At 69.2% G+C, this 56,952-nt stretch carries 54 protein-coding genes (2 of these 54 running past the window's edge); 23 read left to right on the forward strand and 31 right to left on the reverse strand.

The annotated features are described in order from the left end of the window. The 5 genes from trmB to BJ998_RS19535 form a co-directional block, all read right to left on the reverse strand. On the reverse strand, positions 1 to 119 hold the 5' portion of the coding sequence (trmB, locus tag BJ998_RS19515; protein ID WP_221338915.1) for a tRNA (guanosine(46)-N7)-methyltransferase TrmB. It extends 529 nt beyond the left edge of the window; only the first 119 of its 648 coding nucleotides appear in the window; its start codon is at positions 117 to 119; its stop codon lies beyond the left edge, outside the window. An 89-nt stretch (positions 120 to 208) separates the two neighbouring features. Further along, positions 209 to 694 (reverse strand): hypothetical protein, encoded by a 486-nt coding sequence (locus tag BJ998_RS19520; protein ID WP_221338065.1) that lies wholly within the window; start codon positions 692 to 694, stop codon positions 209 to 211. A gap of 221 nt (positions 695 to 915) precedes the next feature. Continuing rightward, positions 916 to 1,815 (reverse strand): DUF8746 domain-containing protein, encoded by a 900-nt coding sequence (locus tag BJ998_RS19525; RefSeq protein ID WP_184863653.1) that lies wholly within the window; start codon positions 1,813 to 1,815, stop codon positions 916 to 918. Positions 1,816 to 2,013: 198 nt separating this feature from the next. After that, positions 2,014 to 2,742: an ABC transporter permease gene (locus tag BJ998_RS19530; RefSeq protein WP_184863655.1), complete on the reverse strand. Its 729-nt coding sequence runs from the start codon at positions 2,740 to 2,742 to the stop codon at positions 2,014 to 2,016. Next, positions 2,739 to 3,656: an ABC transporter ATP-binding protein gene (locus tag BJ998_RS19535; RefSeq protein ID WP_184863657.1), complete on the reverse strand. Its 918-nt coding sequence runs from the start codon at positions 3,654 to 3,656 to the stop codon at positions 2,739 to 2,741. The genes BJ998_RS19530 and BJ998_RS19535 overlap by 4 nt, the downstream gene beginning before the upstream one ends. 91 nt (positions 3,657 to 3,747) lie before the next feature. Here BJ998_RS19535 and BJ998_RS19540 point away from each other — a divergent pair, with 91 nt between their 5' ends. Beyond that, positions 3,748 to 4,176, forward strand: a complete 429-nt coding sequence (locus BJ998_RS19540; RefSeq protein WP_184863659.1) for a PPOX class F420-dependent oxidoreductase — start codon at positions 3,748 to 3,750, stop codon at positions 4,174 to 4,176. Positions 4,177 to 4,235: 59 nt separating this feature from the next. Here the strand turns inward: BJ998_RS19540 and BJ998_RS19545 are convergent, their stop codons facing one another. The 3 genes from BJ998_RS19545 to BJ998_RS19555 all read right to left on the reverse strand — a co-directional run bounded on the left by BJ998_RS19545 (position 4,236) and on the right by BJ998_RS19555 (position 6,645). Then, a complete protein-coding gene (locus BJ998_RS19545; protein WP_184863661.1) occupies positions 4,236 to 4,994 on the reverse strand; it encodes an SCO4651 family lipoprotein in 759 nt (252 codons plus the stop codon). Between the two features lie 82 nt (positions 4,995 to 5,076). Next, positions 5,077 to 5,850: an SCO4651 family lipoprotein gene (locus tag BJ998_RS19550; RefSeq protein ID WP_184863663.1), complete on the reverse strand. Its 774-nt coding sequence runs from the start codon at positions 5,848 to 5,850 to the stop codon at positions 5,077 to 5,079. A 12-nt stretch (positions 5,851 to 5,862) separates the two neighbouring features. Continuing rightward, positions 5,863 to 6,645, reverse strand: coding sequence for an HAD family hydrolase (locus BJ998_RS19555; protein ID WP_312890214.1), 783 nt, complete (start codon positions 6,643 to 6,645; stop codon positions 5,863 to 5,865). A 145-nt stretch (positions 6,646 to 6,790) separates the two neighbouring features. Between BJ998_RS19555 and BJ998_RS19560 the strand changes: the two genes are divergently transcribed. Further along, on the forward strand, positions 6,791 to 7,684 hold the full coding sequence (locus tag BJ998_RS19560) for an esterase/lipase family protein (protein ID WP_246488622.1): 894 nt from the start codon (positions 6,791 to 6,793) through the stop codon (positions 7,682 to 7,684). Between the two features lie 33 nt (positions 7,685 to 7,717). Here BJ998_RS19560 and BJ998_RS19565 read toward each other — a convergent pair whose 3' ends face one another. Together BJ998_RS19565 and BJ998_RS19570 are read right to left on the reverse strand one after the other, a co-directional pair. Beyond that, the gene (locus BJ998_RS19565; protein WP_184863665.1) at positions 7,718 to 8,377 is read right to left on the reverse strand and encodes a response regulator; all 660 of its coding nucleotides are present in this window, start codon (positions 8,375 to 8,377) and stop codon (positions 7,718 to 7,720) included. Positions 8,378 to 8,382: 5 nt separating this feature from the next. After that, complete coding sequence (locus BJ998_RS19570) at positions 8,383 to 9,600, reverse strand: sensor histidine kinase (RefSeq protein WP_425558883.1); 1,218 nt, start codon at positions 9,598 to 9,600, stop codon at positions 8,383 to 8,385. A gap of 110 nt (positions 9,601 to 9,710) precedes the next feature. Here BJ998_RS19570 and BJ998_RS19575 point away from each other — a divergent pair, with 110 nt between their 5' ends. The 6 genes from BJ998_RS19575 to BJ998_RS19600 all read left to right on the forward strand — a co-directional run bounded on the left by BJ998_RS19575 (position 9,711) and on the right by BJ998_RS19600 (position 16,746). Then, positions 9,711 to 11,207: a dynamin family protein gene (locus BJ998_RS19575; RefSeq protein WP_312890215.1), complete on the forward strand. Its 1,497-nt coding sequence runs from the start codon at positions 9,711 to 9,713 to the stop codon at positions 11,205 to 11,207. Beyond that, positions 11,197 to 11,517, forward strand: coding sequence for a nucleotide exchange factor GrpE (gene grpE, locus BJ998_RS19580; RefSeq protein ID WP_376775876.1), 321 nt, complete (start codon positions 11,197 to 11,199; stop codon positions 11,515 to 11,517). Before BJ998_RS19575 ends, grpE begins: the two co-directional genes overlap by 11 nt. Then, positions 11,514 to 13,328 (forward strand): dynamin family protein, encoded by a 1,815-nt coding sequence (locus BJ998_RS19585; protein WP_184863669.1) that lies wholly within the window; start codon positions 11,514 to 11,516, stop codon positions 13,326 to 13,328. Before grpE ends, BJ998_RS19585 begins: the two co-directional genes overlap by 4 nt. A gap of 71 nt (positions 13,329 to 13,399) precedes the next feature. Next, entirely contained in the window at positions 13,400 to 14,068 is a 669-nt protein-coding gene (locus BJ998_RS19590; protein ID WP_184863671.1) for a hypothetical protein, read from the forward strand. A 519-nt stretch (positions 14,069 to 14,587) separates the two neighbouring features. Then, a complete protein-coding gene (locus BJ998_RS19595; RefSeq protein WP_184863673.1) occupies positions 14,588 to 16,399 on the forward strand; it encodes a phosphoenolpyruvate carboxykinase (GTP) in 1,812 nt (603 codons plus the stop codon). Positions 16,400 to 16,572: 173 nt separating this feature from the next. Next, positions 16,573 to 16,746 carry a hypothetical protein gene (locus tag BJ998_RS19600; protein ID WP_184863675.1) on the forward strand — a complete coding sequence of 58 codons (174 nt, stop codon included), beginning with the start codon at positions 16,573 to 16,575 and terminating at the stop codon, positions 16,744 to 16,746. Here the strand turns inward: BJ998_RS19600 and BJ998_RS19605 are convergent. The 3 genes from BJ998_RS19605 to BJ998_RS19615 form a co-directional block, all read right to left on the reverse strand. Then, positions 16,707 to 18,311, reverse strand: a complete 1,605-nt coding sequence (locus BJ998_RS19605) for an alpha/beta hydrolase (RefSeq protein WP_184863677.1) — start codon at positions 18,309 to 18,311, stop codon at positions 16,707 to 16,709. The two genes, BJ998_RS19600 and BJ998_RS19605, sit on opposite strands and share 40 nt — an antisense overlap. A 155-nt stretch (positions 18,312 to 18,466) precedes the next feature. After that, positions 18,467 to 19,366, reverse strand: coding sequence for a septum formation family protein (locus tag BJ998_RS19610; RefSeq protein WP_184863679.1), 900 nt, complete (start codon positions 19,364 to 19,366; stop codon positions 18,467 to 18,469). Between the two features lie 132 nt (positions 19,367 to 19,498). Further along, entirely contained in the window at positions 19,499 to 20,734 is a 1,236-nt protein-coding gene (locus tag BJ998_RS19615) for a pyroglutamyl-peptidase I (protein ID WP_312890216.1), read from the reverse strand. 138 nt (positions 20,735 to 20,872) lie between these two features. Between BJ998_RS19615 and BJ998_RS19620 the strand changes: the two genes are divergently transcribed. From BJ998_RS19620 to mctP, 3 genes are all read left to right on the forward strand, one after another. Beyond that, on the forward strand, positions 20,873 to 22,576 hold the full coding sequence (locus BJ998_RS19620) for a M4 family metallopeptidase (RefSeq protein ID WP_184863681.1): 1,704 nt from the start codon (positions 20,873 to 20,875) through the stop codon (positions 22,574 to 22,576). Positions 22,577 to 22,694: 118 nt separating this feature from the next. Further along, positions 22,695 to 22,904 (forward strand): DUF3311 domain-containing protein, encoded by a 210-nt coding sequence (locus BJ998_RS19625; protein WP_184863683.1) that lies wholly within the window; start codon positions 22,695 to 22,697, stop codon positions 22,902 to 22,904. Continuing rightward, a complete protein-coding gene (gene mctP / locus BJ998_RS19630) occupies positions 22,901 to 24,556 on the forward strand; it encodes a monocarboxylate uptake permease MctP (RefSeq protein ID WP_184863686.1) in 1,656 nt (551 codons plus the stop codon). The genes BJ998_RS19625 and mctP overlap by 4 nt, the downstream gene beginning before the upstream one ends. 4 nt (positions 24,557 to 24,560) lie before the next feature. On the opposite strand, the gene BJ998_RS19635 is transcribed toward mctP, so the two are convergent. The 7 genes from BJ998_RS19635 to BJ998_RS19665 all read right to left on the reverse strand — a co-directional run bounded on the left by BJ998_RS19635 (position 24,561) and on the right by BJ998_RS19665 (position 31,097). Beyond that, positions 24,561 to 25,451 (reverse strand): ROK family protein, encoded by an 891-nt coding sequence (locus BJ998_RS19635; protein WP_184863688.1) that lies wholly within the window; start codon positions 25,449 to 25,451, stop codon positions 24,561 to 24,563. A gap of 12 nt (positions 25,452 to 25,463) precedes the next feature. Continuing rightward, the gene (locus tag BJ998_RS19640) at positions 25,464 to 26,279 is read right to left on the reverse strand and encodes a carbohydrate ABC transporter permease (RefSeq protein WP_184863690.1); all 816 of its coding nucleotides are present in this window, start codon (positions 26,277 to 26,279) and stop codon (positions 25,464 to 25,466) included. Beyond that, positions 26,280 to 27,149, reverse strand: a complete 870-nt coding sequence (locus tag BJ998_RS19645; protein ID WP_221338068.1) for a carbohydrate ABC transporter permease — start codon at positions 27,147 to 27,149, stop codon at positions 26,280 to 26,282. Beyond that, the gene (locus BJ998_RS19650) at positions 27,146 to 28,504 is read right to left on the reverse strand and encodes an extracellular solute-binding protein (protein ID WP_184863693.1); all 1,359 of its coding nucleotides are present in this window, start codon (positions 28,502 to 28,504) and stop codon (positions 27,146 to 27,148) included. The genes BJ998_RS19645 and BJ998_RS19650 overlap by 4 nt, the downstream gene beginning before the upstream one ends. A 123-nt stretch (positions 28,505 to 28,627) precedes the next feature. Beyond that, positions 28,628 to 29,377: an amino acid ABC transporter ATP-binding protein gene (locus BJ998_RS19655; protein WP_184863695.1), complete on the reverse strand. Its 750-nt coding sequence runs from the start codon at positions 29,375 to 29,377 to the stop codon at positions 28,628 to 28,630. Between the two features lie 49 nt (positions 29,378 to 29,426). After that, entirely contained in the window at positions 29,427 to 30,236 is an 810-nt protein-coding gene (locus BJ998_RS19660; RefSeq protein WP_184863697.1) for an amino acid ABC transporter permease, read from the reverse strand. A gap of 3 nt (positions 30,237 to 30,239) precedes the next feature. Then, entirely contained in the window at positions 30,240 to 31,097 is an 858-nt protein-coding gene (locus BJ998_RS19665; RefSeq protein WP_312890217.1) for an ABC transporter substrate-binding protein, read from the reverse strand. A 108-nt stretch (positions 31,098 to 31,205) separates the two neighbouring features. On the opposite strand from BJ998_RS19665, the gene BJ998_RS19670 reads away from it, so the two are divergent. Continuing rightward, entirely contained in the window at positions 31,206 to 32,312 is a 1,107-nt protein-coding gene (locus BJ998_RS19670) for an alpha/beta hydrolase family protein (RefSeq protein WP_184863699.1), read from the forward strand. Here the strand turns inward: BJ998_RS19670 and BJ998_RS19675 are convergent. The 6 genes from BJ998_RS19675 to BJ998_RS19700 all read right to left on the reverse strand — a co-directional run bounded on the left by BJ998_RS19675 (position 32,289) and on the right by BJ998_RS19700 (position 39,601). Beyond that, on the reverse strand, positions 32,289 to 33,041 hold the full coding sequence (locus BJ998_RS19675; RefSeq protein WP_184868791.1) for an amino acid ABC transporter ATP-binding protein: 753 nt from the start codon (positions 33,039 to 33,041) through the stop codon (positions 32,289 to 32,291). The genes BJ998_RS19670 and BJ998_RS19675 overlap by 24 nt on opposite strands. Positions 33,042 to 33,063: 22 nt before the next feature. Next, positions 33,064 to 33,906, reverse strand: a complete 843-nt coding sequence (locus BJ998_RS19680) for an amino acid ABC transporter permease (protein ID WP_312890218.1) — start codon at positions 33,904 to 33,906, stop codon at positions 33,064 to 33,066. 10 nt (positions 33,907 to 33,916) lie between these two features. Further along, positions 33,917 to 34,834, reverse strand: a complete 918-nt coding sequence (locus BJ998_RS19685; RefSeq protein WP_246488623.1) for an ABC transporter substrate-binding protein — start codon at positions 34,832 to 34,834, stop codon at positions 33,917 to 33,919. A 112-nt stretch (positions 34,835 to 34,946) separates the two neighbouring features. Further along, positions 34,947 to 37,622 carry an MGH1-like glycoside hydrolase domain-containing protein gene (locus BJ998_RS19690; RefSeq protein WP_312890219.1) on the reverse strand — a complete coding sequence of 892 codons (2,676 nt, stop codon included), beginning with the start codon at positions 37,620 to 37,622 and terminating at the stop codon, positions 34,947 to 34,949. A gap of 259 nt (positions 37,623 to 37,881) precedes the next feature. Continuing rightward, complete coding sequence (locus BJ998_RS19695) at positions 37,882 to 39,309, reverse strand: M20/M25/M40 family metallo-hydrolase (RefSeq protein ID WP_184868793.1); 1,428 nt, start codon at positions 39,307 to 39,309, stop codon at positions 37,882 to 37,884. A 1-nt stretch (position 39,310) separates the two neighbouring features. Next, complete coding sequence (locus BJ998_RS19700) at positions 39,311 to 39,601, reverse strand: hypothetical protein (RefSeq protein ID WP_184863703.1); 291 nt, start codon at positions 39,599 to 39,601, stop codon at positions 39,311 to 39,313. 404 nt (positions 39,602 to 40,005) lie between these two features. On the opposite strand from BJ998_RS19700, the gene pdhA reads away from it, so the two are divergent. From pdhA to BJ998_RS19720, 4 genes are all read left to right on the forward strand, one after another. Next, the gene (gene pdhA / locus BJ998_RS19705) at positions 40,006 to 41,202 is read left to right on the forward strand and encodes a pyruvate dehydrogenase (acetyl-transferring) E1 component subunit alpha (RefSeq protein WP_184863705.1); all 1,197 of its coding nucleotides are present in this window, start codon (positions 40,006 to 40,008) and stop codon (positions 41,200 to 41,202) included. Beyond that, on the forward strand, positions 41,202 to 42,224 hold the full coding sequence (locus BJ998_RS19710) for an alpha-ketoacid dehydrogenase subunit beta (protein WP_184863707.1): 1,023 nt from the start codon (positions 41,202 to 41,204) through the stop codon (positions 42,222 to 42,224). Before pdhA ends, BJ998_RS19710 begins: the two co-directional genes overlap by 1 nt. 16 nt (positions 42,225 to 42,240) lie before the next feature. Continuing rightward, on the forward strand, positions 42,241 to 43,563 hold the full coding sequence (locus BJ998_RS19715) for a dihydrolipoamide acetyltransferase family protein (protein WP_184863708.1): 1,323 nt from the start codon (positions 42,241 to 42,243) through the stop codon (positions 43,561 to 43,563). Between the two features lie 94 nt (positions 43,564 to 43,657). Further along, complete coding sequence (locus BJ998_RS19720) at positions 43,658 to 44,809, forward strand: beta-1,3-glucanase family protein (RefSeq protein ID WP_184863710.1); 1,152 nt, start codon at positions 43,658 to 43,660, stop codon at positions 44,807 to 44,809. Between the two features lie 50 nt (positions 44,810 to 44,859). On the opposite strand, the gene BJ998_RS19725 is transcribed toward BJ998_RS19720, so the two are convergent. After that, a complete protein-coding gene (locus BJ998_RS19725; protein WP_184863712.1) occupies positions 44,860 to 45,078 on the reverse strand; it encodes a S1 RNA-binding domain-containing protein in 219 nt (72 codons plus the stop codon). Between the two features lie 201 nt (positions 45,079 to 45,279). On the opposite strand from BJ998_RS19725, the gene BJ998_RS19730 reads away from it, so the two are divergent. The 3 genes from BJ998_RS19730 to BJ998_RS19740 are packed head-to-tail and all read left to right on the forward strand — an operon-like array spanning position 45,280 to position 47,373. Next, the gene (locus tag BJ998_RS19730; RefSeq protein ID WP_312890220.1) at positions 45,280 to 46,227 is read left to right on the forward strand and encodes a helix-turn-helix domain-containing protein; all 948 of its coding nucleotides are present in this window, start codon (positions 45,280 to 45,282) and stop codon (positions 46,225 to 46,227) included. Between the two features lie 17 nt (positions 46,228 to 46,244). Beyond that, positions 46,245 to 46,664 (forward strand): pyridoxamine 5'-phosphate oxidase family protein, encoded by a 420-nt coding sequence (locus tag BJ998_RS19735; RefSeq protein ID WP_184863716.1) that lies wholly within the window; start codon positions 46,245 to 46,247, stop codon positions 46,662 to 46,664. Positions 46,665 to 46,692: 28 nt separating this feature from the next. Continuing rightward, positions 46,693 to 47,373, forward strand: coding sequence for a hypothetical protein (locus BJ998_RS19740; RefSeq protein ID WP_184863718.1), 681 nt, complete (start codon positions 46,693 to 46,695; stop codon positions 47,371 to 47,373). Here BJ998_RS19740 and BJ998_RS19745 read toward each other — a convergent pair. The 4 genes from BJ998_RS19745 to BJ998_RS19760 form a co-directional block, all read right to left on the reverse strand. Then, positions 47,370 to 48,281, reverse strand: a complete 912-nt coding sequence (locus BJ998_RS19745; RefSeq protein WP_312890221.1) for a glutaminase — start codon at positions 48,279 to 48,281, stop codon at positions 47,370 to 47,372. The two genes, BJ998_RS19740 and BJ998_RS19745, sit on opposite strands and share 4 nt — an antisense overlap. Positions 48,282 to 48,328: 47 nt before the next feature. Next, positions 48,329 to 49,744: an amino acid permease gene (locus tag BJ998_RS19750; RefSeq protein WP_376775877.1), complete on the reverse strand. Its 1,416-nt coding sequence runs from the start codon at positions 49,742 to 49,744 to the stop codon at positions 48,329 to 48,331. Positions 49,745 to 50,235: 491 nt separating this feature from the next. After that, entirely contained in the window at positions 50,236 to 51,054 is an 819-nt protein-coding gene (locus BJ998_RS19755) for a hypothetical protein (protein WP_184863722.1), read from the reverse strand. 55 nt (positions 51,055 to 51,109) lie between these two features. Continuing rightward, the gene (locus tag BJ998_RS19760; RefSeq protein WP_184863723.1) at positions 51,110 to 52,174 is read right to left on the reverse strand and encodes a hypothetical protein; all 1,065 of its coding nucleotides are present in this window, start codon (positions 52,172 to 52,174) and stop codon (positions 51,110 to 51,112) included. A gap of 878 nt (positions 52,175 to 53,052) precedes the next feature. On the opposite strand from BJ998_RS19760, the gene BJ998_RS19765 reads away from it, so the two are divergent. The 4 genes from BJ998_RS19765 to BJ998_RS19780 all read left to right on the forward strand — a co-directional run. Continuing rightward, positions 53,053 to 53,799, forward strand: coding sequence for a HEPN domain-containing protein (locus tag BJ998_RS19765; protein ID WP_184863726.1), 747 nt, complete (start codon positions 53,053 to 53,055; stop codon positions 53,797 to 53,799). Positions 53,800 to 54,753: 954 nt separating this feature from the next. After that, a complete protein-coding gene (locus tag BJ998_RS19770) occupies positions 54,754 to 55,389 on the forward strand; it encodes a hypothetical protein (protein WP_184863728.1) in 636 nt (211 codons plus the stop codon). Further along, positions 55,386 to 55,904 (forward strand): hypothetical protein, encoded by a 519-nt coding sequence (locus BJ998_RS19775; protein WP_184863730.1) that lies wholly within the window; start codon positions 55,386 to 55,388, stop codon positions 55,902 to 55,904. Before BJ998_RS19770 ends, BJ998_RS19775 begins: the two co-directional genes overlap by 4 nt. A gap of 561 nt (positions 55,905 to 56,465) precedes the next feature. Beyond that, a protein-coding gene (locus tag BJ998_RS19780) for an HD domain-containing protein (protein WP_312890223.1) crosses the window boundary here: on the forward strand, positions 56,466 to 56,952 show its 5' portion. It continues 71 nt past the right edge of the window; 487 of the gene's 558 nt are visible here — the first part of the coding sequence; the start codon lies at positions 56,466 to 56,468; its stop codon lies beyond the right edge, outside the window.

Raw genomic sequence — 56,952 nt, forward strand, 5'->3', positions numbered from 1 at the left:
ACCGGCGCCTGCCGGCCGAACCACTCGTCCAGGGCGAGCGGACCGGGCGGCAGCTCCTTCACCTCACGGCCGAGTTCCGGCCACCGGGTGTCCCAAGCTCGCTGCTGGCCGACGGTCATCCGCTCGCCGCGCTGGACGTAACTGACGATGGAACGGTGGTGCGGTGGACGCTGTTCTGACGGGGTCACGGTTGCATGACTCTTCCAGATCAGGTCGCCTCGATGTCGTCCAGCCTGGTCCGGAGGTCCTCCGGGCCGCGGACGGCGAGCCGCTTGGGCGCGGCGCCACGGTGCGCCGGCAGCACGTCGAGCCAGCCGCGATGGCGGGCGGTGAACAACACGGTGGTGGGCACGGTCGGCGCCTCGCCGGCGGCGAACGCCTCGGACGGCACGTACTCCCAGTAGCCGTCCTCCCAGGGCACGTAGACCCAGCCCGGTCGGACGGCCAGCAGCTTGCCGACCTCGTCCTCCATTCTGAAGGCGGCCTTGCGGGTGGGTAGTCCGCCCGCGGCCAGCGCCCGTAGCCACCAGGGCGCAGGCAGGTCGGGCTCGAACTGGCTGAGCACCCGGTACAGGCCGACGACCTGGCGTTCGGGGGCTCGATGGATCCAGGCGCGGCGGATGTCGGCGGGTCCGGCTGCGTTCTGCGGCATGCCGGCCAGCTCGACCGCCTGTGACCACTCCAGCGTGGCCATCGGCTCCACTCGCACTTGCTTCTTCGCGTTCCGACGTGGGTGCGATTCGGTCACCGCCACCGCTCACCTCCATGGGCTGCCTGACGGGATATATCGATATGATCACTTCCCGCGCCATTTCGCACGTTCCTGTGCGGGAATTCACGTAGTTGTCATGCAGTTCTTACGCCATTCGTGCGGCCGAACCACCGAACGCGACTTGGTCTGGACCAAACGGCTGATCATCCGGCCTGGTACTCGACCGCGTCGCCAGTATGGTGGAGATACGCCTCTTCGAGGGAGCCCCGCCGGGGGCTGAGCTCGTGCAGCACGACGCCGTGGGCGGCGGCCAGCTCACCGATCTCGGCCGCGTCGAGGCCGACGACGACAAGTGCGCCAGGCTCGTGTCGTACCGTCGCGCCTTTGTGGACCAATGCCGTCTGCAATCGTTCCACCTGGGCGGTGCGAACTCGCACGGACGACTCGGTGGCCTCGCTGATGAATTGGGCAGTGGGACATTGCGCGATCAGCCGGCCGCGGCCGATCACGATCAACTCGTCGGCGGTCTGCGCCATTTCCGCGAGCAGATGGCTGGAGACGAGCACGGTCCGGCCGTTGTCGGCCATGGTGCGCATCAGCTTGCGCACCCAGGCGATGCCCTGCGGGTCGAGGCCGTTGACGAGCTCGTCGAACAGCAGCACCTGCGGGTCGCCGAGCAGCGCCGCGGCGATGCCCAGCCGCTGGGACATGCCGAGCGAGAAGTCGCCGGCGGGACTGCTCGCCGCCTTGGACAGGCCGACCAGGTCGAGCACCTCGTCGACACGGGTCCTGGGCAGATCGGCGGCCCGGGCCAGCCAGCGCAGATGGTTGCGCGCGGTCCGGTGCGGATGCGCCCACTTCGCGTCCAGCAGGCCGCCGATCACGCGTAACGGCCGCCGCAGCTCGCCGAACTGCTTGCCGTCGATGAGCACGAAGCCGGTGTCCGGCCGGTCCAGGCCGAGCACCATGCGCATGGTCGTGGACTTGCCGGCGCCGTTGGGGCCCAGAAAGCCGGTGACGACGCCGGGCCGGGCGGTGAACGACAGATCGTCGACGGCGACGGTCCGGCCGTAGCGTTTGGTCAGGCCCACCGCTTCGATCATGACCGCATGATCCCAGGAAATGGGGCGTGGGCGGGTAGCGGTGTCGGAAGGGAGATCGGTGCGTGTCCCGGGGTCGGCGAGGGTCCGGGCCGCCCCCCGATCGGCGGTCCGGACCCTCGCCCGAGCGGGCCCCGATTCCCACTCGTTCCCCAGCCCCTGTACCCGTGTGACGACACACGTGCGCCGTCATGACGCGGTTCAGGCGTCTCTTTTCTCGACCACCACCACGGCGGCCACCAGCAGCGCCGCGGCGACCGCGGCGAAGTACGCCAGCCCACCCCACGGGCCGTAGGGCAGGCCCCGGTCCACGGTGCTGGCGAACTGGCCCGCGGCGACGAACGGCATCCAGTCGTGCAGCCGCTCACCCACCCTCGGAATGATCTCCACCAGCTGCTCGACCAGCAGCGGGAACACCAGCAGGATCGCCACCGCCGCCGCGCTCTGCCGCAGCAGCGCGCCCACGGCGACGGCCAACACCGCGGCGATCGCGTACACCAGGCCCATGCCGGCGATCTGCCGCCACTCCGCCGCGGTGGCGATGTTGGTGGCCGGGCTGCCGGTGATCAGCCGGGCAACGCCCCACGACCCGAACGACGACACCTCGCCGACGACGCCGGCGACCAGCGCCAGCACGGTCGCCTTGGCCAGCAGCGCGCGGGTCCGGCTGGGCACGGCCTGGAAGGTGGCCTTGATCGTGCCGAAGCGGTACTCGGTGGTGACCGACAGCGTGGCCATCACCATCGTGACGACGAGGCCCAGGATGTACAGGGTCTGCGTGCTCTCCGGCGACACCCCGTCGCTGTGCCGGGCGTTCAGCCACGCCAGGCCCGCGGTGACACCGATGGTCAGCGCCAGCGCGGCGGCGATGCACCAGACCGGAGCCCGTGTGGAGAACAGCTTGATCCGCTCGACGGCCAGCAGCGTCATGCCACGCCCGCCTCGTCCGCCTGGTACTCGACCGCGTGGCCGGTCAACCGCATGAACGCCTCCTCAAGCGAACCCTGCTGCGGGCTCAGCTCGTGCAGCACGACGCCGTGCGTCGCGGCCATCTCCCCGATCTGGTCGCTGCTGCCGCCACTGATCACCAGCGCGTCGTCGTCCGTTATACGTGCTGACATGCCCCAGTGGGTCACGACTTCGGCCAGCCGGGCCGCCTGCGGGCTGCGCACCAGCACGGTGGTCTCGGTCGCGCCGCCGATGAAGGCGGCCGTGCTGCCCTGCGAGATCAACTGACCGCGGCCGATGACGATCAGGTCCTCGGCGGTCTGCGCCATCTCCGAGAGCAGGTGGCTCGACACCAGCACGGTGCGGCCCTGCCCGGCCAGGCCCTGCATGAACCGGCGGATCCACCGGATGCCCTCCGGATCGAGGCCGTTGACCGGCTCGTCGAACAGCAACACCTGCGGGTCGCCGAGCAGCGCGGCGGCGATGCCCAGCCGCTGCGACATGCCCAGCGAGAAGCCGCCGGCCCGCTTGTCCGCGACGGCGGTCAGCCCGACCTGCGCCAGCACCTCGTCCACGCGGGACTTCGGCAGCTTGCTGGCCCGCGCCAGCCAGCGCAGGTGGTTGCGCGCCGAACGGTTGGGGTGCACCCATTTCGCGTCCAGCAGCGCGCCGACCGTGCGCATCGGGTGCTTGAGTTCGTGGTACGGCCTGCCGTCGATCAGCACCCGGCCCTCGGTCGGCCGGTCGAGGCCCAGGATCATGCGCATGGTGGTCGACTTGCCGGCGCCGTTCGGCCCCAGGAAGCCCGTCACCCGGCCCGGCCGGACCGTGAACGACAGGTCCCGCACCGCCACGGTCCGCCCGTAGCGCTTGGTCAGGCCGATTGCCTCGATCATGATGCAAGCATGCCGGGACGGACTGTCATCGGGCATCGGCCCCCGGTTCGATGTCGGGTAGTCCCCTCGTCCTACCGCTACGGTCGGGTACATGGCTGAGACCGAGGACAACTGGTGGCGTGAATTCATCGCCGAGCTGCCGGCGAAGACCGCGAAGCTGGCCGTCGTCCGCAAGGACGGCTCGCCCCACGTGGCGCCGGTCTGGGTCGCCTTGGACGGCGACACCATCGTGTTCAACACCGGCAAGGACTCGTTGAAGGGCAAGTCGATCCTGCGGGACGGTCGAGTCGCCCTCAGCTTCGACGACGAGCGGCCGCCGTTCGCCTTCGTGCTGGTGCGGGGCCGCGCCGAGGTCATCGAGGACCCGGACCAGCTGCGGCACTGGGCGACGGTGATCGCCGGCCGGTACATGGGCGAGGACCGGGCCGAGGAGTACGGAGCCCGCAACGGCGTGCCGGGCGAGCTGCTGGTCCGCGTGGTCGACGCCAAGGTCACCGCCCAGAGGGGCGTCGCCGACTGAGAACTGCTCGGAAGGGGGCATTCCACGCGTTCAACGCCAGGAAAGCCCCTTCCGAACGGTCAGTGCTTCAGCGTCGCCGCGTCCGTGACCTGGTCCGCGGGCGGGGCGGCGACGTCGACCTTGGTGCCCCAGTTCGTGTAGTGCACGGTCGACGTGAGCAGGTCGCCGACCGTGGTCACGACCTGCACCGGCAGCTGTTCCTTGTTCAGCCAGATGTCGACGTCCGCCGTCTTGGGCAGCTTGGCGGCGAGGTCGGCGGGCAGCTTGGCCGCGACGCCGGCCTTGGTCTCGTCGACGACGAGCGCGTAGTGCGTGACGGGCTGGCCGTTGAGCGTGGCCTGCCAGGTCCTGGTGATCTTGCCGGCCTTGGCCAGTTGGTCCAGCACGGCCGTCGGGCTGTTCTGCTGGGCGATCTGGGCCAGGCCGCCGGACAGCGACTTGGACAGCGGGTCGTCGCCGCCGAGCTTGAGCCACGGCGTGCCGATGCCGGCCTTGGTCCTGGCCTCGGCGGGAAGCGACAGGTACACGGCCGGCCCGACCACACGGACCTCGGAGTCACCGCTGTCGGCACTGGATTTCAGGTCCAGCTGGGTGTTCGCGCCGTCGAGCAGCGCGGCGCCGGTCATCAGGATCTTGTTCTGCTGGACGTTGACCACGGCGTCGATGTCGACGGTCTTGGACTTGTCGGCGCCGGCCTTGGCCAGCGACGCCAGCTGCGCGGCGTCGGCGGCGGGTTCGGGCCCGCCGGCCTGCGCTCCGGGTCCGCCGCAGGCGGCGAGCGTCACGAGCACGGCAAAGCCCACAACAGTCTTGCGCACGATGATGAGTCCCCCTTGGTTTCGGCCGCGGGCAACGGCCTCACCGCGAGCCTAACCAAGGGGGACCAGCGATTTTTCGACCTCAGTGACCGGACAGGTCGGCCAGGTCGGCGACCTGGTCGGCCGGCGGGGCGGCGACGTCCACCTGGCCGCCCCAGTCGGTGTAGTGGACCTTCGCGGTGTACTTGTCCCCGGCGGCCGCGGTCATCTGCAGCGGCAGGTTGTCGTTGTCCAGCCACAGGTCGACGGTCATCGGGGCGACGGCGCCGGCCAACTGCGGCGGCAGCTCGGCCTGCGCCTTGGCGGTGTCGACGTCGACGGTGTAGTGCGTGGCGGGCTTGCCGTCCAGGGTGGTCTTCTCGGTCCTGGTGACCTTGCCGCCCTTGGCGATCTGGTTCAGGAACGTCGCCGGGTCGTCCTGGGTGGCGAGCTGGTCGAGACCGCCGCTGATGAGCTGGGAGATCGCGTCGTTCGAGCCGCCCACCTTCACCCACGGCTTGTCGGTGCCCAGCCGGGCCTTCGCGGCGGCCGGCGGCTTGAGGTAGATGGCCTTGTCCACCAGGCGTATCTCCATCGAGCCGGCGGCGGTGCCCATCTGCATGGCCATCCCCGCGGAGTCGCCGCCGAACTTGCCCTGTCCGGTCATGGTCACGTGCTGGCCGCCGGCGTCCACGGTGGCGTCGATCTTGACGGTGCTCGTCTTGGCGGTGCTGGACTTGGCCAGCGCGGCCAGTTGCACGGCGTCGGTGGTGACGACGGGCTGGCCGCCCGCGTTCGGGGACGGCGCACCGGTGGTCTGCGCGCTGCACGCGCCGAGCGCGACTAACAGGGCCACGCCCACTACGGACTTGCGCACTTGCTCATCTCCTCATCGGAAAAGTCGGTCGAGCACGGTCGCCACGCCGTCCTCCGAGACACTGCCGGTCACCTCGTCCGCGGCCGCCTTCACGTCGGCCGCGGCGTTGCCCATGGCCACCCCCAGGGCGGCCCAGCGGAGCATCGCGATGTCGTTGTGTCCGTCGCCGAAAGCTGCGGTGGCGTCCGGGGACACCCCCAGCTCCGTGCGGAGCTGTTCGAGCGCACTCGCCTTGGAGATGCCTTCGGCGACGACGGTCAGCCACGCGTCGGTGTGATGGTCGTACGTCCACGTGACTCCCGCAATGCCTGAGACGTCCATCAGCTCCGCGAGTTGCGTCTTGGTGACGCCGTTCCAGTACGCGACCATGCGCGTGGTCGGCGTCGCGCCCAGTTCGATGTCGTCCACGAGGCGCCGGGTGCCGGTCGACTCGCCGGGATAGCCGTCGCTGACCCGGTTGCCGACGCCGGGTTCCTCCAGGGAGAACGTCACGCCGGGCAGCAGCGCCCGCAGCCGGGCGATCACCGGCGCCGGCTCGAAGGTGGCCAGCGGGATCACCTCGCCGGTGGCCAGGTCGAGGCGCACGGCTCCGTTCGAGCACAGCGCGGTGCCGTCGGTGAACCCGAGCTGCGTGACGACGGTGCGGACGCCGAGCACGGTGCGTCCGGTGGACAGCACGATGTGCGCGCCGGCGGCCTGAGCTCTGGCTATCGCCGAGCGCACGGCCGGCGAGATCGTGCCGGTCGAGTCCATGATCGTGCCGTCGACGTCAAGGGCGATCAGGGCAGGGCGCACGACACGGAGCGTAACTAGCTCCCCGGGGTGAATCCGGTGTGACTGCCATCACCGAAACGGAAACGAGTCGTTTCGGATGATGCGCCGGCAATGAGGCCGGCCCCTGCAGAATCGGAGGGCGTCTGTGGGAACAGTCGCACGCGCCTTGACCGGCCTAGCCCTGGTCACGGCATCGATGATCGTCACCACCTCCGTCGCGTCGGCGAGCGAGTCCGCCGCCGGTCCGGCCCAGCCCAACATCGTGTCGGCGGCGGTCTACGCCTTGAGCCACCCGACCGCCTCGCCCCCCGGGGCGAACGACTTCTCCTGCAAACCGACCGCCGCGCACCCGCGCCCGGTCGTGCTGTCCAACGGCACCGGCGCGAACGCCTACGACGACTGGGCGGGGCTGTCCGGTGTGCTCAAGCGGGACGGCTACTGCGTGTTCGCGCCGAACCTCGGCGGCCCCGAGGGCGGTCTCTTCCAGGCCGTCGGGGACATTCCCACCACGGCCGGCCAGTTCGGCCAGTACGTCGACAAGGTGCTCGCCGCCACCGGCGCCGCGAAGGTGGACATCGTCGGGCACTCCCAGGGCGGCATGCTGCCGCGCTACTACCTGAAGTACCTCGGCGGCGCGAGCAAGGTCGGCACGCTCGTCGGCCTGGCGCCGTCCAACCACGGCACGAACCTCGACGGGCTGGTCGACGCCGTGCGGTCCCTGCCGGGCGGCGGCGACTTCGCCGACGGCGTGATCGGCGCCGTCTGCCCGGCCTGCGTGCAACAGGAGGTCGGCTCCACCCTGCTGGCCGGCCTCAACGACGGCGGCGACACCGTGCCCGGCGTCAACTACACCGTCGTCGCCACCCGCACCGACGAAGTCGTCACGCCCTACACCTCGGCCTACCTGTCCGGGCCGACGGTGACCAACCACCGCCTGCAGGACTACTGCATGATCGACGGCACCGAGCACATCAACATCACCTACGACCACATCGCGATCCAGCTCGTGCGCAACGCCCTTGACCCGGCGCACGCCTGGACGCCGAACTGCCTGACCTGATTCCGGGGATCCCTACCCTGGTCCGGCCCGGGCTCACACGTCGCCGGGTCGGACCAGCCCCGTCTCGTAGGCCAGCACCACCGCCTGCACGCGGTCCCGCAGCTCCAGCTTGGCCAGGATGCGGCCGACGTGCGTCTTCACCGTCGCCTCGGACAGGAACAGCTTCTGCGCCAGCTCCGTGTTGGACAGGCCCTTGGCGATCAGCACCAGCACCTCGCGCTCACGCTCGGTGAGCACATTCAGCACGGAGGCGTCGCGCAGCTCGCCGCCGCCGGCCGGGCCGAGGAACCGGTCCAGCAGCCGCTTGGTCACGCTCGGCGAGACCACCGCGTCGCCGCTGGCCACCGACCGCAGCGCCGACACCAGGTCGGCCGGCGGGGTGTCCTTGAGCAGGAAGCCGCTGGCCCCGTTGCGCAGCGCCGACAGGGCGTACTCGTCCATGTCGAAGGTGGTCATCACGAGCACCTTGGCCGTGCCGGCCTCGGTGATCTGCTTGGTCGCCTCCACGCCGTCCAGCCGCGGCATGCGCACGTCCATCAGCACCACGTCGGGCCGCAGCTCCTCGGCCAGCCGCACGGCGTCCACGCCGTCCGCGGCCTCACCGATCACCTCAAGGTCTTCCTGCGCGTTGAGCACCATGCGGAAGCCCATCCGCATCAGTTCCTGGTCGTCAACCAGCAGAACTCGGATCACGGGCATCAGACTAGGGGTCCCTGCGCGGCGCCGACCGGCAGCACGGCGTGGACGCGCCAGCCGCCGCCCGGCCGGGGACCGGCCTCCAGGCTGCCGCCGAGCACGCCGGCCCGCTCCCGCATGCCGATCAGCCCGTTGCCGCCGGACATGCCGGACAGTTCCCGGGGCGTGCCGAAGCCGTCGTCGTCGACGACCACCTCGATCTTGTCGTCGGCCCTGGTCACGAACACGTCCGCGGACGCGCTGCCGCCGGCGTGCTTGAGCGAGTTGGTCAGCGCCTCCTGCACGATCCGGTACACCGACAGGCCGACACCCGCGGGCAGGTCGTTGAGGTCGCCGCGCAGCGTCAGGGTCACCGGCAATCCGGCGGTGCGGACCTGCTCGGCCAGCTGCGGCAGCGCATTGGTGTCCGGCTGCGGCAGCCGTTCGGTCTCGCTCTGCGTCTCGTTGCGCATCAGGCCGAGCAGCCGGCGCAGCTCACCCAGCGCCTGCCGGCCGGTGTCGGAGATGGTGGTCAGCGCCATCTGCGCCATCTGCGGATCCGACTGCAGCGCGTAGCTGGCGCCGTCGGCCTGCACGACCATCACGCTGACCGCGTGCGCGACGACGTCGTGCAGTTCGCGGGCGATCCGGCTGCGTTCCTCGGCGACGGCGATGCGGGCCTGCTGGTCGCGTTCGACCTCCAGCAGCTTCAGCCGTTCCAGCAGCTCGGCGTTGAGTTGTCGCCGTGCGCCGACGAACTCGCCGACGGCCCAGCAGAAGCCGAAGATGCAGATGATCATGAAGAAGGTGAGGACGACCTCCGGCGGATCCTGGATCCGCCACACCTCCCACAGCACGGTGCCCAGCAGCAGCCAGGCCGCGTAGATCGCGCCCTGCCGGCGGCCGACGTAGGCGACCATCGTGTAGAGCGCGATGCCCAGCGCGAAGTCCGCCGGCCGCACCGGCACGCCCTCGATCTCGCCGTACGGGCCGTGCACCACGTTGTGGGTGACCAGCTGCACGAAGCCGGCGACCAGGATGATGTTGCTGGTCAGCTTGGGCCGGGCCCGGCGGAAGATCAGCGGGCCCCACAGGAACAGCCCGACGATCAGGTACACGCCGCGCGGCGTGTCGGCCAGGTTGGCGCCGGCGGCCGCGAGGTCGGGCAGGCCGAGCAGCCCGGCGATCAGGGTGTCCCCGACCACCGGGTGAGCACGCATCCACAGGCTCAGCCGTCGCACCGCACCAGCCTAGAAGCGCGGCCGGGCCGCCAGCGTCACTCTCCGGTACGACTACCCGGTGCTACCCCAGAATGAGTGATCCACTTCGCCGGCATGGCACCATCTGCCGGGTGACGTCCTCCCTGGCCGGACCGCTGTCCGCCGCGGTGGCGCGGCTGGTCCAGACGCTGCGGCCGCAGGTCGGCCCGGCCACCGCCGCCGGCTTCGACGAGGTGCTGCGCCGGCTGTCCGCGCCGCTGCAGGTGGCCGTCGCCGGGCGCATCAAGTCCGGCAAGTCCACGCTGGTCAACGCTCTGATCGGGCGCCGGGTGGCACCGGTCGGCGTCGGCGAGTGCACCCGCCTGGTGACCCGGTTCCAGTACGGCGCGGTGGACCGCATCGAGGTCGTCGGCGTCGACGGCTCGCGGCGGGTGCTGCCGTTCGACGCTGACGGCACGATCCCCGCCGACCTCGACGTGGACGTGGAGACCGTGTCGCACCTCGAGGCGTATCTCACGAACGAGGTGCTGCGGGAACTCACCGTGATCGACACGCCGGGTCTGGGTTCGCTGGACTCGGCGTCGGTCGCCCGCACCGAGAAGCTGTTGGACCAGGTGTCGCGGGACGCGGTCGCCGGCGCCGAGGCCGTGCTCTACGTCTTCACGCAGACGGTCCGCGCCGACGACCAGGAGACGCTGCGGGCCTTCACCGCGGCGACCGCCGGCCGCGACGCCGGCCCGGTCAACGCCATCGCCGTGCTGAACAAGGTGGACACCATCCCGCCGGAGTCGGTCGCCGGCTCGGACGGCGAGGTCTGGCGGGCGGCCGCGATCCTCGCCGGCAAGCAGGCGGCGGCGCTGCGGCCCCGGGTCGCGGGCGTGCTGCCGATGATCGGGCTGCTGGCCGAGTCCGCCGAGTCCGGGGCGTTCACCTCGGCCGACGCCGACGCCCTGCGCGCGCTGGCCGAGCTGGACGAGGCCAGCTGGCAGACGATGCTGATGTCGGCGGACCTGTTCACCACCTGGGAGTGCGCGGTGCCGTCGGCGACGCGGTCCCGCCTGCTGGCCAAGCTCGACCTGTACGGCATCGACCGCGCGGTGCGGGCGATCCACGCCGAGCCGGGCATCACCGCCGGCGCGCTGCGCCGGGCGCTGCTCGACGCCTCCGGGCTCGACGGCGTCCGGGCGAAGCTCGACGGCGTGTTCCGGGCTCGCGCCGACGGCATCAAGGCCGCCGCCGCGCTGGCCTCCGTGACGGCGCTCGCGGCCGGCGACCCGGGCGAGCGGCAGCGGGTGCACGACGCCATCGAGCAGCTGCTCGGCCGGCCGGAGGCGCACCAGCTGCGGCTGCTCGAAGCGTTGACGTTGATCACCACGAACGCCGTTTCGATGCCCGAGGACCTGGCCGAGGAGGTGCTGCGGGTCGGCGGCTCCGGCAGCATTCCGGAGCAGCTGGGCCTGGTCGGCCGGCCGCCGCACGAGCTCGTCGCCTACGCGCTGGAGCGGGCCGGCTGGTGGCGCTCGTTCGCCTCGTTCGGGGCCACTCCCGCGCAAAGCCGGGTCGCGCACGTCGTGCACCGGGCATATTTCCTCATCTGGCAGCAACTGAGGGGGGCCAGTGGAGGCTGAACTGCTGGAGCAGGCGCTCGGCGAGCGCAAGGCGCTGATCAGGATGTGCCTGTACGCACTGGACCGGGCACGCAGCGCCGGCGTGGTGGAGCGACTGGAGGCCGGGCTGGCCGAGGTCGGGGTGCGGGCGGTGCGGCCGGACGGCGAGCGGTTCGACCCGGCCGTGCACGAGGCCGGCGGCACCGAGCCGACCGACGACCCCGCGCGGGTCGGGTTGATCGCCGAGACCGAGGTTCCCGGGTTCGTCGACCGCGGCCAGTCGCTGCGGGCGCCGATCGTCATCGTCTACGCCGCACGGGATTCGTCGTGACCGCGCCGACCCCGCAGCTGCCGCAGCTGGTCAAGCAGGCCCGGGAGCGCCTGTCGGCGCTGCTGCGCGAGCACGACAAGCGCGCTGCCGACCAGGTCGACAAGGCGCTAGCCGGCCGGGCTTCCACGCCGTCGATCGTGGTCGTGGGCGAGACGAATCGGGGCAAGAGTTCCCTGGTCAATGCCCTGATCGCGACGCCAGGACTGTCCCCTGTGGACGCCGACGTGGCCACCGCCAGCTACCTCGTGCTGCGGCACGGCGAGTCGTGGGCGGCGCGCGCCTGCTACGCCGAACCGATCGACTTCCCGATCGAGGACCTGGGCCGCTGGGTCACCGGCCTTGAGCAGCAGCCCCCTCGGCACGTCGAGGTGCAGGCCCCGATCCCGCTGCTGCAGCGACTGTCCATCGTGGACACTCCTGGCGTCGGCGGCCTCAACTCGATGCACGGGGAACTGGCCGCCGAGGCCGCCGCGACGGCGACCGCGCTGCTGTTCGTTGTGGACGCTTCGTCGCCGTTCACCAAGGGAGAGCTGGACTTTCTCGCCACCGTCGGCGAACGCGTCGAGACCGTGCTGTTCGCGCTGACCAAGGTGGACCAGTTCCGGGGCTGGCGTGAGGTGCTCGACGCCGACCAGAAACTGCTGGCCGAACATGCGCCGCGGTTCGCCGGTGCGAAGTTCCACGCCGTGTCGCCGCGCATGTTCGAGATGGCCGCCAAGGCCCCGAACCCCGACGCGGCCGCGATGCTGCGGGAGAAGTCCGGCGTTGGCGACCTGCAGGTCGCCGTGCAGGAGCTGGTCGTCGGCCGGTCGCTGATGCTGGCCGAGGCCAATGCCCTACGCACGCTGACCACCGCGATCGGCGCGGTCGTGGTCCGGCTGCAGGCGTCCGCGCGGGCGTTGGAGACCGGCCACGAGGAGGCCGACGCGCTGCGGGCCCGCCGCGACAAGCTCGCCGCCGAGCGAAAGTCGTCCACCCGGAGCTGGCAGGTCAAGCTCCGCACCGAGGTCCAGCGGGCCCGGCTGGAGTCGTTGCACGAGGTCAGCCGGCAGGTCCGGGACGCGCAGTCGTGGTTCCGGCAGGCCATCGACACCGCCGGCAAGGATGCCTTGGCCGCGCTCCCGCAGCAGTTGGACGCCGCGTTGCAGGTGATTTCGGCGCGGATCAACGCCGTGCTGGCCGACCGGCTGAGCCGGGCCGCCGACGCCGCGCTCGCCGAGCTGTTCTCCGCCGAGGAGCTGGCCGTGATCCGCGCCCAGTTCGCCCGCGGCGCCCACCCGCCGGTGATGCTGCGGGCGCCGGAGAAGCGGGCGGCGACGGCCGAGGACCGGCTGCTGGTGTTCATGGGCATCTCCGGCGGCATGGGCGCGGGCCGCATCGCCGCACTCCCGCTGGCCGGCATCGGCGTCGCCGCGCTCAACCCGATCGTGCTGCCGGTGACCATCGTGCTCGGCCTCGGCGCCGGCTACTGGATGGCCCGCACCCGCAAGCACCTCGCCGACAAGCAGCACATGCGGCAGTGGCTGTCCGACGCCCTCGCCGACGCCCGGTCCACGCTGGACCAGCTCGTGTCCGAGCAGCTCATCGACGCCGAAGGGCAGCTGTCGCTCGCCCTCGACGAGGCCCTGACCAGCCGGATCGAGGCCATCGAGGAGGAGCTCCGCGAGGTGGACAAGGCCCTCAAGCTGGACGCCTCCGAGCGGGCCGGCCGGCAGCAGGCCGTCGGCCGGCAGTTGGCCGAGGTGACCGCCGCCCGGGACCGCGGCGAGGCGCTGCTGACCACCATGCGGCAGCTGCGGGACCGGAGTTGAGTGGTTGCGGGAACCGATCCGCCCTACCGTGAGTCCAACCGGCAACAAGCAGCGGAGACGGGGGTAGTGCGGTGTACATCGACAACAGCGGCGCCGACGGTCACGAGCTGAAGATCGAGGTCGACGGCCACGAGTACACCGAAGAGGCGTCGGAGAGCTACCACAACGACGGCACCATGGACACCGCCGAGATCGACGGCGACGACGGCGGCCGCGTCGACTACACCGACACCGACCACGACGGCACCGCCGACCTGGCCACCCGGTACGACGCCAACGGCCAGATGATCGGCCAGACCCACTTCGACGGCGCCACCGGCCAGTGGACCCAGGCCACCGCCGCCGGCAGCGGCTCCATGACCGTCGACACCGAGCACGGCGAGCAGAACGTCGGCCCCGCCACCGCCGACACCACCAACAGCGGGCACAACGACACCGCGGTGGTCACGGACGCCGAGGGCAACACGTTCCTGTACACGGACACCGACGGCGACGGCAGGGCCGACTACGCGATGGAGATCGACGCCAAGGGGCAGGTCACCATCTCCGAGCACACCGGCGAGCACCAGTGGACCGAGATCGAGCACGGCCACATCGACGGCGGCGGCAACTACCAGCGGGACAACGCCGCGAGCCTGCTCCAGTTCGGGGCCGACGACCGGTCGTGGGGCGGCGAGGAGCAGCAGGCCGACGGTCAGGGCATCGTCCGCACGGACTCCGCCACCGGCGAGTGGACCTGACCGAGGGCTCCCCCTGCCGGGCCGACTCCAGCCGGACCGACGCCGTCCGGCTGGCGCGCCCGACCCCGTCCCCGCCGGACCGCAACCCATCGTGGCGGTGGTCGCAGGTAAGCCCGGACACATCCCCGATACCATCCGGTGTCGGGGATGTCTCTTTTCGTGGACGCATTTCGTGGGGTTGATCCACGTGGTCCGTGATGGTCTGAACCAATGGGTATTCAGAAACGATTCCGGAGTGACCGCCGTTACACGGTGGAAGCGCTCTCATTGATCCCTTTTCGGCCCCGAAGTGTGCGCGAAAAGAGTGCTGAATCGATTCCTTGATCGCTTATGTGAGGTGGCTGACAGGTGAACGGTCGGCCACCGGTGTGTAACCCGGATACAGTTGGGCATCCCCTAAACGCCTCACACCCGGACGCCGCCGGGTGTGGTTGCGCATTTCCACGGACGCCGTCGTCTGCAACAGGGACAGCGGCGTCCCTGTGCTTTCGTCCGGCAGACCCCAGGGCAGGAGACGAGATGACCGCACTGACCATCCCCGGTCTCGACCAGGCACCGACCACCAACGAACGACTCCTGACCTGGGTGCAGGAGGTGGCGGAGCTGACCACGCCGGACCGGGTGGTCTGGGTGGACGGCTCCGAGGAGGAGTCGAAGCGCATCAACGCGGCCCTGGTCGACGCGGGCACCTTCGTGCCGCTGAAGAAGAAGCCGAACTCCTACTGGGCCGCGTCGGATCCGACCGACGTCGCCCGCGTCGAGGAGCGCACGTTCATCTGTTCCGTCGACCCGGCCGACTCGGGCCCGACGAACAACTGGATGGACCCGGCCGAGATGAAGACCATCATGACCGAGCTCTACCGGGGCTGCATGCGTGGTCGCACGATGTATGTCATTCCGTTCTGCATGGGGCCGCTGAGCGCCGAGAAACCCATGCTGGGCGTGGAGATCACCGATTCCGAATACGTCGTCGCCTCGATGCGCATCATGACCCGCATGGGCGAGAAGGCGTTGGCCCGCTTCACCGACGGCGCCGACTTCGTGCAGGCGCTGCATTCCGTGGGCGCGCCGCTTGAGCCGGGCCAGGACGACGTGCCGTGGCCGTGCAACGACACGAAGTACATCACCCACTTCCCGGAGGAGCGGCTGATCTGGTCGTTCGGTTCCGGTTACGGCGGCAACGCGCTGCTGGGCAAGAAGTGCTACTCGCTGCGCATCGCCTCGGCGATGGCCCGCGACGAGGGCTGGCTGGCCGAGCACATGCTGATCCTCAAGCTGATCTCGCCGGAGAACAAGGTCCACTACATCGCGGCCGCCTTCCCGTCGGCCTGCGGCAAGACCAACCTGGCCATGCTGGAGCCGACCATCCCGGGCTGGCGAGTGGAGACGCTCGGCGACGACATCGCCTGGATGCGTTTCGGCGAGGACGGCCGGCTGTACGCGGTCAACCCGGAGTACGGCTTCTTCGGCGTCGCGCCGGGCACCGACTACCACACCAACCCGAACGCCATGCGCACCATCGAGCGCGGCAACTCGATCTTCACCAACGTCGCCCTCACCGACGACGGCGACATCTGGTGGGAGGGCATGGGCGAGAAGCCCGAGCACCTCACCTCGTGGAAGAAGCAGGACTGGACGCCGGCGTCGACCGACCTCTCCTCGCACCCGAACTCCCGCTACTGCACGCCGATGCAGCAGTGCCCGATCCTGGCGCCGGAGTGGGACGATCCCAAGGGCGTGCCGATCTCGGCGATCTTCTTCGGCGGCCGCCGCGCCACCACGGTGCCGCTGATCACCGAGTCCCGCGACTGGCAGCACGGCGTGTTCATGGGCGCCACCCTGTCCAGCGAGACCACGGCCGCGGCCGTCGGCCAGGTCGGCGTGGTGCGTCGCGACCCGATGGCGATGCTGCCGTTCATCGGCTACCACGCCGGTGACTACTTCAACCACTGGATCCAGCTGGGCAAGAACGCCAACGCGGAGAAGCTGCCCAAGATCTTCTACGTGAACTGGTTCCGCCGCGGCGAGGACAAGCGGTTCCTGTGGCCCGGGTTCGGCGAGAACAGCCGGGTGCTGAAGTGGGCCATCGAGCGGCTGGAGGGCACGGCCGCCGCCGAGGAGACGCCGATCGGCCACGTGCCGACGCCGGCCGACCTCGACCTGTCCAACCTGGACGCGCCGGCCGAGGACGTCGCCGCCGCGCTGGCGTTCGACGCCGACGAGTGGCGGGCCGAGCTGCCGCTGATCGAGGAGTGGTTCGCCAAGATCGGCGACAAGCTGCCGACCTCGCTGCGTGACGAGTTCGAGGCCCTGAAGCAGCGCCTGGGCTGAGTTTTCGGCGCGCGTTCCGCGCGCGGCTCGGCCCCTTCGGGGGCCGATGCCTCGCACACTTCGGCCGGTGGAGTCCCGATGACGTGACTCCACCGGCCGCTGTATGTCCGCCGGACGAGTGAGCAACCGGGCACCGGCGTTCGGCGTCCTCCTGACGAAGGAGGAGGTGCCCCGTGATTTTCGCGGCGCTGGCGATGCTGGTGCTCGCGGCGATCGCCCTACCGATGGCGACCATCGCGTTGTCCAGATCCGCCCGGAAGACCACCGTCGCCGACGGGGAGCAGGCCTCCCCGCCGACGACGACAGATCAGCTCGAGCTCGGCAGCGATCCCGCCGCCGCGCGGTAGGCCGCGGCCTTGGCCAGCGCGGACGGCGCGGCCTGGCCGGGGCCGGGCAGCGGCACGCCGTCGCAGGTGAGGTCGTGCGCCGGCACCACCCCGTCGACGATGAACGACTCGACGGTGTTGTCCACGCAGGAGTTGCCGGTCGAGGCGTAGATGCCGTGATCGCCCTGGTTCTGCACGGTCAGCAGTCGGGAGTTGGCGAAGCCCTTGTGCGCCAGCACCGCGCCCTCGTAAGGCGTCGCGGGGTCGTGCGTGTCCTGGACCATCAGCAGCGGCGGCACGCCACGGCCGGTGGGCGTGGGCATCCGCAGGTTCGGCCGGTTCCAGGACAGGCACGGCTGGCTGATCGTGGAGTAGCCGATCAGCGGGTACTTCCGGCCGGCCTCGCCGGACTGCCGGATCAGCGACTGCCGGTTGCCGTGCCACGGCGTGTCGTTGCACAGGATCGAGGTGAACGTGGACAGGAACGCGTCCGCCGAGATCGGCAGCAGCGCCTGCCTGGCGTGCGCCGCGAACGCGCCGCCACCGCCGACGGCCGCCTCCAGGATGCCGAAGTTCTGCGCGAGCGCCGTGAAGCTGCTCGACGAGTACATGGCGCCGACGATCATGTTGTCCAGCGCGACCCCGTTGTAGCTGGTGCCGCCGATGACGACCGGGCTGGCGGCCATCTTGGCCCGCAGCTGCTCGTACGTCTGGTTCACGGCCTCGGCCGTCGTGCCGAGGTGGAAGGTGGAGTCGTACTTCGCCGCCCACGGCTGGAAGTCCTGCTGGAACCGGCGCTGGAAGCCCAGCGGCTGCCAGTCGAACGAGTCCTGCCAGTCGGTGGTGAACTCGGTGTTGGAGTCCAGCACGAACTTGCCGACCCGGTTGGGGAAGTAGGTGGCGTAGTAGGCGCCGAGCCAGGTGCCGCCGGAGTAGCCGACCCAGTTGATCTTGTCTCGGCCCAGCAGCGCCCGCAGCAGGTCCAGGTCCTTCACGGTCTGCTCGGTGTTCACGAACGGCCCGAACTCGCCGCCGAACTGCTGGCAGTACTGGGCGGTCAGCTTGGCCGAGTTCAGCAGCAGGTTGATGTTGCCGGGGCTGCGGTCGCGGTAGTCCAGGGTGGACCCGATGTCCAGGCCGCCGTTGCAGGTGGTGTTGCTGCTGTTGCCGGTGCCGCGCACGTCGAAGCCGATCAGGTCCTCGGCGCCGGTCAGCTTGGTCCGGTCCAGGAAGGACAGCGGCATGGTCAGGCCCGGGCCGCCCGGGCCGCCGGGGTTGAGCAGCACCGAGCCCTTCGACGGGCCGGTGGCCGGCAGCTTGCTCACCGCGATGGAGATGTCCTGGTGCGCGGTGGGATGGCTCCAGTCCATCGGCGCCGCGAAGGTGCCGCACAGCATCCGCTCCGAGCCGGGCGGCAGGCCCGGCGGCACCGGGTTGAAGCACGGTTTCCAGGCGATCTGCTGGGCCAGGTACTTGGCCGGCACGGCCGCCGCCGGCCCGCCCGCCGCCGACGCGGCCGGCGCCGCCGCTAACAGCGTGGCGCCGGTGGCCGCCGCCAGCGCGACGGCGAGAAACGATCTACGCACTCGAGAGCCCCCTTCAGCACGGTCAGAAGGGGCTCAGCTCATCGCGTCGTCGGCGGCCCGCGTCAGGGCCATTCGTCGGTTTTCCGGTGACGGCCGACCGGGTGCCGCCGCGAACGGACGGCGCCCGGTCAGCGGCTGACCGGCCGAAACGGCTGTCAGCCCGGAAGGGGGCGGTTTCCGATGTTCTGGAGTCGCGCGTCGACCGGTCGGGCAGCTTCGGCGTAGCAGATGAGGTTGGTGTACCCCTGGGCCCACGCCTGCCGGGTGTCCGGGGCGCGCCAGGTGTAGGTGACGTCCGATCGCGAATCGGTGCCCAAATAGCTGGTCAGCTCCTGCGAGCACCGGTTGCGGGCGATCTGGTTGATGGTGTCCGTCGCCGGCATCGGGTCGGTGGACCGGCCCAGCGCCTGCACTCCCGGCATCGCCTCGCCCAGGTGCGGCTTGTCGCAGGCGCCGAACTTCAGGGTCTGGCTCTGTGACGGCGAGCTGACCGTGCAGGTCTGGTAGTGGGCGAAGCCGGCGCCGGCCAGGACCCGCCGCAGCGAGCCGGTGATGGTGATCGGGTTGCCGGCGGAGTCGATCTGCGTGGCGGCGCAGACCAGCCAGCGTTCGCCGTGCGTCCACGCGTCGGCCTGCGGCCAGAACGCCCACGCCTGGAGGTCGGTGGCGTCGGCGTCCTTGCTGCCCAGGTACTCGCCGAGCGCGTCCCGGCAGGACGGCAGCGCCGCCCTGGTCATCGTGGTGTCGTCGGGCAGCGCGCTGGGCAGTCCGTCCGGCAGGTCGCCGACCAGGGTCACCTCGCCCTGGTGCGGCTCGGCGCACGTGACGGTCTGGTGGTCGGCGTCGATGCACGCGCCGACGGCCGGCAGCGCGTCCCGCCGGACCCCGCCGCTGTCCACCTGCGGCATCGGCAACGGAGCCGCGCCGGCCGCGTTGTCCGGTGAGCTCGGGGTGGGCGTGAGCGCGTCGGACAGGTCCATGGCCGGTCTGCCGCAGGCGCCCACCATGCCAACCAATGCCAGCACGATGACCGCCGTCCAGCCGCGCCGCACCATCGACCTCCTCGTCCAATTCGGCTATCGGTCGTTCGACCGTACCGGCTCAACCGGTGGTCAAGCTGGCAATGACCTGAGGGATGCTCCGACAATGCGTGGCGGGCGAACATCCCCCAGGTCGGCTACCCAGGATCAGCTCAAACCATTCGCCGCGGCTGTGACCAGCGCCACCGTCTGGTTGACGATGGCGGTCCGGCGGGCCTCGAAGGCCGGATCGGTCAGCGCGGTCGTGCCGGCCGGGTCGCCCAGCACCGGCGTGTGCAGGTGGCCGCCGCGCACGGCGGTCGCGCCCAGGCCCAGCCGGACCCGGTTGGACCGGTACATGCTCTCGTTGGACAGGTAGTCACCGCCGCCGCCCTGCGCGGCGATCTCCCCCGGCTTCGGCGCGTCGGTGCGGCAGACCTGCTGGCCGGTGCCCGGGTGCGAGCTGTCCGACCACACGCAGAACAGCAGGTCGAAGTTGACCTTGTAGCTGCCGGTCGGCGTGGCCTGCATCTGCTGGTAGGGCAGCGTGGTCTCGATGAACTGGTCGTCGGGCTGCGGCCAGCCGGCGGCGGCCGGGACCGGTCCGGTGGAGCTGGCGTCGTTGTTGTCCGGGAAGCCGCCGCGCCAGTCGCCGGCCCAGCGCTCGATGTCGAACTGGTCGGGGCGGCCCTGGCTGATCGTGATGATCATGTCCGGCCGGTGCGCCGCGTCGGCGAGCGCCGTGCCGTACGCCGCCTCGACGATGCCCTGGTCGAAGTAGCCCCACACGACCGGGAACGTCACCGCCTGCACCACGGCCGGACCGTTCGGCGTGCTGATGGTCAGGCCGTCCAGCTGCAGCGCGGCCGCGCCGGCCGGGTTGGAGATGCGCACCCCGGCGCCGTCCAGCTCGAACGGGTCGAAGCCGCTGACCATGATCTTCTTGACTCCGGCGCCGTCCGGCAGCTTGTCCGAGTCCAGGCCGCGGGAGCCGTGGTCGAGCGCGGTGAGCAGGGCGGTGCGGGTGGCAGCCGACAGGGCGAACTTCGGCTGCCACTGCCGCAGCGCCTTGCTCATCTGCAGCCGGGCCCAGTAGAGCGGGCGGTCGTCGTGCTGGTCGAGCGTGCCCATGCCGGGGCGGCGGCCCTGGGCGCGGTCGACGGAGGTCTGCCAGAGGTTGTCGCCCGCCGCGGTGACCAGCTGTCGTGCCGCCGTCGTGGACTTGGCGGCGCACAGCTTGGTGGTGAAGTCGCCGACCAGCGGGTCGAAGCCGGCCTGGCTGACCAGGGTGGGGCCGACGGCCGGGCCACCGGCCGGCATGGTCGCGGTCAGCCGCTGCTCCTCGACGGTGAGCTTGGCGTTCGGGCTGAAGCACTGCGCCGACGGCGCCGCGTGCGCGGCCACCGGGCTTAGCAGACACAACGCCAGGGCGGCAGGGGCCAAAATGTGAAGTTTCTTCGCAATCGCCACGTGAACGAGTGTTGTGGACGCGTGCGTAGAGCAACACGGGCAAGTGGATGGTTTCGTGCGGAGGTCACGCGAATGGCACGCAGGGGCTTGGCCGGGGACGTGGCGATCATCGGCGCGGCGGTGTTGATCGCGGCCGGTGTGCTGGTCGCCGTGGCGACCCCGAGCGCCAAGGTGCAAGCGTTTGCCAACGAGCTGACCGGCGGTGACGACCCGCCCGCGGTGCCGCTGCCCGGCCCGCCGCCGCGCTCGTCGACGGCCGCGCCGACGCCGACCACCGCCGTGCAGGCGCAGCTCACCGTGCAGACCGACGCGACCGGACGCGTCGTCGGCATGCTGCCGCGGACCCCGCTCCCCTCGACCGGCGGCAGCTCCCCGCTGGCCGCCGCGCAGTCGCACCTGGCCGACATCGCCCAGGTCTGGCAGGTCGACCCGGACACGCTGCGGGTCGCCGACGTGCGCCCGGTGCCGTTCGGCACGGTCGTGCGCTACCAGCAGACGATCGGCGGCGTGCCGGTGTTCGGTGGCCAGATCGTGCAGGCCCTGGCCAAGGACGGTTCCCTGGTCAGCGCGGTCGGCAAGACCGCCCGCGCCCGGTCCGGCGGCTTCCCGGCCGACACCTCGCGGACCGTGCAGGCCGCCGGCCAGAAGGCCGTGACCGCGACCGCCGACGCGAAGAAGTTGTCGGCGAAGGACCTGAGCGTGCAGTCCACCGACCAGTACTGGTGGGACCCGACGCTGGGCGGCACGACCGGGGCGGCCGTCGCCAAACCGGTCTATGTGGTGCACATCCGCGGCTCGCGGGCCGACCAGCAGTGGTCCATGGTCGTCGGCGCCAACCGCACCGACGTGGTCCAGTCCTGGTCGGAGACCCGGGAGGCGAGCAACCGGGACGTCTGCGACGCGCGACGGCGACTGGTCAGCGGCAGCCTGGCCTCGGTGCGCTGCGGGACGGCGTTCCCGCTGGTGCGCACCGAGCGGAGCGGCTCGACCGCCGGCGACGTCGGCTCCGTGTTCAAGTTCTTCGGCGACGCGCAGAACTTCTACGCCCGGTTCACCGGGCTCGACCTGACCACGCTGATCGGCGCCGACTACGGCGACGGCACCGGCAAGGCGATCCGCGGCACCGTGCGGGTCTGCCTGGTCGGCGAGCGCTGCCCGTTCCTCAACGCGTTCTGGGACGGCGAGCAGATGGCCTTCGGCGAGGGCGTCACCACCGAGGACATCACCGGCCACGAACTCACCCACGGCGTCACCCAGCACACCTCCGGCCTGCAGGGCGGCCAGGCCGACGCGCTCAACGAGGGCATGTCCGACGTGTTCGGCAAGTTCATCGGCATCACCGCCGGCGACCCGAACGACGCCGGCGCGAACCGGTGGTCCATCGGCGCCGGCTCGGCCATCGGCGTCATCAGGGACATGCGCAACCCGCAGCGGTTCCAGCAGCCGGACCGGGTCAACGGCCCGTTCTGGGTCACCGACAACCCCGACCCGCACGCCAACGACGGCGTGGTGAACAAGGCGGCATTCCTGATCACCGACGGCGCCACGTTCAACGGTCGGACCGTGCGCGGACTGGGCGTGACCAAGGCCGTGCAGGTGTGGTTCGGCGTGGAGAACCTGCTCACCCCGCGGTCCACGTTCCAGGACCTGGGCAACGCGCTGGCCGTGTCGTGCCAGGCCAACCTGACCGCGGGCGTCGCCGGCATCACGCAGGACGACTGTGCGCAGGTCGCCGACGCGGTGGCCGCCACCCAGCTGGATCAGGCGCCCCAGTGACCGGATCCGTGGTTTCAGCACCCGAACGGTCACAATTGAGACACCTGTTCACCTGATCAGGGCGAGCTCGATCATCCCGGCTTAACATCCGCTTCATCCGCAACGCCGGGAGGATGTCATGTCGAGTGAACCGCCACCGCGGCGGTGGAACCCGTGGAACCTGTTGCTGCTGGTCCCGCTGCTGATGTTGATCACGCCGTGGTACAACTTCGACGGGCCCCGGGTCTTCGGCCTGCCGTTCTTCTACTGGTACCAGTTCCTGTTCGTGCCGGTCGGCGTCATCTGCGTCGGGATCGTCTACGCCAAGAGCCGGGGTGAGCGCAGATGACCACCTCCCAGATCGTGCAGCTCGTCGTCTTCCTCGTGCTGTTCGTGCTGGTCGCCGTGATGGGCTTCATGGCGTCGCGGTGGCAGGCCGGCAGCACCCTGGATCACCTGGACGAGTGGGGACTCGGCGGCCGCAAGTTCGGCTCCTGGATCACCTGGTTCCTGGTCGGCGGCGACCTGTACACCGCGTACACCTTTGTCGCCGTGCCCGCGCTGATCTTCGGCGCCGGCGCGCTCGGCTTCTACGCGCTGCCCTACACCGTCGTGCTGTACCCGATCGTCTTCCTGCCGCTGCAGCGGATGTGGTCGGTGTCCCGCATGCACGGCTACGTCACGCCCGCCGACTTCGTGCGCGGCCGCTACGGCTCCTCGCTGCTGGCGCTGCTGATCGCCATCACCGGCATCGTCGCCACCATGCCGTACATCGCGCTGCAGCTGGTCGGTCTGGAGTCGGTGCTGCGGACCATGGGCGTCAACGGCAGCGGCCTGCTCGGCCACCTGCCGCTGTTCATCGCCTTCGTCATCCTGGCGGTCTACACCTACCAGTCCGGTCTGCGCGCTCCGGCGCTCATCGCGTTCGTCAAGGACGCGCTGATCTACCTGGTGATCATCGTTGCCGTGGTCTACCTGCCGTCCAAGCTCGGCGGCTGGGGCCACATCTTCGACCAGGCCTCGACGGCGCTGGCCAAGACCAACCCGACCACCGGCAAGCCCTTCGGCTCCACGCTGCTCGGCCCGACCAACCAGCTGCAGTACGCCACCCTGGCCCTCGGCTCGGCGCTGGCGCTGTTCCTGTACCCGCACTCGGTCACCGGCATCCTGGCGTCCAAGAGCCGGACAGTGATCAAGAAGAACATGGTGGCGCTGCCGGCGTACTCGCTGGTGCTGGGTCTGCTCGCGCTGCTGGGCTACGTCGCGCTGGTCTCCGGGGCCAAGCCGATCGTCAACCAGGCCACCGGCAAGCCGGACTCCAACACCATCGTGCCGGTGCTGTTCGGCCAGCAGTTCCCGGCCTGGTTCGCCGGCATCGCCTTCGCCGCCATCGGCATCGGCGCTCTGGTGCCCGCCGCGATCATGTCCATCGCCGCGGCCAACCTGTGGACCCGCAACATCTACAAGGAGTACTTCCACCGCAACGCCACCGCCAAGCAGGAGGCCACCCAGGCCAAGCTCGCCTCGCTGGTGGTGAAGTTCGGCGCGGTCGCCTTCGTGCTGTTCGTCGACCCGCAGTTCTCCATCGACCTGCAGCTGATCGGCGGCGTGATCATCCTGCAGACGCTGCCCGCGGTGGCCATCGCCCTGTACACCCGGTGGCTGCACCGCTGGGGCCTGGTCGCCGGCTGGATCGTCGGCATGGGCTGGGGCCTGTACCTGCTCTACACCATCCCCAACCCGGCCAACGGCCACGCCCACTTCGGCGGCTCGGCGCTGGCCACCGGCAACATCTCGCTGTTCGGCTGGCACCCCTTCGCCGGCTCGACCGTGCAGATCTACGTCGGCGCGGTGGCCCTGGTGGCCAACCTGGTCGTCGCGGTGATCGTGACGCTGATCGCCCGCCAGGCCAAGTGGTTCAACGGCCTCGACCAGACCAACACCGCGGACTACGACGCCGACGAGGGCAACCCGAAGCTGAAGGAGATCGCCCTCGGGTAGGTCCTCACAGCAGCACGAGCGCGGCGGCTCCGATCAGTCCGGAGTCGTCGCGTTCTGCTTTCACGACCCGGAGCCCGCGCAGGAACGACAGGCCGGCGTGCACGTCGAGGGTGCGCCGGATGGGGTCGAACAGCAGGTTGCCGGCGCGGGCGATGCCGCCGCCGATGACCGCCAGGTCCAGGTCGCAGACGGCGGCGGCTGCGGCGATGGCCAGGCCGACGGCCCGGCCGGCGCGCTCGAATGCCGCTGCCGCAACGGAATCGCCGGCGCGGGCGGAGCGCTCCAGCTCAATGGCGTCGGCGCCGGACCAGCCCTGTTCACGGGCCCACCGCACCATGTTCGGCCCGCCGGCGACGGTCTCGACGCAGCCCCGGCCACCGCAGGTGCACGGCCAGCCGTCGGGCTCGGCGACGACGTGCCCGATGTGCCCGGCGTTGCCGGTCCGCCCGCCGAACGGCTTGCCGTCCAGCACGAGGCCGCCGCCGACGCCGGTGGACACCACCATGCCGATCATGAACCGGCTGCCCCGGCCGGCCCCGAGCCAGTGCTCGCCGAGGGCGATGCACAACCCGTCGCCGGCCAGCGCGACGGGCACGCCGGGCAGCAGGGACTGCACCCGGTCGCGCAGCGGGAAGGCCTGCCAGCCGTTGATGTTGATCGGGCTGACGGTGCCGGCGTCGGTGTCGACGGGCCCGGCGGAGCCGATGCCGACGGCGCTCGGCGTGGTGCCGTCCAGCACCTCGGCCACCAGGTCGGCGACGGCCTGCCAGGCCAGCTCGGCGTCATGCGCGGGGGTGGGCCGGACGGCGCGGCGCAGCACGGCCCCGCGCGAGTCGACGAGCCCAGCGGCGATCTTGGTGCCGCCCACGTCGAGCGCCAGCACGTGGTCGGTCACCGGAGTTCCTCCCTAGGCCTTGACTGCTCCCGCCATGCTAAAGCCGCCGCCCAGCCACCGGGACACCACCAGATACAGGGCCAGCACCGGCGCGGTGTACAGGATCGAATACGCCGCCAGTTGCCCGTAGGCGACGAGCCCGTTCTGGCCGAAGAACGAGAAGATACCCACCGAGGCCGGCATCTTGTCCGGGTCGAGCAGCAGCACGAACGGCACGAAGAAGTTGCCCCAGGCCGTGATGAACGTGAAGATCCCGACCACGGCCACGCCCGGCGCCATCAGCGGCAGCACGATCGAGCGCAGCGCCTGCAGCGACGACGCGCCGTCCACCCAGGCCGCCTCCTCCAGGCTCACCGGAATGCCGTCCATGAAGTTCTTGCACATCCAGATGGCCATCGGAAGTGCCGTGGCGGCAAGGAAGACCGTCGTCCCCCACAGCGAGTCCACCAGGGACAGCCGGACGAACAGGCCGTACACCGGCACCATGATCGCGGTCACCGGCAGGCCGGTGGTGAACAGGATCGTGTACAGGAAAGGTCGCCGGAACCGCAGCTGGAAGCGGGACAGCGGATACGCCGCCAGCACGGCCGCCACCACCGCGATGATCGCCGTGCCGGCGCTGATCAGCAGGCCGTTCACCAGCGGCCGGCCGCCCACCTGCCAGTTCAGGATCTGGCCGAAGTTGCCCAGGGTGGCCTCCCCCGGCACCTTCGCGGCCAGCCCGCCGTGCGTGTCGAACGACGCCGTCACCAGCCACAGCAGCGGCGCCACGAACAGCACGGCGACGACGAGCAGCACCAGGTTGACCACCAAGCGGGGCCCGCGCATTCAGACCTCCGCCTTCAGGCTGCGGATGTAGACCAGGGAGAAGACCGCGCCGAGCACCAGCAGTACCAGCGCGATCGCCGTGCCGTAGCCGATCTGCCCGAACTTGAACGCCTGCTCGTACATCAGCAGCGGCAGCGTGCGGGTCTTGTTGTCCGGGCCGCCCGCGGTCAGCACGTAGATCAGCCCGAACACGCCGAGCGTCTGCAACGTGATCAGCATCAGGTTGGTGACCACGGTCCGGCGGATCACCGGCAGCACCACGTGCCAGAACCGCCGCACCGGCCCGGCGCCGTCGACCTGCGCCGCCTCGACCAGGTCGCTGGGCACCTCGCTCAGCGCCGCCTGGTACACGAGCATCGAGAAGGCCGTGCCGCGCCAGATGTTGGCCAGCACAACGGCCAGCATCGGCGCGGTGTAGAGCCAGTTCTGGCTCAGTCCGAACCAGCCGAGCACCTCGTTCAGCGTGCCCTGCGCGTTGAGGAAGGCGTAGATGGCAAACGCCGCAACGACTTCCGGCAGCACCCAGGCCGCGACCACGACGGTGCCGACGATGCCGCGCAGCAGCTTTCCGCGATGCTGCAGGAAAACCGCCAGCAGGATGCCGAGACCGTTCTGCCCGACGACGGCCGACAGCACCACGAAGACCACCGTCAGCCACAGCGACGAGGCCACGTCCGGGCTGGTGAACGCCGTGGTGAAGTTGTCGAGGCCGACGAACTTCGGCCGCCGGGCCGCGATCCCGCTCAGCGCGGAGTTGGTGAACGCCGCGTAGAAGCACCACAGGATCGGGCCGGCGACGAACAGTCCCAACAGGACGATCGACGGGGCGAGCGGCGGCAGCCACACCCCGAGCCGGGGGGAGCGCCTCAACCGGTCTTCACCTTGTCCGAGCCGACCGCCTTGGCCACGTCCTGGGCCCACTGCTGCGCGGCCTTGGCCGGATCGCCGCCGTTGACCACCGAGTCACCGGCCACGTCCATCGCGTTGGAGACCTGCGGGTACTCGGGCAGCGTCGGCCGGTACCGGGTGAACGACACCAGGCTGCTCCAGAACGGCTCGGTCGGGTCCTTCTCGGCCAGCCGCGGGTCGGCCTTGACGTCTTCGCGCACCGGCAGCCACGAGCAGGCCACGTCGATCGACGCCGAGTTCTCCTTGTTCAGCGCGGTCTGGATGAACTTCACGGACGCGTCGGCGTTGCCGGTGGATGCGCCGACCGCGAGGGTCCAACCGCCGGACAGCGTCACCTTGCCGGGCGCCTGGCCGTTCTGCGTGGGGAAGGTGGTGGTGCCCAGAGTCTTGGACCACTCCGGCCACGGCGCGACGCCGCCGGGCTCCCAGTACCGGGCGTACCAGCCGCCGTCCATCATGAAGCCGATCTTGCCCTGGGACATCAGCAGCGGCATCTGGGTCTGCGCCCACTGCGTGTCCTCGGCCTGCGCCGCCGTCTGCGCCAGGTGCTCGTTCATCACCGTCCGCACGTAGCCGAGCGCGTCCTCGAAGCCCTTGCTGGGGGCGACCCACTTGCCGGCCTTCTCGTCGAACAGGTCCTTGGTCGGCGTGCCGTACAGCAGCATCTCCAGCGACTGCATGGACATCGCCTCGGCCGCGGGCTTGCCCAGCGGCATGTACATCGGCTCGACGTCCGGCTGGGTCTGCTTGATCTTGCGGGCCGCGTCGAGGACGTCGTTCCAGGTCTTGGGCTGCCAGTCGGTCGGCAGGCCCGCCTTGGCGAAGATGTCCTTGTTGAACCACAGGCCGCGGGAGTCGGTGCCCATCGGCACGGCGTAGGTCTTGCCGTCCACCGCCTTGCCGGCCTGCTTGGTGGTGGGGATGAACTGGCTGTTCCAGTCCGGCCACTTGGCCAGGTAGTCGTCGATCGGCAGCAGGTAGCCGGCGGCGGCGTCCGCGTTGACGTTGAAGCTGTCCTCGAACAGCACGTCCGGCGCGGTCGACGGGGACCGCTGCATCAGCTGCACCTTGGCCAGGTAGTCGCTGTCCAGACTGGACACCGGGGTCAGCTGGGCGGTGATGCCGGGATTGGCCGCCTCGAACTCCTTCTTCACCGCCTTCATGAAGGTGTCCATCTGCGGGAAGTCGCTGTAGTTGCGGTAGACGATCTTGATTGTCTTGGCGTCGCCGCTCGCCGAGTCCCCGCCGCCGCAGGCGGCCAGCGGCAGGGTCAGCGCGGCGACGGCCAGTCCCGCGGCGATGGTGCGTGCCCGCATGGGCGCCTCCCCTTGGTCGACTGCGACGTGGACCACAACAGGGGGCGACCGTAAATCCGGTGATCGAACAAAGTCAACGCACGGTCGCCAGTTGGCCGCCGTTCGTGACAAGAACGGACATTGTCACGGGTTGTCACCGGTCGGGTTGAGCACGCGGGCCAGGAACGTCCGGGTCCGCTCCTGCGTCGGCGCGCCGATGACCTGCTCCGGCGGGCCCTGCTCGACGACAACGCCGCCGTCCATGAACAGCACCGTGTCCGCGACCTCGCGGGCGAACTGCATCTCGTGCGTCACCACGAGCATCGTCATGCCCTCATCGGCCAGCGCCCGCATCACACCCAGCACGTCGCCGACCAGCTCCGGGTCCAAGGCGGACGTCGGCTCGTCGAACAGCATCACCTGCGGATCCATGGACAGCGCCCGGGCGATCGCCGCCCGCTGCTGCTGGCCGCCGGACAGCTGCGACGGCATCGACCGCTCGCGGCCGGCCAGGCCCACCTTCTCCAGGTTCCGCTTGGCGACCCGCTCGGCCTCCTCCCGGTTGCGCCCCAACACCTTGCGCTGCGCGATGGTCAGGTTGTCCAGCACGGTGAGGTGGTTGAACAGGTTGAAGCTCTGGAACACCATGCCCAGCCGGCGGCGGGCCTTGTCGATGTCCACGTCCGGGTCGGTCAGCTCGGTGCCGTCGACCACGACCTTGCCGGAATCGGGCTGCTCCAACAGGTTCACGCAGCGCAGCAGCGTCGACTTGCCCGAGCCGGACGGGCCGATGATGCACACCACGTCGCCGCGGTCGACGGTCAGGTCGATGCCGCGCAACACCTCAAGCGAGCCGAAGGCCTTGTGCAGCCCGGAAATCTCGATGACGCTCATGACAGAACCTCAAGCCTCGCTTCGACGCCGGCCGCGTTCACGAACCCGCTCACGACATGACCTCCAGGCCCTGCTTCGACTCGCCGCTCGTGCGCCGCTCCAGGTACCGCGACAGGTACGACAGCGGGATCGTGATGATCAGGTAGCACAGGCCGGCGACGATCAGCGGCGTCATCGACTGCACGGTGTTCATCGCGTCCCGGCCGAACTTGGTCAGCTCGTACTCGGTTCCGGTCAGGCCGAGCAGGTAGATCAGCGAGGAGTCCTTGGCCAGGAGGATCAGCTCGTTGGTCAGCGGCGGCAGCACGATCCGGAACGCCTGCGGGATCACGATCGACACCATCGCGCGGGTCTGCGACATGCCCAGTGACCGGGCCGCCTCCAGCTGCCCCTTCGGCACGGCCTGGATGCCGGCGCGGATCGTCTCCGCCATGTACGCGGCGCCGACGAGGCCGAGCGCCACGATCACCGTGCTCAGGGTGGTGAACCGGATGTGGAACGCGATCGGCACACCGAAGCCGAAGGCCAGGAACACCAGCAGCGCCGGCACGCCACGGAAGAATTCGATGTAGACGGTCGCGATCCAGCGGTACGGCGGCACCGACGACAACCGCATCAGCGCCAGGATCAGGCCGAGGACCAACCCGAACGCGAAGCCCAGCACCGTGTACTTGATGGTGTTGACCAGCGCCACGGACAGCACGTCCGGGAACAGCTGGCGGGCCGCGTCCAGGTCGAAGAAGCCGCGCTGGATGTCGCGCCAGTTCGCGGCGAAGGCGAGCACCAGGACGACGACCACCAGCACGCCGTACTGCGTGCCGCGGATCGCCGTCCGGCGCTGCCGACGGGTCAGCGCCACGGGTCAGCCCTTGGTCGTGGTGGTCGGGGTCGCCGACGTCGAGTCGCCCGGCTGCCACGACGGCCGCTTGCCGAACCACTTCTGGTACGCCGACGCGTAGGTGCCGTCCGTGGCCGAGGCCTTGATCGCGTCGTTGAGCACCTTCAGCAGCGCCGAGTTGCCCTTGCGCACGCCGAATCCGTACTGCTCGTTGGTGTTGAACTCGGCGCTGACCTGCGTGTCCGGGTTCTTCTTGGCGTAGTCGTAGAGGATGCCGTTGTCGTTGATGGACGCGTCCACCTGGCCGGTCTTGACCGCCGCTTCCAGCAGCGCCGAGTCCTCGAAGGCCACCGCGGTGATGACGCCGCCGTTCTTGGCGTTCCAGCCCTTGATGTAGGCCTCGCCGGTGGTGTCCGACTGCACGCCGACCTTCTTGCCGGCCAGCGACTCCAGCGTCTTGTAGTCGTTGCCGGTCTTGGTCAGCAGCGCCTGCGTCGCCTGGAAGTACGGGATGGTGAAGTCGAAGTTCTTGGCCCGGGTCTCGTTGATGGTGATCGCGCCCGCGACCACGTCGCACTGGTTGGAGTTGAGGTCCGCGCCGGACTTGATGCCGTCGAACGGCGTGTCGATCACCTGCTGCGGCACGTTCAGCTTCTTGGCCGCGAAGTCGACCACGTCCACGTCGAAGCCGACGACCTTGTCGCCGTCCTTGTACTGGAACGGCACGTACGGCAGGTGCGCGCAGGTGAGCAGCTTGCCGGACTGGACGAGCTGCACCCCGTCCGTGCCGGGGCCGGACGTGGACGTCGACTCGACGCAGCCGCCGGCGACGAGCGCGACGGCGACCGCCGGGATCACGGTCCACACCTTCAGGCGGGTCACAGGGCTCTCCCTCGTCCGGAGTACTGGTGATCGGCAATCCTGCCACCGGACGGGCCCGCTGCCCACTTGACCGGACGCGCGACCACCATCCGGAATACCGTCGGGCCCATGAGGGGACTAGCGATACTCGCCGCTGCCGGCCTGTTACTGGGCGGAGCGGCCACCGCGCAGGCAGCGCCCGCCGCCGTCGCGCACGAGCAGTTCACATTCCAGTTCGGCGACGTCGCCGGCGGCGGCCAGCTGGACTACCCGACCAACGTCGCGCACGCGCCGGTGGTGGTGCTCATCCCCGGCTCCGGCCCGGAGAACCGCGACGCCAACGTCCTCGGCAAGTCGCACATCTTCGCCGACATCTCGAACGCGCTGACCGCCCGCGGCTTCGCCGTGATGCGCTACGACAAGCGGTACGTCAACGCCGACGGCACAGTCGACCAGAGCTTCTTCACCAAGCTGGACCTGCCGAAGATGCTCGACGACGCCGGTACCGTGCTCGCCGCCGCCGAGGCCGACCAGCACGTCGACCCGCACCGGGTGTTCCTGTACGGCTGGAGCGAGGGCAGCACCGTCGCCGCCGCGCTGGCCGTGAAGCACCCGGAGTTGGCCGGCGTCGCGTTCCAGGGCCCGGTGACCGAGGGCTGGCGGGACCTGTTCACCGACCAGGCGACCCGGGTCGCCCGGCCGTACCTGCGGACCTTCGGCTCCCAGCTGGCGCCGGCCGACCTGCGGCGGGCCGCCACCGGTGGCGGCGGGCTGGTCGCCACGGAGTACATCGGCTTCGTGGCGCCCGGGTCGTACCAGGGCGACTTCACCGTCAGCCCGACCTTCGACGCCAACGGCGACGGCAAGCTGGACGTGGACACCGAGTTCCTGCCCGGCCTGCAGAAGACGTTCGACGCCCAGTTCCAGCCGGGCGGTGTCTTCCAGATCTACGCCCCGGACCGGGCGCTGCCGTCCGTGCTGGACCAGGCTCGGGCGCTGGCGAAGTTCCCGACGCTGGTCCTGCAGGGCGGGCGGGACGCGAATGTGCCGCCGACCGGGGCGTTCCGGCTGAACGCTGCCCTCCACGGCGGCGACCACTCGCTGCGCTTCTACCCGACGCTGGGCCACTCGCTGGGCCGGACGCCGTCGCTGCTGGCCGACGACTTCCAGCCCATCGACCAGCAGCCGCTGAACGACCTGGCCTGCTGGCTGTCAGAGCACCTTCGCCAGAAATGACCTGGTCCGCTCGTGCTGCGGATCGGCGATCACGTCCCGTGGCGCGCCCTGCTCCACCACGACACCGCCGTCCATGAACACGAGCGAGTCGCCGACCTCGCGCGCGAAGCCCATCTCGTGCGTGACCACCACCATGGTCATGCCGTCGGCGGCGAGCTGGCGCATCACCGCCAGCACGTCGCCGACGAGCTCCGGGTCCAGCGCCGAGGTCGGCTCGTCGAACAGCATCAACTTCGGCCGCATCGCCAGCGCCCGGGCGATCGCCACCCGCTGCTGCTGGCCGCCGGAGAGCTGGTTGGGGTAGGCGCTCGCCTTCTCCGCCAGGCCCACCTGGGCCAGCAGCTGCATCGCGTGCTCCCGGGCCTGCGCCTTCGGCTCCCGCTTGACCTGGACCGGCGCCTCCATCACGTTCTCCACCGCCGTCATGTGCGGGAACAGGTTGAAGCGCTGGAACACCATGCCGATCTCGCGGCGCTTGCGGGCCACGTCCCGGTCGTGCAGCTCGTAGAGCTTGTCGCCCTTCTGCGTGTAGCCGACCAGCTCGCCGTCCACCCACAGCCGGCCCGCGTTGATCTTCTCCAGGTGGTTGACGCAGCGCAGCAGCGTGGACTTGCCCGAGCCGGACGGGCCGATCACGCACATCACCTCGCCCGGCCGCACCTGCAGGTCGATGCCCCTGAGCACCTCGGTGCGGCCGAAGCTCTTGTGGACCCCCTCGGCCTTGACCATCAGATCGGTCACGGTGCCACCTTCACCTTCGGCCACTGGTCACCGTCCCCCGCGCGAAGTGCTTCTCGATCCAGCTCTGGATCACCGTCAGCACCGAGGTCAGCAGCAGGTACCAGAGCGCCGCCACGATCAGCAGCGGGATGGTCTGGAAGTTGCGCGAGTAGATCTGCTGCACGGCCGTCATCAGCTCGAAGTACGCGATCACCACCACCAGCGACGTCGTCTTCAGCATGGAGATCGTCTCGTTGCCGGTCGGCGGGATGATCACCCGCATCGCCTGCGGCAGCACGATCCGGCGCAGGATCTTCGCCCGGGTCATGCCCAGCGCCTCGGCCGCCTCGGTCTGCCCGTGGTCCACCGACAGCAGGCCGCCGCGCACGATCTCCGCCATGTAGGCCGCCTCGTTCAGGCCGAGGCCGAGCAGGGCCGCGGTGAACGGGGCGATCAGCGAGTTGGTGTCCACGCTGACGAACGTCGGCCCGAACGGGATGCCCAGGCCCAGCCGGGGATACAGCGCCGCGAGGTAGAACCAGAACAGCAGCTGCGTGATCACCGGCGTGCCCCGGAACAGCCAGATGTAGGCCGCCGCCGCCCACGACAGCAGCGGGTTCGCCGACAATCGCATCACCGCGAGCAGGATCCCGCCGGCCACGCCGATCGCCATCGACAACACGGTGAGGATCAGCGTGTTCTTCAGCCCGTTGAGAATGCTGGACGTGGTCAGGTACTTGCCGACCACCTCCCAGTGGAAGTTCTCGTTGGTGACCAGGCTGTGCGCCAGCATCGCGGCGAGCACGAGGATGACCGCGCCGGCCAGCCACCGACCGGGGTGGCGGACCGGCACGGCCTGAATCGGGTTCGACACCGTCGCGGCCTCAGCTGGAGGTCTGCGGGTTCAGCTCGGACTTGGTGATCGCGCCCGATCCGACGCCCCACTTGTCCAGGATCTTCTTGTACGTGCCGTCGTCCATCATGGCCTGCACCGCGCCCTGGACCGCCTTGGCGAAGTCGCCCTTGTTCTTGGCCACGCCGATGCCGTAGGGCGCGTTGGCGTAGGAGTTGCCGACCTTCTCCAGCTGCCCGTTGGTCTGCTTGAGCGCGTAGTCCACCACCGGCGAGTCGGCCAGCATCGCGTCCGCGCGCTTGGAGGTCAGCGCCAGCGCCACGTCCGTCTGCGCCTGGAACTCGGAGATGGTGATCGCCAGCTTGCCGCCCTGGGTGCAGGCGGCCGAGCGGGCCGCCAGGTCGTCGGACTGGGTGGTGCCCTTCTGCACCGCCACGGTGTGGCCGCACAGGGTGTCCAGGCTCAGGCTGCCCGGGTTGCCCTTGAGCACGGCCATCGAGGTGCCGGCGGTGAAGTAGCTGACCATGTCCACGGTCTGCAAGCGCTCGGTGTTCACGCTGAACGAGGACATCGCCAGTTCGAACTTGCCGGCCGACAGGCCGGCGAGGATGCCGTCGAAGCTCGCCGCCTGGAACTCCGCGGTCAGGCCCAGCTCCTGGGCGATCGCGCCGCCCAGGTCGATGTCCATGCCCACGGTCTTGTTGTTGTCGTCCACGAACTCGTTCGGCGCGTACGTGGTGTCGGTGCCGATGACCAGCTTGCCGTCCTTGGCGACGTCCGCCGGCACCATCGCCGCCAGCGTCGCGTTCTTGCTCGGCCCGGTGACGGCGGTGGTCGAGGAGCCGGCGCTGCCGGTGTCACCGCTGCCGTTGCCGGTCGCGCCGCATCCGGCGGCGAGCAGCAGCACGATGGGCAGGGCCAGCACGGCTCTCGCTGCGGGTCTGGACAAGGCGGCCTCCGCTCATTGTCGGTTTTGCCGCATCCTGTCACCCGATCGAGTTAGTTCCTAGAGGTTCAATGGTTACGTTTTGTCACGACCTGTCGCCCAAGTGGCGGAAAAGTTACCTACCGTGATGTCTGGGTGTGGCCAGCAGCCGGGCGACCAGGGCGGTCCAGCCGGTCTGGTGGGTGGCGCCGAGGCCCTCCCCGGTGTCGCCGTCGAAGTACTCGCTGAAGGTGATGTGCGGCCGCCACAGCGGTGAGTCGGTGGCCTCGATGCGCTTGCCGTCGCAGGGACGGCTGCCGTCGGCGGTGGGCAGGAAGATGCTGACCAGGCGGCGGGCCAGCTCGTCGGCGGCCTGGCCGGCGGTGACGGCGTGCCCGCTGCCGGTGGGCAGGTCCACATGGAACTGGCCGTCGTGGAAGTCGTCGACCTGGCGCAGCGCCTCCACCAGCAGCGCGTTGGTGGGGAACCAGATCGGCCCGCGCCAGTTGGAGTTGCCGCCGAACATCGGCGTCATCGACTCGCCCGGCTCGTAGCCGATCATGTGGGCCTGGCCGGCGAACTGCACGTCGACGCCGTCCCGGTGGGCCGCGGACAGCGAGCGGATGCCGTGCGGGGACAGGAACTCCGACTCGTCGAACATTCGGGACAGCACCCGGCCGAGCTTCTTGGCGTCCAGCAGCGCGAGACTGGCCCGGCGCTCGTCGCCGACCTGCTGCCAGGTGATGAACTGGGCGAACTCGGGCTGCTTGCGCAGGAGGTAGTCCAGCCGGCTGGTGAACCCGTGCAGCTCGGCGAACACCCATGGCTCCAGCACGGCCTGCGCCAGCACCGGCATCAGCCCGACCATGGACCGCACCCGGACCGGCTCGGACTCGATGCTGCCGTCCGGCCGCCGCCGCGACACCAGGTCGTAGCAGAAGCCGTCCTCCTCGTCCCACAGTCCGCGGGTGGTCGACCCGAACTGGTTGAAGGCCCGTGCGATGTAGAGGAAGTGCTCGACGAACTTGGTGGCGACGTCCTCGTAGGACTCGTCCTCGCGGGCCAGCTCCAGCGCGATCTGTAGCAGGTGCAGGCTGAACGCGGCCATCCACGACGTGGCGTCGGACTGCTCCAGCCGCCAGTCGCCCAGCATCGGCGCGGACCGGTTGACCGGGCCGATGTTGTCCATGCCGAGGAAGCCGCCCTCGAACAGGTCGCTGCCGTCGGCGTCCTTGCGGTTGACCCACCACGCGAAGTTCAGCAGCAGCTTGTGGAAGATCTTGGACAGGAACTTGCGGTCCGGCACCGCCTCGGCCCGGTACACCTGCAGCGCCGCCCAGGCGTGCACCGGCGGGTTGGCGTCGCCGAAGTCCCATTCGTAGGCCGGCAGCTGGCCGTTGGGATGCATCATCCACTCACGGCAGAGCAACAGCAGCTGCTCCTTGGCGAAGGCCGGGTCCACCAGCGCGAACGGCACCGCCTGGAAGGCCAGGTCCCAGGCCGCGAACCAGGGGTACTCCCACTCGTCCGGCATGGAGATGACGTCGGCGACGTCGAAGTGCCGCCAGTGCACGTTGCGGGCGCCGATGCCGCGGCGCAGGTCCGGGGCCGGCGGCTGGGCCGGGTCGCCGGCCAGCCAGTCCCGCACCTTGAACCGGTAGTGCTGCTTGGTCCACATCAGACCGGCCAGCGACCGCCGCAGCACCTGCTTGCGGTCGGCGTCCAGCTCCGGCGCGATGCTCTCGTGGAACTCGTCGGCCTCGCGCTTGCGGTCCTGCACCGTGGCGTGGAAGGTCGCGCCGAACGGGTCGACGTGGCCGTTGCCGGCGATCAGCCGCAGCCGGACGATCACCGTCTCGCCGGGGGCGACGGAGTCGAAGCGGTACCAGGCGGCCGCCTTCGTGCCCGGCCGGGACGCGCTGCCGTCGTTGATCACCTGACAGGTGCCGGTCGCGCCGCGGACCACGTGCGCGTCGATGCCGCACTTGGTGTACCTGGTCTCGTTGCTCTCGCTGCCGAACAACTCCACGTCGTTGGTCTCGTTGTCCGTCACCAGAAGCGTCGGCGCGCCGTCCATGTGCAGCGTGTACCGGCCCAGCGACGAGTGCTCCGCGACCACCGCGCACCGGCCGTGCACCCGGATCGCCTCCAGCGCCGGCCGCCGGGCGTCCCGGCCCCACGCCCACGTGTTGCGAAACCACAACTGCGGCAACAGATGCAGCGGCGCCGCCTCCGGCCCCTGGTTCGTCGCCGAGATCTCCACGCAGATGTCGTACGGGGCCGCCTTCGCGTAGGTCGTCACCACGTCGAAGAAGCGGTCCTCCGCCAGCACTCCCGTGTCCGCGAGCTCCGGCTCCCGCCCCTGCCGTCCCGCGGCCGCCGCCATCTCACGGAGCTTCTGGTACGGGTACTCCGCCTGCGGGTAGCGGTAGAGCACGCTCATCCAGGAGTGCGTCGGCGTGCCGTCCTGGATCCACCAGTGCTCCTTGACGTCCTCGCCGTGGTTGCCCTCCTCGTTGGCCAGGCCGAACCACCGTTCCTTGAGGATCGGGTCCTTGCCGTTCCACAGCGCGAGGGCCAGGTTGAGGAAGCCGTGCCGGTCGCAGATGCCGGAGATGCCGTCCTCGCCCCACCGGTAGGCGCGGGAGCGGGCGTGATCGAACGGGAAGAACGACCAGGCGTCCCCGCTGGCCGAGTAGTCCTCGCGAACCGTGCCCCACTGCCGGCCGGACAGGTACGGACCCCAGTGCCGCCAGGGGGCGTCCATCTCGTTCGACTCGGCCAGCCGCGCCCACTCGATCTGCTCGCTCACCCCTCCAGTGTGGGGCACGCCAACTGGCACTCGGCGGGTTGTCCGCCCGGCGTCTCCGCACGTCCCGCCGATATGCCGCGCCGACGCACGAATATTCCGCTCGACATGCGGAATCACACGCGCCGACGCTTCGTCAAGTCACCCCGAGGTCAGCCACGCGGTCCCGTCCAGCGGTAGCGCCGGTTGGGGCTCCGAAGCGCTCCCTCCTCGGCGACGAGACGGTCGTGGGTGCCGCACAGTGCGACACCCACGAGTCAGGTCAGTGCCTTGCGTGCGCGTCGAGCACCTTGGCGATGGCCGCGGTGATCTTCTTGGCGTAGTCGATGTGCAGCGACTCGTCCGGCACGTGGGCGTTGCTGCCCGGGCCGAGCGCGCCGGTGGCGACGAACTGGGCGTCCGGGTAGATGCCGTTGAGCAGCCCCATGAACGGGATGGAGCCGCCGACGCCCAGGGTCCGCCACGGGCCGCCGAAGATCTCCTGGCCGGCGGCGTCCAGCGACTCCCGCAGCCACGGCGCGAGCTCGGGGGCGTTCCACCCGTCGGCGTGCTCCAGCCGGGTCAGCTCCACGTGCGCGCCGTAGGGGACGTCGGTGGTCAGCGCCTTGGTGACGGCGTCCATGGCGGCGGCGGAGTCGGCGGTCGGCGGCAGCCGGAAGCTGAGCACGAGGGTGGTGAACGGCCGCAGCACGTTGCCGGCGTCGGCCGGCATGGGCAGCCCGTCGGCGCCGATGACGGACAGCGTGGGGCCCCAGGTGTTGTTCAGCACCTGCTCGACCTCGTCGCCGGTGACCGGGGCGACGCCGGCGGCGAACGGGATGCCGGCGCTGGCGAAGCCGGGCGCGGTGGCGACGCTCTCGCGGATCTCGGACTGCCGCCCGGCGGGCACGTCGACGTGCATCTCGGCGATCTTGACCCGGCCGGTGGCCGAGTCCTCGATCCGGTCCAGCAGCTGCCGCATGACCCGGAACGAGCTGGGCACGATGCCGCTGGCCATGCCGGAGTGCTGGCCGAACTCCAGCACCTTGACGGTCACGGTCGCCTGCACCATGCCGCGCAGCGACGTGGTCAGCCACATCCGCTCGTAGTCGGCGGCGCCGGAGTCGAGGCACACGACGAGGGTCACCCGGCCGAGGCGGTCGGTCAGGTGCCGGACGTACGCCTCCAGGTCGGGGCTGCCGGACTCCTCGCAGGCCTCCAGCATGATCACGCACCGGCCGTGCGCACCGCCGTTGGCCCGCAGCGCCTCGATCGCGGCGATTGCGGCGTAACCGGCGTAGCCGTCGTCGGCGGCGCCCCGCCCGTACAGCCGGCCGTCCCTGATCACGGGCGTCCACGCGTCGAGGCCGTCGGCCCAGCCGCCGACCGGCGGCTGCTTGTCCAGGTGGCCGTAGAGCAGCGCGGTGCCGGCGTCCTCGTGGCCGGGCATGGCGGGGACGTCGACCAGCAGCAGCGGGGTGCGCTCGGGCAGCTGGACGATCTCGAGCTCCACGCCGGGCAGGCCGCGGTCGGCGATCCAGGCCTCGACGTGCGCGACGCCGGCGGCGAGGTGGCCGTTGGCGGCCCAGTCCGGGTCGAAAGCGGGCGACACGGCGGGGATCGCGACGAACTCGGACAGGCTGGGCAGGACGGCGTCGTCCCACAGCCCGTTGACGGTGTTGAACAGTGCTGTTGGCTCCACCGGGCCGATACTAGGAGGCGGAACGGCCGATCGGCTCGGAGTGGCGGCGGCCGGTGCTCGGCGCGTGCGGCATGACCCGCACCTCGTAGGTCTCGCACTCGTGGCAGCCGGAGCACACGCACTTGCGGCGCTCCAACGTGGCCGAGTCCGTCTGCGTCACCGCGATCGTGGTGTAGCTGTGTTCCCCTTGCTTGCAACCGCACTCGGTGACCGCGGAGATCAGGGTGGTCGGGAAGTCGCGCTTCTGGAACGGGTACTCACTGCCGTCGATGAGGCGCGTGAGGTTGGTGATGATCGGCATTGGCGGGCCCTTCGGCAGGTCTGGCTGCGCGGGTTGCACCCCTCGCACTCGCCGGCTGCCTCCCCAGGTTCCGACGATTCCCCCAAGATCACTATAGCGATGCCCGCCGACACGGTGGGCGACGAGTACTGGGCCGGTGTCGGCGGGTACTGCGGGACCCACTCCGGTTAGCCTGGGCCGGTCAGGTGTTTCCGCAGTTCACAGTGGTGCAGGTGGTCACGCTTGGTTGACTTTGGTGTGGTGACGCTCACCGGTTCGAGTGAGCGCGTGTCAGGATGGAAGGGAGTTCCGTCAGTGTCGACGGACCACCGTTTCACCCCACCGGGTCGGCGGTGGCCGGCGACGAAGCCGGATCCGGTCCGCCACAAGCGGCCGGTCGGCGTCGTAGACGAGGAGAAGGCGCAATGTCGTCCCCAGAACGATGGTCGCAACCGCAGCCGTCGGGAGCCCCGGCCGCTACCGCGGCAGCACCCACGGCGGAGCAGGTGATCGCGGGGTTGCGGGCCACCAGCGAAGGTGGCGCGGAGCTGGTCCAGCTGCTCACCCCCGAGGGTGAGCGCGTCGACCACCCGGACTTCCACATCGACATCACGCCCGACGAGCTGCGCGGCCTGTACCGGGACATGGTCCTGGTCCGCCGCGCCGACCGGGAGGCCAACGCGCTGCAGCGGCAGGGCCAGCTGGGCCTGTGGGTGCCGCTGCTGGGCCAGGAGGCCGCGCAGATCGGCGCCGGCCGGGCGCTGCGGCCGACCGACATGGCCTTCCCCAGCTACCGCGAGCACGGCGTGGCCTGGTGCCGCGGGGTGCACCCGAACGAGATCGTGGGCATGTTCCGCGGCGTCGACCACGGCGCGTGGGACCCGGTGGCCAAGCGGTTCCACCCCTACACGATCGTGATCGGCAACCAGTGCCTCAACGCGGCCGGCTACGCCATGGGCCAGCGCTTCGACGGCAAGGTCGGCGACGACAACGGGGAGGCCACCATGGTCTTCTTCGGTGACGGCGCGACCAGCCAGGGCGACGTGCACGAGGCGTTCGTGTGGGCCTCGGTCTACGACGCGCCGCTGGTGTTCTTCTGCCAGAACAACCAGTGGGCCATCTCCGAGCCGACCGAGCGGCAGAGCCGGCTCCCGCTGTACCAGCGCGCCCGCGGCTACGGCTTCCCCGGCATCCGGGTGGACGGCAACGACGTGCTGGCCACGCTGGCGGTCGCCCGCTGGGCGCTGGACGAGTGCCGGCACGGCAACGGCCCGGTGCTGATCGAGGCCTTCACGTACCGGATGGACTCGCACACCACCTCCGACGACGCCACCCGCTACCGCCTCTCCACCGAGGTCGAAGAGTGGAAGCTGAAGGACCCGATCGAGCGGGTCAAGGCGCACCTGAGCCGCAACGGCTTCGCCGACCACGACTTCTTCGACGGCGTGCAGGCCGAGGCCGACGAGCTGGCCGCGGTGCTGCGCGAGCACTGCGTCTCCCTGCCGGAGCCGCCGCCGAGCCGGATGTTCGACAACGTCTACGCCGAACCCAGCCCCGCGCTGCAGGCCCAGCAGGCCGAATACGAGACCTACCTCGCCGGGTTCGCCGGAGGTGAGCACTGATGGCCGCGCCGACCATGCACCGCTCGACCGACACGCCGTCGGCCGCGCCGCAGACGATCACCATGATCAAGGGCCTGAACCAGGCCCTGCGCACCTCGATGGAGCGCGACCCCAAGGTCATCGTGATGGGCGAGGACGTCGGCAAGCTCGGCGGCGTCTTCCGCGTCACCGACGGCCTGCAGAAGGACTTCGGCGAGCAGCGCGTGCTGGACACGCCGCTGGCCGAGTCCGGCATCATCGGCACCGCCATCGGCCTGGCCATCCGCGGCTACCGGCCGGTCTGCGAGATCCAGTTCGACGGCTTCATCTTCCCCGGCTTCGACCAGATCGTCAGCCAGCTGGCCAAGCTGCACTACCGGACCCAGGGCCGGATCAAGCTGCCGATCGTGGTGCGGGTGCCCTTCGGCGGCGGCATCGGAGCGGTGGAACACCACTCCGAGTCGCCGGAGTCGTACTTCGCGCACACCGCCGGCCTCAAGGTGGTCGCCTGCTCCAACCCGGTCGACGCGTACTGGATGCTGCGCCAGGCCATCGAGTGCGACGACCCGGTGCTGTTCTTCGAGCCCAAGCGCCGCTACCACGAGAAGGCCGAACTCGACCTGTCGGTCGCCCCGCAGCCGCTGTTCAGCTCGCGGGTGCTGCGCAAGGGGTCCACCGCGACCATCGCCACCTACGGGCCGATGGTCCGCACCAGCATGGACGCGGCCATCGCCGGCGCCGAGGACGGCCTCGACCTCGAGGTCATCGACATGCGCTCGCTCTCCCCGCTCGACCTGGGCCCGGTCTACGAGTCGGTGCGCCGCACCGGCCGGCTGATCGTGGTCAGCGAGGCGCCGGGCGAGTCGTCGATCGCGGCCGAGATCGCCACCAAGGTCCAGCAGGAGTGCTTCTACTCGCTGGAGGCGCCCGTGCTGCGGGTGACCGGCTTCGACACCCCGTACCCGCCGGCCAAGCTCGAGGAGAACTTCCTCCCCGACCTGGACCGGGTGCTGGCCGCCGTCGACCGTTCACTCGCCTGGTAAGGGGGACCTCACAGCCATGCCGCAGTTCAAGCACTTCCCCCTGCCCGACGTCGGCGAGGGGCTGGTCGAGGCGGAGATCCTCACCTGGCACGTCAAGCCGGGCGACACGGTCACCGTCAACCAGATCATCGTGGAGATCGAGACCGCCAAGGCCGCGGTCGAGCTGCCCTGCCCGTTCGCCGGCGTGGTCACCGAGCTGCTGGTCGAGCCGGGCAAGACGGTCGACGTCGGCACGCCGATCATCGTCATCGACACCGATCCGAACGGGGAGGCCGCACCGACCAACGGCGCGGTCGAGCCGGAGCGGGTGCCCAACCTCGTCGGCTACGGCGTCAAGGCGGTCACCGCCAAGCGCCGCGCCCGGGTCGGAGCCCCCGCCGCTGTGCCGGCGTCGGCCGCCGTCTCAGCGGCGGTCGAGCCGACGACGGTCGTGCCGGCTCCGGTGATCGCGCCCGAGCCCGAGCCGGTGGCCCCCGCCGGCGGTTACGTGCCGCTGGCCAAGCCCCCGGTCCGCAAGCTGGCCAAGGACCTGGGCATCGACCTCGCCGCGCTGGCCGGCAGCGGTCCCGGCGGCGTGATCACCCGCGAGGACGTGGAGCAGGCCGCCACCCCGGCGGCCGCGCCGGTTGCCGTCGCCTCTCGCGGTGAGCGCCGGGTTCCGGTCAAGGGTGTACGCAAGGCGACCGCCCAGGCCATGGTCGAAAGCGCCTTCACGGCGCCGCACGTCACGGAGTTCCTGACCATCGACGTGACGCCGATGATGGAGCTGCGGGCGAAGCTCAAGGACAGCCCGGAGTTCCGGGGCGTCAAGCTGACCCCGCTCGCGTTCGCGGCCAAGGCGGTGTGCCTCGCGGTGCGCCGCACGCCGGACGTGAACGCGACCTGGGACGCCGCCGCCAACGAGATCGTCTACAAGGACTACGTGCACCTGGGCATCGCGGCCGCCACGCCGCGCGGCCTGGTCGTGCCCAAGGTCCGCGACGCCGACCAGCTGTCGCTGCGTGGCCTCGCCGAGGCGTTGGAGCAGCTCACCGCCACCGCGCGGGACGGCAAGACCACGCCGGCGGACATGCTGAACGGCACCATCACCATCACCAACGTCGGCGTGTTCGGCGTCGACACCGGCACGCCGATCATCAACCCCGGTGAGTCCGCGATCCTGGCCTTCGGCGCGATCCGGGACATGCCGTGGGTGGTGGACGGCCAGGTGGTGCCGCGCAAGGTGTGCCAGCTGGCGCTGAGCTTCGACCACCGGGTGGTCGACGGCCAGCAGGGCTCGCAGTTCCTGGCCGACGTCGGCGCGCTGCTGGCCGACCCGGCGGTGGCGATCACGTACTGATCCGAGGCCGGCTCCCGTTCACAGGTCTGAACCACTTCCGACCTGGGCCGCGTAAGCGCTCTCACGAGGACGCTACGGAACGGGAGCCGGCTTCATGATCAATAGGAGGATGTTCCTCGGCGGCGCGGCGGCGGTGGCCGCCGCCGTGCCGGTCGGAGTCGCGGTGTCGTCGTGGACCGGGAACGCCAGGGCGGCCGCCCCCGGCGGGCTCACCTTGTCCGCCGTGAACCGGACCGGAGTGCACGCCGACAGCGAGTTGACGATGTACGTCGTCGGCACCGATCCGGCCGGCAACCAGGCGTTCGTCCGCCCCGACGGCAGCCTCCAGGCGGTGTCCGCCGCGCTCAACGGCCCCGACGGCTTCGCCGACCTGAGCATTCCGTTCGGCACCACGCTCACCCTGCCCAAGATGTCCGGCCGGGTGTACTTCGCCGCCGGCGCCAAGCTGCCGTTCAAGGTCGTCGACGGCGGCGGCCGGCCGGCGCTGCAGTTCCCCGCCGGCTGGGTGTCGGGCGATCCCAGCTTCGGCGTGCTGCACGACTGGATCGAGTTCACGTTCAACGACGCCGGCATGTTCTGCAACACCACGATGGTGGACATGTTCAGCATGCCGCTGGCGATCCGGCTGACCGGCAAGGCGAACCAGACCACGGGCACCCTCGCGGCCGGCGGGCGGGCGGCGATCCTCAAGGCGCTGTCGGCCGATCCCGTGTTCGGCAAGCTGGTCGTGGCCAACGGGCAGCGGGTGATGGCCCCCGGGCACGGCATCGAGGCCGGCCTGTTCCCCGCCGACTTCTTCGACGACTTCGTCGACCAGGTGTGGACCAAGTACTCGACCACGAACCTGGTGGTGAAGACCGACACCGCCACCTTCACCGGCCGCGTCTCCGGCGACGTGCTCCGGTTCGACAACGGCGTCGCGCCGATCAAGCGCCCGTCGACCAGAGACGTGCTGTTCTGCGACGGCGCACTGGCCGCCCCCAACGACGGCGTCACCGGCCCGGTCGCCGCCATCGTCGCCGCCGGCCTGAACCGCGGGACGCTGCTGGCCGACGCCAACCAGCCGGCGACCGACCCGAAGTCCTTCTACGCCAACGCGAAGCCGCACCTGTATGCGAAGGTGATGCACGACAACAGCGTCGACGGGCACGCCTACGGGTTCGCCTTCGACGACGTGGCCGACTTCGCCGCGTTCGTCCAGGACCCCGCGCCCACGGCCATGACGGTGACGTTGACACCGTTCTAGGGCGCGTGGAGCCGGCAGGGGCGGAATACGGCCGCCCCTGCCGGTCTTGGTCAGGCCACCTCCAGGCTGAACCGCTGCCCGGCGTCATCGATCGCCAGGATGCGGACCCGGACGCTCTCGCCGTCGGCCACGGTCTTGACCTGCGGCAGCAGGCCGTCGAAGCCGTCGACCCGCACGAACGCGCCGAACGGCAGCACCTTGCTCACCGTGCCGTCGACAACGTCGCCGACCGCGTGGCCGGCCAGGAATTCGTTCCAGTTCTCGGACATTCGCCACTCACCTCCTCTCCGACGCGCGTGTCCCGAAGTGGACGAATGCGCGTGGAGGCGGGCCACGGGCCCGCGAGGCGGTCAAACCGTGGCCGGGTACCCGATCCGCTCGTGGCTCAAGGCCGACCCGGCAGTCACGACGGCGAGGATAGCCGTAAATGCGTTGACCCTCCAGTGGGTGGAGACTTCACCGTTGTGGGCGTGAACGGGGACGGCGACCTCTACGGGATCGGGGAACTGGCCAGGCTGACCGGCCTGTCCGTGCGGACCATCCGCTTCTACTCCGACTCCGGTCTGCTGCCCCCGACCGAACGCACCCACGCCGGCTACCGGATGTACGACATCCACGCGCTGACACGGCTGAAGTTCGTTCGCACGCTGCGTGAGCTCGGCGTCGACCTGCCGACCGTGCAACGGGTGCTCGCCCGTGAGCTGAGCATTCCCGAGCTGGCGGCCGAACACGCCGAGGCGCTCGACGTCCAGATCAGGACGCTGCGGCTGCGACGGTCCGTGCTCAGGGCGGTGGCCAAGCGCGGGTCGAGCCCGAAGGAGCTGGAGATGGTGCACGAACTCGCGAAGATGACCGAGGAGGAGCGGCAGGCGATCCTGGACGACTTCTGGGCGGAGGTCGACGAGGGCCTGCCCGAGGCCGAGAACGCCGCCTGGATGCGCAGGGTGCGCGCCGACCTGCCCGACGATCCCACGCCCGAGCAGGTCGCCGCGTGGATCGAGTTCGTCGAGCTGGTGCGGGACCCCGGCTTCCGGGCCAAGATCCGCACCATGGCCGTCGAGAACGCCCGCATGCTCGAGGAGGGCACCGACGCCAAGGTCATGTCCGACGCCTGGGGCACCGCCATGGAGCAGGCCCTGACCAAGGTCACCGCGGCCATGGCCGCCGGCGAGACCCCCGAGTCCGAGACCGGCCGGCGCATCGTCACGGAGATGCGGGCCTCGGTGGCTCAGGCCCTCGGCCGCGAGCACGACGCCGACTTCGACGAGTGGCTCGTCCGACTCAACGACACCTTCGGCGACGACCGGGCCGAGCGGTACTGGAACCTGCTCGGCACGATCAACGGCTGGCCCGAGTACCCGAGCCCCAAGCCGGCCCGGGACTGGCTGACCGCGGCGACCCGGAACTGTCAGGGGTAGCTGGCAGGGTCGAAGCCATGGCGACATGGCAGCAGTTCGAACAGGAGGCTCCGGAGCTGGCCGCCGAGGTGCGGCGGGTGCTGACGGCGCAGGTGAGCCACGTGCTCGCCACCGTGCGCCGGGACGGTTCGCCGCGGGTCAGTGGCACCGAGGTCGCGTTCAGCGGTGCCGAGCTCACCATCGGTTCCATGCTCGGCGCCATGAAGGCGCGGGATCTGCTGCGGGACGACAGGTTCGCGCTGCACTCGTGTCCCGGTCCCGACGGCGACGCCAAGCTGTCCGGCGTCGCCGTCGCGGATACGAACGTCGAGGACCACCACTCGTTCCGTTTGGACCTCCGCCAAGCCGTGTTCACCGGGATCGGGGACGACCGCAAGCACCTGCTGATCCAGGTGTGGAGGCCGGGGCGGGAGGTGGAGCGAATCAAGCGCTACTGAGTGCGTCGTGGTCGTGCAGAATCGTGACATGAGCGAACCGACGCCGTCCGTGCCGGTGGTCCGGCTGCCCTCCCGCCGGGTGGTCGCCGGCGTCGTGTTGCTGCTGGCCGGCCTGCTGGCGGCCGGCGGCACCTTCGGGAGCATCTACAACCTGACCGTGCTGGTCTCGCTCGGGCTGTCCTCGTTCGACCACACCTTCGCGGTCACGTCGTGGACGACCGAGTTCCCCTCCTACGGGCTGCCGTTCGGCGAAACCAGCCGCGCCAACTACTTCGGCGTGCCGGTGATCGTGGCCGCGGTGCTCGCGATCTACGCCGCGAACCTGCTGCTGCGCGGCAGGGATCCGCTGCACCGCCTGGTCCGGATCCGGCTGTTCGCGGTCGCGGCGACGGCGCTGATCGCCGGCTACATCTGGTTCGCCGTCACGAATCTGATCGACTCCATCGACACGAACGCCGGCTCCACCACGTTCACCTACGGTCCGGGCCCGGGCATGTGGCTGCTCATCGCCGCCGGGCTGGTCGGCGCCCTCGGCTGCGTGCTGCTGCTCGGCCTGGTGCCGGGCGCCGCCGCGGCCCAGCTGCCGCCGGCGGACGAGGCGATCGTCTACCAGGTCGACGTGGACACGCCACCGATGGGCTTCGAGGTGCCGGTCAACCTGCCGCCGACCGACACCTACCAGCCGCCGGAGAAGCCCGAGCAGCGCTAGAACACCGAAAGCCCGCTGGCCGTGGTGAACGCGTCCAGCGCGGCGACGGCCGCCACCGAGTTGCCGGCCGGGTCCAGCGCCGGGCTCCAGGCGCAGACCGCGCCCCGACCCGGCATGATCGCCAGCACTCCGCCGCCGACGCCGCTCTTGCCCGGCAGCCCCACCCGGTACGCGAACTCGCCGGCCGCGTCGTAGGTGCCGCACGTCAACAGCACGGCGTTGATCTGCTTGGCCTCGCTCCGTGACAACAGCCGCTCGCCGTCGGCGCGAACCCCGTGCCGGGCGAGGAATCGGCCCGCCAGCGCGAGATCACGGCAGCTGGCCTCGATCGCGCAGTGCTCGTAGTACTGCGCCAGCACGGCGTCCACGTCGTTGTCGAGGTTGCCGTGGCTGGCGATGAAGTGCGCCAGCGCCGCGTTGCGGTGCCCGTGCTCGGCTTCCGACGCGGCGATCGCCGCATTCGTTGCCAGGTTTGGGTTCTCCGACTCGGAACGGAGAAACCGCCGGACGTGCTCGGCCGCGTCACCGGTCAGGCCGAGCAGCCGGTCGGTCACCACGATCGCGCCCGCGTTGATGAACGGGTTGCGGGGGATGCCGTGCTCGGTTTCCAGCTGCACCAACGAGTTGAACGGATTGCCGGACGGCTCGCGGCCCACCCGCCGCCACAGCGCGTCGCCGCCCTCGGCCAGCACCAGCGCCAGAGTGAACAGCTTCGAGATGCTCTGGATCGAGAACGGCCGGTCGGCGTCACCCGCCTGGAACACCTCGCCGTCGACCGTCGCCAACGCCATGCCGATCGCGTTCGGGTCGGCGCAGGCCAGAGCGGGAATGTAGTCCGCGACCCGCCCGTGCCCGAGATGTGTCCGCGCCGCGTCCACGGCGTCGTCGATCAGCTCCTGGTAGTTCACGCCGCCATTGTGCTGGTCGGGGCGGATCGCCCCGACCAGCGGCAACGCTATGGGGCGGCCTCGACGAGGGCCGGCGCCGGCAGCGGGTCCGGTTCCGGCCGGCGGCGGCTGACCAGCCACCATCCCAGCGCGATCACTGCGATGATGCCGGGAATCGAGTAGAAGGCGATCTCCTCGGCGCCGCCGGCGAAGCCCATCATCACCACGATCAGGCCGAGGAAGGCGAGCGCGATCCAGTTCGTCACCGGCGCTCCCGGCATCCGGTAGCTCGGCCGCACCAGTTCGCCGCGCAATGCCGCCTTGCGCATGCGCATCTGCGCGATCAGCACCATCGCCCACACCGTCACCACGCCCAGCGAGGAGATGGCCGTGACGATGTCGAACGCCTCGGACGGCACGAAGTAGTTCAGCACCACGCCGCCGAGGTAGATCAGCGAGGTGAACAGCACGCCGCCGTAGGGCACGTGGTTCGCGCTCATCTTGCCGGTGAAGGCCGGGGCCTCCTTGCGGTCGGCCAGTGAGCGCAGCACGCGGCCGGTGGAGTACAGGCCCGAGTTGCAGGACGACAGGGCCGCGGTGAGCACGATCGCGTTCATCACGTCCGCCACCCACGGCACGCCGAGGTTGCTGAACACGGTGACGAACGGGCTGACGCCATTGGCGTACAGCGAGCTCGGCAGCAGCATGGCCAGCAGTAGCACCGAACCCACGTAGAAGATGCCGATCCGCCAGAGCACACCGTTGATCGCCTTCGGCATCACCTTCGCGGGGTCCTTCGCCTCGCCCGCGGCGATGCCGACCAGCTCGATACCGGCGTACGCGAAGACGACGGCCTGCATGACGATCAGCGTGATGCCGAAGCCGTGCGGGAAGAAGCTGCCGCCGTCGGCGACCAGGTTGGCCGGGCCGGCCGGGTGGCCGCCGACGCTCGTGGCGCTCACCACCAGGCCGATGCCCACCAGCAGGAACGCGATGATCGCGGTGACCTTGATGACGGAGAACCAGAACTCCAGCTCACCGAACAGCTTCACCGACACCAGGTTGACGGCCAGCAGCGCGCCCAGCGCGATCAGGGCGGTGATCCACTGCGGCAGGTCCGGCAGCCATCGGTGCACGTAGACGCCGACCGCGGTGATCTCGGCGATGCCCGCCATCGCCCAGTTCAGCCAGTACATCCAGCCCGCCGCGAAGCCGGCCCACGGGCCGATGAACTCACGGGCGTAGGTGATGAAGCTGCCCGAGGACGGCCGGTAGAGCACCAGTTCGCCCAGGGCCCGCATGACAAAGAACGCGGCGGCGCCGCACAGCGCGTAGGACAGGATCAGGCCCGGTCCGGCGGTGTGCAGGCGGCCACCGGCGCCGAGGAAGAGGCCGACGCCGATGGCGCCGCCCATCGCGATCATCTGCACCTGGCGGTTGCCGAGGGACTTCGCGTAGCCCTCGCCGCCGTGGGAAGAATCCACGGAACGGTTTCCCTTCGGTACTGCGAAAGGCGTCGGAACCGCCCCCGGCCCCGGCGCTGGAGAACTCGACCTGGGTGGGCCGACTTACCCACCCGATGATTGGTGGGACTGTAGTGACGGTCTCCGGCGCTGTTCCATTCCGTTTGATATAGCCTTGACGTGACGCATATCACTCGACCGGATCTGGCTGGTCGGAGGTCAATTCGGGCACCGTCGGGCGGCCAAAACTCCCCGGTAGCGAAGACGGGCAGCTTTCGCTGCCCGTCAATAGCTGAGCTTCAGGCGAAGTATGTCGGTACGCCCTTGAATCCGCGTCCGATCCGCACCTTGATCGACGGATGCACCTCCCGGTCGTCCGAGTCGGCGATGACGTGCCTCGGGATCAAGCACACCCGACCGGCCTCGTCGCCGGCCTCTGCGCCACCGCGATGCTGCCCGCCGCCGGTGCGTTCGGGTCGTTCAGGTGATCGGTGCGTGTCATGCTCGTCCGTCTACGGCTGATGAGTGGCCAGCCGTACGACGTCCGGGTTTATCAAACCGTCCAGTTCGGAGAAGGGCACTGTTGCGACTGCCCGCCCGCAGCCGTACGAGAACAGGTAGTACTCCGCGAAATCGAATTGCATGGAGTCCACCCGCATGCCGACCAGCATGGAGTCCTCGAAGCTGGTCGGCGTCGTTGGGCCGGTCGGTGACTGGCCACCGGCGAGCAGCGTGGCCGCGTCCGTGGTGCACGAGGGATCGCCGGCCGATCCCTTGATCCTGGGGGCGATGACACCAGCCAGTCTGGTCGCGCCTGCGGCGGTTCTGGCGGTCGGCAAGAACAGTTGATCCTTGGCGATCACCTGCCACGTGTCCGTGCGGATCAGGGTCCAGTCGCTCACGGTGAGACCGTGGGCACCACCGCCGTACCAGTTCCCGGAGAACTCGACAGCGGCGATCAGGCCGATCCGCTGGACCGTCGCCTTCTCGGTGAGTTCGAGTCCGGCGCCGGCATCCTCCGGAACGGTCTGGTCGGCCGCCGTCGCGAAATCGTCGATGTTCTTCCTGGCGCGGTCCCGGAACATGGTGTTCACCACCCGTATCGCTTGCGTGTCGGGCCCGGAGAACTCCGGGACACCGACGCTGACCTTGTATGCCGCGCCGAAGTCGCCGGTCTCGTTGATGTTGGTCGTCTTGACCGTATAGCTCCAGACGTTCGCCGCCGGCATCGGTGTTCCGGGATTCTTCGACGTCCAGAAACCGAAAGCGAAGGCCGCGACGATGAGCACGAGCGCGGCGGCAACGACCACGATCTTCCGGCCGACACCCATCTGGCGACCCTTTCCCGGTGAACGGACAACGCGGCGATTTCGGCACGGCAGGACGTCAACCGCAGGAGGCGTCAGGGGCGGCGCAGTCCTGCCAGGCCATAGGGTTGTTCGGGCCCCGGCCGAACGGACCGAACAGGATGTGCTGAAGCGGCCGGTCAGGCGCCGATTCGAGAGTCAGTGGCTTGCCGTGGTTGTCGAAGGTGAAGGTGGACTGGTCGTCCGCGGTGGCGTAGTCGGCGGTGAAGTCCCAGGAGCAGGACTGGCCGTGTTCCCCGACGGCGGTGACGAGCAGGGCCCCCGGGGTTGCCCCCGCGCCGAGATCGATCTTGTGTTTCGCGAAGTAGTCGTGATCGACGACGCCGTTCTCGTTGACCTGTGACAAGGGTTTGTCGGGAGTCCGCAGGTTGAATCCGATGCCGTCCACCGACGCGTTTCCGTGCGGTGGGTACTCGATCAGGCTGACCGCAGTGCTGGGTGTGCACTTGACGTGCGACACCGAGATGTTCTCGATGGTCAGGGTCGTGCTTCGATCACTCAGTAGCGACAGGCGGAATGTCTCCACGGAGCCGTCCTCCTCAAGACCGGGCGGGTGGTACGCCCTGTTGATCAGCCGACCACCGAGAGGGCGCAGGTAGTTCCACACGGCCTGACCGTCCGTCCCGTCGATCTTCTCGAGGCCGGTGAGCTCCTCGGGCGTCAGCTTGCGGTCCAGTGCGACGGTCCAGAGGTTCGGCACCTTGGTGTCGAAGAGGTACTGGGCGGTGAACGGCGGGCCCTGGCTGTCCACGACCTTCGTCGCGTTCTGTTGGGCCTCCGCGTTGGGGACCGCCGTCTGGATGCGGTACCAGTTGTCGCCCAGCATGTAGGCGACGAGCACGGCCACGACGATCACCGCGACAAGAGCCACACGCTTGGGGGTGAGCCTCAGCGTGTGCACAGTCATGTTGCCGCCGGCCGTGTAGGTCGGACTGTTCCTTATGTACTCGGCCTGCTGGACGGGCCCGGCGATGTCCCGGGCCTGCACCGCTGCGCCCTGCACGCCCCCCGAAACCTCGTTGGTGGTGTTCCCCTCCTCCCGCCGGCCCGCGCCCGCCGAGGGCTCCTGGCCCGGGTGCCCCATTCACCCCACCCCTCCCGCTGGTGCTCGTGGACACTCCATACCGGTGGCGGGACATGATCACTACCGCAAATTCGGTACAACTCCCGTGACCAAGGGCGAAACGACGAGGAGGCACCCGGCCGACGCCGGGTGCCTCCTCGTCATTGACGGCCTGCCGGTCAGGGGATGTGGATGCCCGAGATGGCGCGGGAGATCACCAGGCGCTGGATCTCGCTCGTGCCCTCGAAGATGGTGAAGATCTTGCGGCTGCCCAGGTCCAGGCCCTGGCATGGCTTCTGACCTGGGACGGGCGTAGTTGTTGATCAGCGTCATTTTTCGTTGTCTACCGGCCCTCCACGGCCTGTAGACGGCCTGGCGGCTCGACGGGCGCCATCGAGGGCGTGCGGGCTGACCTTCTCGATACGAACGGTCGGCGACCAGGTTTCTGCTGGTCGCTCGGGGCATCGGGAAGCTGCTGACGGCCGGCAATGGTCGCTTACGGTCGCTGTACTTCACTGCTGTACGGGCCCGTCCCCCGCCGGCCTACTCGCTCAGCCCATCCAAGGGCGTCACGCGCCAGCCTTCGCCGCCGGCGGCGACTGGCGTCAGCCTCACCTGGACTTCCCGGCCACAAGGGAGTGGGCTCGCGCCATCCCGGCGATCTGGCGTAGCCCGATCACGCGTGTCAAGGCGCACGCACCTTCGCACGTACCACCAGCTCTGGCGGGCATGGCCCCCTTGATACGCGTGACGCCCCTCTAGAGAAGTCGACGGGTGGCGCGGTCAAGGTCCACACCCGTACCCAGCGCGCGGTGTTGTCGTCAATCCTGTTGGCCTGCCCGTCCGGCGAGGACATATCGTGTTCGGTCTAGCCGAAGGCGGAGCCCAGGGAGGTAGCAGTGGCGGTCCCGAAGCCAGCCGCGATCAAGGAACCGTGCAGTAAGGCCAGACTGACCTTTGCTGCTAACTCTGATGATATTCGCAACTACTACCACATTCATCAAGCCTTGAAGTCGGCAAAAGCAACTCGACAACAGCTGGTAACCTTTGATAAGGCAATGTACGTCCTTGTGGCGGCCTTATGGGAATCGTATTGTGAAGACGTCATCTCGGAAGCGCTGGATCTTCTGGCAAAACACGCATATAGTCCGGCGGACTTGCCGCTAACGCTTCAAAAAGTAATTGCGAGTGATCTGCGAAGTGATAAGCATGAGCTTGCGGTCTGGAAGATTGCCGGCGATGGGTGGAAGGATTGCCTGAGGCAGCGCCTTGACTCCTTGAGAGGGCCGCGCGAGTGGTTATTCAATTCGCCTAAGAGTTCGAGTGTTGACGATTTGTTTGCTAGATCGCTCGGCATTGAACGCATATCGGACAGTTGGCGAGTCAATGATCTGAGCGTGGAAGAGGTGCGGAAGGCTCTGGATCGGTGTATCGCTATTCGTGGTGCGATTGCTCATCGCGCAGGAACGGCGGACAGTCAGGCTTCTAAGATTGGCGTGAAACGATTTATCAATCTGGTCATTTCTCTTGTCAGATCGACGGACATGGCGATAGAAAACGTCATCAGGAGCTGTACGGAATTGTCTGGCTGGCAAAATATCGGTAATCAATCAAAGCTGGAAATGGGGTCAATCGCCGCTATTTAACGCCCTTTGGGTGCGGATCGCTCGATGATAGGTGAGCTGGCGTACCTGATTGTGTTGCGAACGATCGTCGGACCTAGTCGTGGCTTGGAACACGCCGAATTCGCGCGATCGGCGTTCGGTCCGACTGGCGTACAGAGTTGGGCCAGTCGGCTCATGCGCCACCTGTCGCTGCTAGTGGCGCGCGTCTCAGCCCGCGAAGCTCGCAACCTGACAGGTTCGAGGTCTGACTTGCCATTGTCTCCTGACACCTTCCGCCACTCCACATAGCCTGGGACATTCGCGAACAATAATGTCCACTGTGGACGGTTGCTAGCCGTTGTTTGCCATCGTTGATGAGGGAAAAGTGCGGATGAGATCCACATTGTCCGCACACAACCGCGCGCCGAGTGGCCTTCGGGGCAGTCGCCGTCACGACTGCCCTCACCACATCGAACACACAATCGAACCCGGGCCTTGTTACAGTTGCACGCCACCTGTTACGCTCGGTCACCAAGGTTATGGCGAGAGGGTTGCTGATACTCCATACAGGTGGTCTACCTGCCGTGCAAGCGTAACGCTATCCGCTGTTCGCCGACGGTAACTATCGGAGCAGGCTCGGCCAGAGTGCAGTTGGTTGGACCACAAGATCCGCGCAAGCGAGACGTGGGGTGTCGTGACCAGGTGGCATCAGAACAAGACGATCAACGCTGCCATCCAGGAGCTGGTTGACGCAGGCTGGACAGTGGTTGAGCAGGGGCACCGATACCGCATGTGGTGCCCCTGCAACGAGATGTGGATCCGCGTGGACGGCACGCCAAAGAACCCTGAAGGGCACGCCAGACGCATGCTCCGGGAGGCTGCACGGTGCCCCGACCGTCACGACCTCAGCGGTCAACCGAACAGGCGTAACACCTGATGGCTGTTTCGCGTTAGAAACAGTGATGGTAACTTGGTGCCTGACGGAAGGTGGGGGTCATGACTGAGTTTGAGTTGATCTTTGCCGTGGACCAGCTGACCGACGACGCCATCGACGCGATCTACGACAGGTACGACGCGCTAGTGGCGGGTCACGGCGACATGACGCTACTTACCGTGACCGCCGAGGGTCCAACACCTGTCGCGGCCGGCAAGACGGCCGTTCGCGATCTAGAACTATTAGCAGGCGTCATAGTGCAGCGCTGTTATGAAGACTTGGTCAACCGGAAAGACATCGCCGAGCGGTGCAATGTCTCTCCCCAGGCGGTCGGCCTGTGGATACGTGGTGATCGACAGCGTAAGCATCCGTTCCCTCAGCCATTTAACCTTGTCGGCGGAGGGGTTTGGCTATGGGGAGAAGTAAACGAATGGCTCCGACGGACCTATAAGCCGCAAGATGATGTTCACTACCCATGTCGCGACGACTATGCGGAAATAAATCGTTGGATAGCAGAACATCGTGCCCAAAAGAGGATGCTCCACGTCGATTTCAGCTGGTCGTCACAGACGCAAGTAGCAGCAGGAGCCGTTGCGGCAATACCGCCTCACATTGAACGCCCTAATGAGACACCCTTTGAGCCAGGTGGCGACTGGGTGACAATTGAGCGCAGAACCGAGAGAGTGGGCTACAGGTGAGCGTGGCGCCGGCTGTCGAAGAACTACTTAAGTCAGCAGCGCTCGACAAGGTCGAATACTATCAGATTTCGGCCCGGGCGCTAGACAAGACAACACCCAGCCGTGCGGAGCCATCGGGTTCCACCCCGGACGCGCCGAGTGAGAATGAAGCGACCCCGGAGGGTGAGGAACGCCAGGACTGGCACCTTATGATCAGGGTGAAGCCGCACGAGCTTGGGCTGCGAGCGCGCTTAAAGGTCGAAAATGATGACACCCGAATAATTGTCGACGCTGCTGCCCTCTATAAGGTAGGAGCGGAAGAAGTGCCACCAAAGGAAGTGGTCGTAGAGTTCATCAAAGTTGAAGCTCTTCCGACCCTAATTCCGTTTATTCGAGAAGCAGCATTCGACTCCGCTCGACGACTCGGCGTCACCCCTCCGAATATTCCACATCGCACGCCAAAAGAGATAGTTGACGCTATTCAGAAGGACGCCAAGAATGTTCTTGACCCAAGAAGCAAGGAAGTGGATAAATAGCTGTTGCCCTACTTGCGGTCAAGCATGATATGTGCACATGTAACGCCATTAATGTTTTGCATGGCCTATTCTTGCGAGTTTGCAGTCAACGAATCTTCTGTTGACGCCCCGTATCTTGATGGATTATTTAACTAGAGCGCTACGGCAGGCAGTACGTACGGCTTCTCGTATCGCTCAGGGAGGGGCCTCGCGCCATCCCGTCGACCTGGCTCCGCCCGATCACGTGTGTCAAGGGGGCACCTCTGCCTAGGTCGGCGGCGGGCGCTGGGACTGCCCCCTTGACGCGCGTGATTGCCCTCGGGGAGGTCGACGGGATGGCGCGGAGCTAGGCCCCTCCCGAACCGCAGCGTGCCCCGTTCCCCCGCCATCCTGTTGGCCTGCCCGTCCGGCGAGGACATTTCTTCTGCGCAACGCGGCTCGCGGGGGCCGCCGGACGGCGGGTGGGTGGCGGAGCCGGGCCCCGACCGATCGGCCGAGCGGCCCCCGCAAGGGGGCCGCCTTGATGAAGAGAAGAAACTGTGAACACGGTGGGCTCCAGGGCCGGCTCCTAGGATGATCGCCGTGGAGCTGGTGGCGTGGGCGTACGGCGTGGCGCAGGGCCTGCTTCAGGCGCCCTTGCCGAGACGGTGGGCTCACGTCCAAGGAGTCGCTGAACAGGCACGTCGGTCCGCCGTCCTGTTTGGGGATGACGGTGATCTGGTGGTCGCGGTGGCGGTGCTGCACGACGTGGGCTATGCGCCGGACATTGCCGAGACAGGGTTCCACCCGCTCGATGGGGCACGGCACCTGAGGGCGATCGGCGCACCGGATCGGCTGGTGCATCTGGTGGCGCATCACTCCTGTGCGGTGCTGGAGGCAGAGTTGCGCGGGTTGTCCGACGAGCTGGCGGAGTTCGAGGATGAGAAGACGCCGCTGCGGGATGCGCTGTGGTGGGCGGACATGACGACAACCCCGGATGGCACGCGCACGACGATCACGGATCGGGTTGCGGAGATTCAGCAGCGCTACGGGCCGGAAGACCTGGTGTCGTGCTTCATCCGCTGGGCGT

Source organism: Kutzneria kofuensis (assembly GCF_014203355.1).
Classification (GTDB): Bacteria; Actinomycetota; Actinomycetes; order Mycobacteriales; family Pseudonocardiaceae; genus Kutzneria; species Kutzneria kofuensis.

What these genes read in the sequence shown, in the direction of transcription:
- BJ998_RS19740 (WP_184863718.1), top strand. Translation starts at nt 46,693, where the DNA reads ATGAGCGAACCGACGCCGTCCGTGCCGGTGGTCCGGCTGCCCTCCCGC.
- BJ998_RS19675 (WP_184868791.1), bottom strand. Translation starts at nt 33,041, where the DNA reads ATGGTCAAGGCCGAGGGGGTCCACAAGAGCTTCGGCCGCACCGAGGTG.
- BJ998_RS19535 (WP_184863657.1), bottom strand. Translation starts at nt 3,656, where the DNA reads ATGATCGAGGCAATCGGCCTGACCAAGCGCTACGGGCGGACCGTGGCG.
- BJ998_RS19540 (WP_184863659.1), top strand. Translation starts at nt 3,748, where the DNA reads ATGGCTGAGACCGAGGACAACTGGTGGCGTGAATTCATCGCCGAGCTG.
- BJ998_RS19650 (WP_184863693.1), bottom strand. Translation starts at nt 28,504, where the DNA reads ATGCGGGCACGCACCATCGCCGCGGGACTGGCCGTCGCCGCGCTGACC.
- BJ998_RS19640 (WP_184863690.1), bottom strand. Translation starts at nt 26,279, where the DNA reads ATGCGCGGGCCCCGCTTGGTGGTCAACCTGGTGCTGCTCGTCGTCGCC.
- BJ998_RS19670 (WP_184863699.1), top strand. Translation starts at nt 31,206, where the DNA reads ATGAGGGGACTAGCGATACTCGCCGCTGCCGGCCTGTTACTGGGCGGA.
- BJ998_RS19710 (WP_184863707.1), top strand. Translation starts at nt 41,202, where the DNA reads ATGGCCGCGCCGACCATGCACCGCTCGACCGACACGCCGTCGGCCGCG.
- BJ998_RS19520 (WP_221338065.1), bottom strand. Translation starts at nt 694, where the DNA reads ATGGCCACGCTGGAGTGGTCACAGGCGGTCGAGCTGGCCGGCATGCCG.
- BJ998_RS19595 (WP_184863673.1), top strand. Translation starts at nt 14,588, where the DNA reads ATGACCGCACTGACCATCCCCGGTCTCGACCAGGCACCGACCACCAAC.
- BJ998_RS19625 (WP_184863683.1), top strand. Translation starts at nt 22,695, where the DNA reads ATGTCGAGTGAACCGCCACCGCGGCGGTGGAACCCGTGGAACCTGTTG.
- BJ998_RS19525 (WP_184863653.1), bottom strand. Translation starts at nt 1,815, where the DNA reads ATGATCGAAGCGGTGGGCCTGACCAAACGCTACGGCCGGACCGTCGCC.
- BJ998_RS19770 (WP_184863728.1), top strand. Translation starts at nt 54,754, where the DNA reads ATGACTGAGTTTGAGTTGATCTTTGCCGTGGACCAGCTGACCGACGAC.
- BJ998_RS19610 (WP_184863679.1), bottom strand. Translation starts at nt 19,366, where the DNA reads ATGGTGCGGCGCGGCTGGACGGCGGTCATCGTGCTGGCATTGGTTGGC.
- BJ998_RS19755 (WP_184863722.1), bottom strand. Translation starts at nt 51,054, where the DNA reads ATGGGTGTCGGCCGGAAGATCGTGGTCGTTGCCGCCGCGCTCGTGCTC.
- BJ998_RS19530 (WP_184863655.1), bottom strand. Translation starts at nt 2,742, where the DNA reads ATGACGCTGCTGGCCGTCGAGCGGATCAAGCTGTTCTCCACACGGGCT.
- BJ998_RS19700 (WP_184863703.1), bottom strand. Translation starts at nt 39,601, where the DNA reads ATGCCGATCATCACCAACCTCACGCGCCTCATCGACGGCAGTGAGTAC.
- BJ998_RS19620 (WP_184863681.1), top strand. Translation starts at nt 20,873, where the DNA reads ATGGCACGCAGGGGCTTGGCCGGGGACGTGGCGATCATCGGCGCGGCG.
- BJ998_RS19760 (WP_184863723.1), bottom strand. Translation starts at nt 52,174, where the DNA reads ATGGGGCACCCGGGCCAGGAGCCCTCGGCGGGCGCGGGCCGGCGGGAG.
- BJ998_RS19735 (WP_184863716.1), top strand. Translation starts at nt 46,245, where the DNA reads ATGGCGACATGGCAGCAGTTCGAACAGGAGGCTCCGGAGCTGGCCGCC.
- BJ998_RS19725 (WP_184863712.1), bottom strand. Translation starts at nt 45,078, where the DNA reads ATGTCCGAGAACTGGAACGAATTCCTGGCCGGCCACGCGGTCGGCGAC.
- BJ998_RS19655 (WP_184863695.1), bottom strand. Translation starts at nt 29,377, where the DNA reads ATGAGCGTCATCGAGATTTCCGGGCTGCACAAGGCCTTCGGCTCGCTT.
- pdhA (WP_184863705.1), top strand. Translation starts at nt 40,006, where the DNA reads ATGTCGTCCCCAGAACGATGGTCGCAACCGCAGCCGTCGGGAGCCCCG.
- mctP (WP_184863686.1), top strand. Translation starts at nt 22,901, where the DNA reads ATGACCACCTCCCAGATCGTGCAGCTCGTCGTCTTCCTCGTGCTGTTC.
- BJ998_RS19715 (WP_184863708.1), top strand. Translation starts at nt 42,241, where the DNA reads ATGCCGCAGTTCAAGCACTTCCCCCTGCCCGACGTCGGCGAGGGGCTG.
- BJ998_RS19720 (WP_184863710.1), top strand. Translation starts at nt 43,658, where the DNA reads ATGATCAATAGGAGGATGTTCCTCGGCGGCGCGGCGGCGGTGGCCGCC.